This is a genomic window from Agrobacterium sp. NPDC090283 (assembly GCF_044769685.1).
GTDB lineage: Bacteria > Pseudomonadota > Alphaproteobacteria > Rhizobiales > Rhizobiaceae > Agrobacterium.
Genome location: NZ_JBIVYG010000001.1, coordinates 334985 through 389774 on the forward strand (window position 1 = coordinate 334985; position 54790 = coordinate 389774).

Consider the following 54790-nt stretch of genomic DNA (forward strand, 5'->3'; position numbering starts at 1 on the left):
CGGCATGCGCACCGCCGACATTCATGCAGACGTGTTTTTCACCCCGGAAAGATAGGAGCAGGATCGATGAATATTGGCACAGCCGCCACCGCATCCGGTGTTTCTGCGAAGATGATCAGGCATTACGAAACAATCGGCCTGATCAAATCGGCAAACCGCACGGAGTCCGGATACCGGGTCTATACGGCCAATGATCTGGAAACGCTGCGCTTCATCCGGCGCGGACGCGATCTCGGTTTCTCCATCGAAAAGATCAGGCAGCTCATGACGCTCTGGCGCGATCCGGGCGGCGCCTCCTGCGATGTCAAACGCATCGTCATGGAACATGTCGTCGATCTGGAAGCGAAGATGCATACGCTTCGCGAGATGGCCGACACGCTTCGAAATCTCGCAACCTATTGCCCTGACAATGGTGAGCCGGATTGCCCGATCATTCACGATCTGGCCCATGCCGAGGATATCGATTTTACGACCGTGGCCATCGTGCCCAAGCGCACCGGCATGCTGAAGGGCACCTCCGGTCCGGTGATGGATCTACAGCGCCCGGTGAAATAAGCGGCCGTTTTCCTTTGGGAAACGGGCGTGGATTGCAGTGCAGACGCCAATTGTGGTGAAGGAGACCAAGCCATGTGGATACAGATAATACAGCGCTTCCTTATTCTGTGCCTGATGCTGGCGATCGTGTCCGTCATCGCGTTTCTTTTGCCCTATATGGCGGGCGGCGATCCGGCCCGCACCATTCTCATGTCGCGCATGCGCGATACGGCGCTCGATCCGCATGCGGTCGAGGCGCTCAGGGTCAGCCTCGGCCTGGACCGCCCGCTCTATGTGCAATATTTCGCATGGTTGTCGGGCGCGCTGCGGGGCGATCTTGGTTTTTCCTTCACCAGCAGCCAGCCGGTCGCCGCCGAACTTTTGCGGTCGCTCTGGGTATCGGTGACACTGGCGCTGACGGCGCTGGCGGTCGCGGTGGCCGTCGCCCTGCCGCTCGGCACTCTGGCGGCGATGCGTCCGGGTGGGCGGCTCGATAATTTCGCGACGCTGATGATCCAGACCTTCGTCGCAACGCCCGAATACTGGTTTGCGCCCATGTCGGCGCTGGTCTTCGCGCTCTATCTCGGCTGGTTGCCCTCGGCCGGGTGGGATAGCTGGCGTTCGCTGGTGCTTCCTGCGCTGACCCTGACGCTGCGGCCGCTCGCCTACTTCACCCAGGTCACGCGCGCCGCCATGGCCGAGGTTCTGCGCGCGCCCTATATCACGGCGGCCCGCAGCCGTGGTCTCGGCATGCATGGCACGGTCATGCGCCACGGCATCCGCAACGGCTCGCTGCCGGTCGTCACCTTCTTCGCTTTGTGGCTTGCCGGCCTGCTGGGCGGATCGGTGGTGGTGGAAGTGATCTTCGCCATTCCCGGCATGGGCCGGCTTCTCTACGACGCCGTGGTCAATCGCGATATTCCGATGCTGCAGGGCGGTTTCATCTGCATCGTGGCGCTCTCCATCCTGATCAATACCCTGGCCGACAGCTTTTATGTCCTGATCAATCCAGCAATGCGAGGTCACCATGACCATTAGCCACTTTCCGAGCGCGCCTGCCGCCGCCATGCCGATGACCACGCCCAAGCGTCCTTCGAACCTCGCCCGGTTCACGGATTTCATCCGCCGCCGGCACTGGACCTTCTATGCGGGATCGGCGATTTTTCTCGTCATCATTCTGCTGCTGGTGATCGCGCCGTGGATTTCGCCTTACGATCCGGCAAAGCAGAGCCTGCGGCTCAGGCTGAATGCGCCGAGCGCCGCCTATTGGCTGGGGACGGACCATCTCGGGCGGGATGTCCTGAGCCGGCTGTTGATCGGCGGTCGCTTCACGGTCACCATCGCCGCCATCACCGTCATTCTGTCGGTCGTGATCGGGACCTTTATCGGCATCATCAGCGGCCGCAGCCGCGGCATCCTCGATGAAGTGCTGATGCGCATCGTGGACCTGCTCATCGCCATACCTGATGTGGTGATCGCGATTTTCCTCGTCGCCATCTTCGGCCCGGGATATGGCACGCTGATCGCCTCGCTGACCATCGTTGGCTGGACGCCTTTTGCGCGGCTGGCGCGCGGGCTGACACTTTCGATCAATTCCCGCGAATATATCCGCGCGGCAGAGGTGCTCGGTTGCACGCGGCGCTTCATTATCTTCCGGCATATCATTCCCAATACGATCTGGCCCATTGCGGCCGTGGCCTTCCTGCGTTTTGGCCACAAGCTGATCACGGTGGGCGGATTGTCGTTTCTGGGCCTCGGCGTACAGCCGCCGGCCGCCGACTGGGCGCTGATGCTAGCCGATGCGCAGGCTTACGCGGAGCGGATGCCCGTTCTCGTCATCGCACCGGGTCTGGCGATTTTCCTGGCGGCGCTCAGCGTGACGTGGATCGGCCATGGCCTGAACCTGGAAACGAAGAAAAACAACGGTCATTGACGCCTGCCAACGGGCATAGTCGATTTGATGATTGTCAAACATAGATGACGCAACAAAACCGGAAGGAGAGTAATATCGTCTGAAGCCGCATGAAGAATACGCAATGCCTCCGATTCAATAAAAATAAGGGGAACTCTTATGAATATCGAAGGACAAACGCTTGCCAATACGGCCATATCCCCTGAATGCGCACCGCTTCTGGAGATAGAGGACCTGCACGTTTCGGTGCCGGCGCAAAATGGCCGCAAGTTTGTTATTTCGGGCCTGACGCTTTCCGTCAACGCCGGGGAAGTCGTCGCTCTTGTCGGCGAATCCGGGTCGGGCAAGAGCATGACGGCGCTGTCGCTGATGCGGCTTTTTGCCGCAGGGCGCGGAAATCAATTCCGGCCGCATTTCCTTTGCCGGGCGCGACATTCTCGCTCTTTCATCTTCCGAACTAGATGCGCTGCGCGGCGCCGATATCAGCATGCTGTTCCAGCAGCCGCAGGCCATGCTCGACCCGACAAGCCGGGTGAGGACGCAGGTGGCGGAGCCGCTCTGGATTCACCGTAAAATGAGCCGGCATGCGGCGCTTAACCGGGTCGTCGGTCTCCTGTCGGACGTCGGCATTCCCGATCCGTCGGCGCGGGCGCAGTGCTTTGCGCATGAACTTTCCGGCGGCATGGCGCAACGTGTGATGATTGCGGCCGCACTGTCGGGCAATCCGCAGCTTCTGATCGCCGACGAACCGACGACGGCGCTTGATGTCACCGTGCAGGCACAGATACTCCGTCTTCTCGACGACGAACGCCGCAAGCGCCGGCTTGCCACGCTGCTCATCACCCACGATCTCTCGGTCGTCGCCGCTTTCGCGGACCGGATCGCGGTCATGTATGCCGGCCGCATCGTCGAGGAGGGGCCGACACAGGCGATCCTCAAGGCGCCGCAGCACCCCTATACCAAGGCGCTCATCAGCTGTTCGCTGTTGACCACCGACAGCGAGGGACAGTTGCTGACGATCCCCGGCTCCAGTGCGCAGGCCCATGACATGTCCTGCGGCTGCCGGTTTCATCCGCGCTGCGCGCTTGCCAATTCCGCAGGCATGGGCGGCCGCTGCATGGCCTCGGAACCGGATCTGAATGCCTTGCCCGAAGGGCGAAAGGCGCGGTGCTGGGCGGTCGGCCACGACCATGCCAACCACGATCATACCGGTCACGACCATGCCGGCCATACGGTCTGCTGAGGGAGGGCGACGATGTTATCGACAGCGACGACACAGATCCCGCCATCGGCGGAAAACAACAGGCGGCCCTTTGTGGTCGCGAAGAACCTCTGCAAATATTATCCCATATCGGGCTTCGGTCACCGTGTGGTGAAATCCGTCGACGATGTTTCCCTGACGATCGGCGAGGGGGAAGTGCTGGGTCTCGTCGGGGAATCCGGATGCGGTAAAAGCACGGTTGCCGGGCTGATCACGCGGCTGACCCACGCAACGAAAGGCGAGGTCAGCATCGGGCAGAACGATATGCTGCACATGCAGGGCGAGGCGCTCCGGCGTATGCGCCGGGTCGTGCAGCTGGTATTTCAGGACCCCTATTCCGCACTCGATCCGCGCATGCGTATCGGCCAGAGCATGGAAGCGCCGCTTGCCCAGCATGGCATCGGCACCCGCGAGGAGCGCACGGCCCGGGTTTTCCGGATGCTGGAAGAGGTCGGCCTCGACGGCTCTTTTTACGATCGGTATCCGAGCCAGTGTTCCGGCGGCCAGTTGCAGCGCGTCGTCATCGGCCGTGCGCTGCTTCTCAATCCGAGCTTCCTCGTCTGCGACGAGCCGACATCGGCGCTTGACGCCTCGATGCGCACGCAGATCCTGAACCTCTTGATGGACATGAAGCGCCGTCACGGTTTGACGGTTCTGATGATTTCCCACGATCTGCGTGTGGTGCGTTATCTCTGCGATCGCATCGCCGTGATGTATCTCGGACGCGTCGTTGAAATTGCCGACCGGGAGGAGCTTTTCCGGGCGCCGAAGCACCCCTATACCAAGGCTCTCATCGCATCGTCGATGCTGGACGAGACGGGGTTATATGCACCGGAGATGCTTCTGGACGGCGATCTGCCGAGCCCTCTCAACCCTCCTGATGGATGCAAATTCCATACCCGCTGCAAATATGCGACCGAGATATGCGGCGAGGTGGAACCCGTTCTGGAAGGCGTTTCCGGCGAGCATTTCGCGCGCTGCCACCGCTGGCGGGAATGGGGCTGACGGACAACGCAGTTACAGTTTTCTGTCGCCGTAAAAACAGATGAATTGTGTGTTTGCGGATTAATATCGGAATAATATTTCGAGTACAAAACATAAAATAGAGAATATTCGAATGGATAATCGAGAGATATCCATCGGGTATTCTTATTGTCTTTGTAGTGATTGAGTGAAATTTCGTGAAAATATACGAATTGTGAGCGTTGTCATCAAAAATAAAAGGGGAATCTTCTATGATGAAGCACGCACTTTTGGCGTCATGCGCCATTGTGGTTTCGTTTGGAACGCATGCGGCAGAGGCCGCCACGATTACCTATGACGATAATTTCGGTGTGAAGACCGGCTGGCAGATGGCCTCCGACGATGCCTATCTCGGCTCGCGTGCGGGTTGTTTTGAAAGCCTTGTGCGTGTCGGTTATGACATGAAACTGGAGCCAAGCCTCGCCGAGTCCTGGAAGCAGACTGATCCCAAGGTGTGGGAGTTCAAGCTGCGCAAGGGCGTCAAGTTCCAGAACGGCGAGCCGCTCGATGCCAAGGCCGCGGTCAATGCACTCGGCAATCTCCTGAAAGCACCCGTGCCCGCCCGTGCCTTCTCTCCGAAGCTGATTGCCGCCGTCGAAGCTGGCGGCGACGATGTCGTGAAGATCACGACGATCGAACCCTCTGTGCTGCTTCCGGCGCAGATGGCAAGCCCCGCCACTTCCATCCTTGCTCCATCCGCGTATAAGGACGGCAAGGTCGATCCGATCGGAACCTGCACCGGGCCTTTCAAGATCACCGAGGTCGACCCCAGCCAGCATATGGTTCTGACGGCCAATCACGACTATTGGGGCGGCATGCCGAAACTTTCCGGCGGCCGTGTCAATTTCGTGCCCGATGCCGACACACGCGCCACCCAGGCCCGAACCGGGGAGGCGCAGGTTTCGCGGCTCGTGCCGCCATGGACGGTCAAGACCATCGAATCCACCGATGGCGTCAAGGTTGCACCCATCCCGTCGCCGCGTATCACCGAGCTGCTGCTGAACAATTCAAAGCCGCCTTTCAACAATATCAAGGTGCGCCAGGCGATCCAGGCCGCCATCGATACGGGTGGTATCGCCGAGAGTATCTATGAAGGCGTGGTCAAGGGCGCGACCATGCCCTTTGCGGCCGGTGAACCATGGGCTGCAAAGGAAACCAAACCCGCCTATGACGTGGAAAAAGCCAAGGATCTGCTGAAAGAGGCGGGCGTTGCGCCCGGCAGCCTGAAGGTGACGTTGCTTGCCTATACGGCAAAGACCGAACTCAAGGACGTCGCAGCGATCATCCAGGCGCAGTTGCAGGAACTCGGCATCAAGGTCGATGTCCGCGTTGCCGATTACAGCGCCATCGAACCCGATATGCTGGCCGGCAATTTCGACATGGCGCTGCTGTCTCGCGGTTACGCCACCGACGTCGCTGAACCGGCCGGTTTCCTGAATGCCGACTATACCTGCGGCGGCAGCTACAACATCTCGCATTATTGCAATGCGGAGACGGACAAGCTGATCAAATCCGCCTATTCGGCTGGCGAGCCTGCCAAGCGTTATGCGATTTACGGCGAGGCGGCGAAGAAGATTTACGACGAAGCCGTTTCCGTCTTCCTCATCCACGAGACCGTGTTCGATGCCTATTCGGCCAAGCTCGAAAACTACAAGCCGCATCCGCTGAACTATTTTGTCATGACCAAGGATCTGGCGACGAAGTAAGTTGGCGTGACGGTGCTGATGGAGAGGGACCCGGCTCGCAGGAGCCGGGTCTTTTTGTGAGGGGCCCTTGAGCCTCTCCTGCGTCATTCCGGCCCTGTGCCGGAATCCAGCCAGCCCAAGTCCTTGGGCTGAAAGGAGTTTTCCCGTCTTGCAGACGCACGTCGGCTGGATTCCGGCCGGAATGACGGAGGAGGGGAACGTCATGGATACAATAAATATCGTGCCTTGATCCACCGGAAGGGGGGGGCAGACAGGTTCACAAGGCCGGTGTCACGGCATGTGGATGATTCGCTTCATTAAGCCGGGAAGAACCTCCTCCGTCATCCCAGATTGAAAGGGAGAGGGCGTTCGCCATTGGGGAGGAAAGAGGGACGGATGCCGTCCAAAACCCGTCACACAATTCAGCGTGAAGCGGGGCTGACAGGCGATCCGGCGGCCGCAGGGATGAAGCGCCGCCGGTATCGCTTCGGATCAGGCGCGTGCTTCCGGCGTATAGCCTGCAGCGGTGATGATTTCGGCAATCCGCGCCGAATCGGAGACGCCGCCAACCACAACCGTGCGGCTTGCCGGATCGGCATGCACGGCAGCGCCGGGAACGGTCTTTTCGATCGCGCCCTTGATCACGCCGGCGCAGTGACCGCAGGTCATGTCTTCAACGTGAAAGGAAATATCTGCATCGACGGGCGCCGTGGTGGTTTCGGCGTGATGCTGGTGAGCGGTGCACATAGGCGATTCTCCATGGTTTGGAATTCTAACAGGAGGAGCCTGGACTATTCCAACGTGGGAAGGTCAAGCGCTTTATTCGCTGGCGCTCAACAAGTGTGCCACGACATCAACTGCGCCAGAAGATCGGCATCAGCAGCACCAAGACTGTCAGGATTTCCAGACGTCCGAGCAGCATCAGGACCGACAGGAGATAAAGGGCGGGATCGCTGATGGTGGAGAAATTGCCGGCCGGGCCGATGATCGGGCCGATGCCGGGCCCGACATTGGCGAGCGAGGTCGCAACGGCCGAGGTGGCGGTCAGGAAATCATAACCCATCAGGCTCATGGCAAGACTGCCGGCGATCCACAGTGCGATGAAACAGCTGACGAACAGGAAGATCGTCCGGATCGTATCGGGATCGACCACCTGCTGGCCGTAACGCACCGAATAGACCGCATTCGGATAGATCAGCTTTTTCAGCCCGGCGCGCGCCACGTTGAACATGATAAGAAAACGATAGGCCTTGATCCCGCCCGCCGTCGAGCCGGAACAGCCGCCCATGAAGGTTGCGAAAAAGGCAACGACGACAACGAAAGGCCCCCAGAGCGTATAATCGTCGCTGGCAAAGCCGCCGGTCGAAAGGATCGAGGTTATATTGAAGAAGGAATGGCTGAGGGCATCATCCAGCGGCACGCCGTTCCTGAAATGATGGTAGACGCCGATCGCAATCGAGATCGCGCAGAGATAGCCGAGGAAGACGGCGATCTGCGGGTCGCGCAGCGTTTCCAGCCGGCGGCGCACGGCCAGCAGGATCATGACCGAGAAGGGCAGGCTGCCGAAGATCAGGAAGATGGTGGCGATCCACAGCAGCGCCGTATTGTTAAAATAGGCGAAAGACGCGTCATGGGTGGAAAAACCGCCGGTCGCGACCGTCGACATGGCATGGTTCAGCGCATCGAAATGCGACATGCCGGCAAAATCGTAAGCGATCGTACAGGCAAGCGTCATGATGATGTAAATGGCGACGAAAGCCCGCGTGAAGCTCGCCAGCCGCGCGAAAGGCCGGTCGTTGCCGGTATCGGAGGATTCCATGCGGAAGAAGGTCATGCCGCCGACGCGCAGCAGCGGCAGGATGAAGAGGCCGAGCGCCACGATACCGATACCGCCAAGCCAGCACAGCAGCGAGCGCCAGAGAAGGATGCCCTGCGGCGCGTTGTCGAGACCGGCAATGGCTGTCGATCCCGTCGTCGTAATCGCGGAAACGGATTCGAACAGGGCCTGGCCGAGCGTCAGGTTGAGTTCGGACAGATAAAGCGGAACAGCGCCGATGATGGAAAAGACCAGCCAGAGCAGGTTGACCAGCAGAAAGCCGAAACGTTTGTTGAAGGCCGCAATCGGCCCGCGTGTCGCCAGCGCGCAGGCAAGCGCAAAGCCTCCGCACATGAAACCCGACAGCGCAAACACCATCCAGTCGTCATTGCCGTAATAAAGATCGGTGAGCGCCGGCAGAAACATGGCCGTCGCCATGTAAAGCCCGAAGATGGATGCCACATAGATGACCGAGCGCAGAAGATTGCTGTTCAAGAAATCAAACCCATAGTTCGTGGCCGCGCTGAAATGAGTCTTTGTCTCGGACGCCGTCCTATGGCATAGCGGGTGCCATTATGAATTTCAATGGATTGACTATCGTGGACAAGCAGCTTGTGGAAGCAGCGCGGCGGGAAGTGCGGGAGATATTCCCGGAAACGCCGTTGCAGTTGAATGAACATCTCAGCCGTCGGTATGGCGCGTCGATTTGGCTGAAGCGTGAGGATCTGTCCCCGGTTCGTTCCTACAAGATTAGAGGCGCATTCAACTTCCTGCGCAAGGCGGTGGCCAAGGCCGGCAAAGGCAAGGTTTTCGTCTGCGCTTCGGCCGGCAACCATGCGCAGGGCTTTGCTTTCGCCTGCCGTCATTTCGGTGTTCACGGCGTTGTTTTCATGCCGGTGACGACGCCGCAACAGAAGATCGAAAAGACCCGCATCTTTGGCGGCGAATTCATCAGCATCCGTCTGGTGGGCGATATATTCGACCAGTGTTATGCCGCCGCGCGCCAGCATGTGCAGGATAATGACGGTTACATGGTGCCGCCCTTCGACCATGAGGATATCATCGAAGGCCAGGCGACGGTCGCCGCCGAGATCATGGATCAGCTTCCGGAAGGCACCAAGCCTGATATCGTTGTCATGCCCGTAGGCGGCGGCGGTCTTTCGGCTGGCCTGTCGGGCTTTCTGGCCGGCACGGTGAAGAAGGAAAACTTCGTGTTCTGCGAGCCGGAAGGCGCGCCAAGCCTGAAGAAGAGCCTCGAACGCGGCGAACCGGTGACGCTGAACAAGGTCGACAATTTCGTCGACGGCGCCGCTGTCGCCCGCATCGGTGATCTGAATTTCAAGGCGCTGAAGGATTTCCCGGCCGAGCAGGTCATGCTCATCCCGGAAAACGCCATCTGCGTGACCATCATCGAGATGCTGAACCTCGAAGGCGTGGTGCTGGAGCCGGCCGGCGCGCTGGCGATTGCCGCGCTGGAAAAGCTCGGCCGTGAAAGACTGGAAGGCAAGACGGTCATTGCCGTGGTTTCCGGCGGCAATTTCGATTTCGAGCGCCTTCCTGACGTGAAGGAACGCGCCATGCGTTACACGGGCGTGAAGAAATACTTCATTCTGCGCCTGCCACAGCGCCCCGGTGCGCTGCGCGATTTCCTCAATCTGCTCGGTCCGGATGACGATATCGCCCGTTTCGAATATCTGAAGAAATCGGCCCGCAATTTCGGTTCGATTTTGATCGGCATCGAAACCAGCGCCAAGGAGAATTTCGCCGGCCTGCTGGAGCGCTTCGAAGCTGCCGGTCTCGGCTATGAGGACATCACCGAAAACGACATCCTGTCGAACCTGATCATCTGATCGGAAGAGGCAGGGAAGGGCGGATGACCTCCGCCCTTCAAAACTGACACAGATTGAGGGAGTGAAAGCCATGGCATCGTTTTTTTCCAAAATCCTCTCGGCCTTCGGCTCCGGCCAGCCGTCCTCCGACGCGCCACAGAAGACGGCCCAGGCGGAGCCGCATGCGCATGGCGACTATCTGATCTATGCGACGCCGATCAAGGAAGGCGGCCAGTTCCGCCTGGCGGGCCGCATCGAAAAAAAGGCCGGCGACGAAGTGCTGGTGCATGAATTCGTGCGCGCCGACGTCTTCACCAGCATGGACGATGCGGTGGAATTCACGATCCGCAAGGCAAAGCTCATCATCGACCAGAACGGCGCGTCGCTTTTCCCAGGAAAATGATGACGTTTTCTTGCCCCGGATATTAAGATTCCGTTGTTTGCTTCGGCCTATCGTCTCTGGAGCATTTCCAGCAAAAGTGTACTCGGTTTGCGTTCGGAAATGCGCAGAACAAAGAGTTAGAGCAATTCCGGTGAACCGCGTTCACCGGAATTGCTGTAGAGGGCATGGAGTCGCGCCAATCAACCCGCGCGATATGGATCGATAGGGCATGTGCCGATGCAATGGGCAAATCTGGCCCTCTTTCTGACGGAGGCCATCGTCTATTTTTCGGTAATGACGGCATTCCTTCATTACCGGCATATTCTCGGCATCGGTGTTTTTCTCACCGCGCTGGGCGTCATGCACTTCCTGGAAACCTATCTGGCGGCCGTCTTTTACGTCGAGCTGCCTTTCGGCGTGGCGTCGCCCGGCTCCTCGATCCTTTTTGCCGGCAAGCTGATGATGATCCTCATGCTCTATATGCGGGAGGATGCGGCCGTCGTGCGACAGCCGATCTACGGCCTGTTTCTCGGCAATATAATAACCGTCATCATGGCGCAGATCATCCGTTTTCACCAAACGGTGGCGATTGTTCCCGGACAGTCGGTCAGCACTGCGTTTCTGGATGATATGGGCGTGCTGATGGTCTGGGGAACCAGCCTGCTTTATATCGACGCCATCGCCATCATCCTGTTTTACGAAAAGCTGGGGCGCTATCTGCAGCGCCATATCGTGCTGCGCTTCGCGATCTGCGGCGTCGTTATCCTGAGCTTCGATCAGGCGGGTTTTTATGGGGCGCTGCGATTATTGTTCAACGCACCCGTCGATGTCTTCTACGATGGCTGGAAGGCGAAGATGGCGGCAGTCGGCATCTATTCGCTGCTCTTTGCCACCTATCTCTGGCTGACATCGGCCAAGGGCCGCTTTCTGACACGCCGCAGCGTTGCCGATGTCTTCAACGATCTCACTTTCAGGGAACGTTACGAGGAGCTTCTGTCCCGCTCCGGACGCGATATGCTGACCGGCGTATCGGACCGCGCCCGCATGGAACTCGATGCGCCCTCGGTTGTCGTGGAATGCCTGGAGAAAAAGCGGCCGGTCAGCGTGCTGATCGTCGATATCGATCATTTCAAGACCGTCAACGACACGTTCGGGCACCTGCAGGGCGATGAGATCTTGCGGGAATTCGCCGCCGTGCTGAAGCGCGCCGTGCAGCCGCTGGGACATCTCTACCGTTTCGGCGGCGAGGAATTCGTGGCGCTCCTGCCGGCGATGACGCATGAAACGGCGCTTGCATTTTCGGCCGGTCTGCGGGCGGCGGTCCTTGCGGACCTGCAACGGCCGGACGGTTCGCCGCTCACCGTCAGCATCGGCGTCGCGACCGCTTTCGAGGATGGGCAGCTTTTCCGTGCGCTTTTATCGGAGGCCGATGCGCGGCTCTATGCGGCAAAAAATAACGGCCGGGACCAGGTCCACGGCCGTCATGGCATGTGGGTCGGCTGATACCGGCGATCCGCCGGCATCGGCCTTCATTGAGCGTGCCTCAGGCGGCCTGCGCCAGTTCTGCAACCTTGGCTTCGGCGGCTGCAACGGCCTTTTCGACGGCTTCCGGACCGAATGCCAGACCTTCGACATAGATGACTTCCACATCCGTCATGCCCATGAAGCCGAGAACGGTCTTCAGGTAGGGAACGGCGTGGTTCATCGAAACGGCCGGACCTTCGGAATAAACGCCGGCAGCGGCCAGAACGATGTAGACCTTCTTGCCGGTGGCAAGGCCGACCGGGCCGGTTTCGGTGTATTTGAAGGTCTGGCCGGCGCGGGCGACATTGTCGATCCACGACTTCAGGCCGGAATAGATGTTGAAGTTGATGAGGCCGGTGCCGATGACGACTGTGTCCGCAGCCAGAAGTTCCGTAACCAGCTTGTCGGAATAATCGGCGGCAACCGCTTCTTCGGCGGTGCGCTGGTCGGCCGGCTTGCGGATGGCGGCGGTCTTGACGGTGTCGAGATGCGGGATCGGATCAGCGGCGAGATCGCGGTGGACAAGGGTGTTGGACGCCGACTTGGCCTTCAGCTTGTTTGCAAGCTCACCGGCAAACTTGTTCGAAACCGATTCGTCGCCACGCGGGCTGGAGGTGATGAGAAGAATGTTGGACATGGTCTTTCCTTGCATATGCGATGAATTTACGGGCGCCTTGGGAGGGCGGGAGAGCGCGATGCCCTTCCTTTGCGCTTTATATGAAAAATTACTGCCATCAAGAAAACTGTGATAATGTGGAAGCAATCTATCGATGAAATGGATGGGACATGGACGCGAACCCGACGCTCGATCAATTGCAGGTGTTTTTGACGGTTGCCGAGACCGGCAGTTTTTCCGCCGCGTCACGGGCGCTCAATCGCGCGCAATCGGTGGTCAGCTACACCATCGCCAATCTCGAGGCGCAGCTTGAAGTCACGCTGTTCGAGCGCAGCGGCGTGCGCCAGCCGAAGCTGACGGATGAAGGCCGCGCCATGCTGGAGGATGCAAGGCGCATTGTCGCCGGCCTGCAGGAGATGCGTGCCCGCGCCAAGGGGCTGAAACAGGGGCTGGAGGCGGAGCTTTCGGTCGCCATCAGCACCATGGTGCCGGCGGAGGCCGTCGTGGCCGTGCTGCGGGATTTTCGCCAGCAATTCCCCACCGTCACTCTCAGCCTCAATGTCGGCGAGCTGGGCATGGTCATGGAGATGGTGCTCTCCCGCAAGGCGGGCATCGGCATTGGCGGGGCGGTATTGCGCCAGGATGATGAACTTGTCATGGAAAAGGTCGGCCATTCCTTCATGTTGCCGGTGGTTGCGGCCGATCATCCGCTGGCGCAGATCGAGCGGCCGCTGGTTCTTGCCGACGTGCGCGAGGAAATTCAGCTTGTCGTCACCGATGCGTCCGGTCTGACCAAGGGCCGCGATTTTAACGTGTTGTCTTACAAAACCTGGCGCGTCAGCGACATCGCCACGAAATACCAGCTGATCAAGGGCGGCCTCGGCTGGGGCGGTCTGCCCGCATCGATCGTGCGCAACGATCTGACTAACGGCAGCCTGAAGGCACTGGAACTCGAGGCCTATGAGCAGGGCGAATATCCGCTCTTTGCGCTGCGACGGGTTGATTCACCGGCCGGACCCGCCGGCCAATGGCTTGCCGAAGCATTTCAGCAACGCCTCTCGGCCTGTCCGAACCACAAGGATTTCAACGGGATGCTCGCGGCTAGCAAACAGAGGAACATCGCTGTCGCCGCCGAGTGACATTGGCTGGAGCCGCGACAATTGTTTTTAGGCTGAGAGGGCGCCGCGTATTTCTTCTCCCCGCCGGGGAGGGGGCGAGGGTGGAGATATTCGGCAACGTTGCCCCCTCATCCGACTCTTCGGGCCACCTTCTCCCCGGCGGGGAGAAGAAACACGCGGCGATCTCGGTCCTGTGCCGAGGCAACACCAATTGACGCAAGCGACCGGCCTGCCTATACCTGAACCACGGTCAGCAGTTCACCGAGGCATCGCCGTCCCGCAAGGGAAGCTAAACCTGCATTTTGAAAGATTGACAGCACTTATCCCGTGCCCTGTCGGAAGCCGGCGATCAGCGACACCTTTTCGGAATGGCACGTGAGGATAAGTCATGCCACGTTCGATCCTTTCCATCGATATCGCCGATCTCTCGACCTTTGCCAAATCGCTGCGCGAACAGATCGGCAGGCTGGACCGCCAGCCGAGCCATGTGGAGATGCTCAATCTTCTGAGTCGGGCTGCCGGGTTCCGCAATTTCCAGCATCTGCGCGCTTCACGCACCCCATCCGCCGAAAGCGGACCTTCCCGGCCTGAGATCCTGCCGGCCGTGAATGAGGGCAGGGTGCTGAAGACCGTCCGTGTGTTCGATGCCACCGGCCGGCTGATGCAATGGCCAGCCCGCCGCTCGCATCAGGAACTGTGCCTCTGGTATCTATGGGCGAAAATTCCCGCCGGGCGGAGCTTTTCCGAACGGGAATTCAGCAGCTTTCTGGATAACCTGCACCTGTTTGGCGATGCGGCGATGCTGAGGCGCGACATGGTCGGCCTGAGGCTCATCCGCCGCAACCGCGATGGCAGCGATTATAGGCGTGTCGAGCAGAAGCCGCCGGCGGAACTGGCGCTTCTGCTGCGAACGCTCGGCGGACGTGATTGACGGGATAGCCCTCGATATTGCCGATAGTTTCCATCAAACTCAATGTCATCCTCGGGCTTGTCCCGAGGATCTGCTGCGGATTGATTTTGTTGACGTGGTTAAATCCTTGGAACAAGTCCAAGGATGGCGGCAGAGCTTCCCCCCTGCCGCCAGCAGCCGAAAGGCCGAAGCCCTCAAAGAACGAGACGGAACTTCGCAAAACCTTCCGCGCCGTCACCGGCATCCTCGATTTTCGCGCCCTTGATATCGGCCGCGTAATGGCGCCCCTTGGGGCCGGTCTCGAAGATCGCCGTGGTATTGGCGACAGGCGCGAAGGACCAGTTGGCATCCGCCGACGGGTTGATGGTGCCCTGATCGATGATATAGCGCACGATCACGTCGCGGTTGGTGTCGGGAGCGACGAAGATCACCTTGTCGCCGGCGATATCGGGGAATTTGCCGCCACCGCTTGCCCGGTAATTATTGGTCGCCACCACGAATTTCTGCTCGGGATCGATCGGCTTGCCTTCAAATTGCAAGTTGACGATGCGGTTGCTGTCCGGATTGACGGCCTTGCCGTCCTTGTCGAATTTCGCCGGTTTGGAAATGTCGATCTGATAGGTGACACCATCGATGACATCGAAATTATAGGAGGGGAAATCCGCATTCAGCAGCGGCGCGTCCTTTGCGCCGGCCTCCACCGTGTTGAACATGCCCGCCGACATTTCCAGCCAGTTCTTCACCTGCGCGCCGTTGATCAGCACCGCCTGCACCGTGTTGGGGTAGAGGTAAAGATCGGCGACGTTCTTGATGGCGATGTCACCGGCGGGGACATCGGTATAATAATCAGCACCGCCACGACCGCCGGACTTGAAAGGCGCTGCCGCCGAAAGCACGGGCAGATCCTTGTATTGCCCTTCCTTCAGCATGTCCTTGATGTACCAGGTCTGGGCATTGGAGACGATCTGTACGGACGGATCGTCCGCTACCAGCGCGAAATAGGAATAGAGCGGAGCGGACGTCTTGCCCACCGGGCGGCGCACATAGGCAAGGGCTGCCTCGTGATCGGCCTTGGCAGCGGCGAGGACTTCCGCCTTGTCCGTGAAATCGGCGACGACCTTGCGGTTTTCGTCGCGGTGATAGATCGGCCGGGCTTCGGAGGTGAAGTCGACGATCTTCCAGCTCTTGCCATCCTTTTCGAGCAGCAGATCGATGAGGCCCATATGCGAGCCCCAGAAACCGCCCATCACCGCTGGCTTGCCCTGCAGCGTGCCCTTCACCGCATCCACGCCCTCGATACCGTCCCAGGTCTTAGGACCCGGGAAGACGAGATGCTGGTGGCCGGTGAAGATGGCGTCGATGCCTTCCACTCCCGCCAGGTAAAGCGAGGCGTTTTCCATGCGGTCCGTCTGGCCCTTGCCGTCGATGCCGGAATGGGAAAGGGCGATGACGATATCGGCGCCTTCTTCCTTCATGACAGGCACCCAGGCTTTCGCCGCCTCGACGATGTCGCGCGTCTGGGCCTTGCCCTCCAGGTTCTTGGAATCCCACATCATGATCTGCGGCGGCACGAAACCGATAATGCCGACCTTGACCGGGCTCGTCACGCCGCCGCCGTCGCGGATCTGCTTTTCCAGAATGACATAGGGCTTGAAGAACAGCTCGTCGTTTTTCGGATCGGAAGCGAGCTGACCCTTGGTGAGGTTGGCGCAGACGTAAGGGAAACCGGCACCAGCCAGCGTGTTCGACATATAGTCGAGGCCGTAATTGAATTCGTGGTTGCCGAGCGTGCCGCAATCGTAACCCAGCACGTTCATCGCATTGATGACAGGGTGCTTGTCGCCGGCCTTCATGCCGCGCTCATAGGCGATATAGTCGCCGAGCGGATTGCCCTGCAGGAAGTCGCCATTGTCCACCAGCATCGAGTTTCCGGCTTCGGCGCGGATGGTGTCGATGATCGAGGCGGTGCGCGCCAGTCCCATCGTGTCGTTCGGCTTGTCGGCGTAATAATCATAGGGAAAGACATGAACATGGATGTCGGTCGTTTCCATGATGCGCAGATGCGCCTGGTTGGCCGCCGCGCGCGCAGCAAAAGGGTGCAGCATCACCAGCGCCGAGGAGGCTGCGATGCCGCCCAGCAGCGACCTGCGGGTGATGGGGTGGAGAGCGAGAAGCGACGACATGGGAACTCCTTCGGATGAAGCTTGCTCTGTCAGGAAAAATGACAGGGTAGAAGCAATCGCAGAGGAGTCCATCACCAAAATGACAGGCCCGTGACAGATGGGCCTGTTTTCAACCGTTTGATAAATTTTTTGTCATGGGCACGCGGCGCGGGTGTCGCCGTGCCGGAGAATGCGCATCGTCTGCTCTGCGCATTCCTGTTTTCTGCACCGGCCGATCAGCGTGCCAGGGTCGGTTTTACTTCTTCGTGGAAGAAGCGGAAATAGGAGGAAAGCTGCGCCAGCGTGTTGGTGGAAAGCTTGAGCTGCAGGCCGAGGCGGTTCATGTGCTGCCACTGAACGACACCCTCGATGAAGCCCAGATCGTCGCTCTGCACCTTGACCCGGCTGCCCTTGGCGGCGGCGAAAGGCCCGTCCAGTTCGAGTGCCATTCCGGTTGCCGAAAGATCGACCACGCGTCCTCTGGTCGACTGGCTGAAATAATGCACGGTCGCAAAAATTCTGGTCTTGCTGCGGGGCGCGGTCCGGGTCGCCATGTTGAGGTTGTTTGTCATCTTGCTGCTCAAATCAATTGTTTCCGATACCCGCATCATGGCCCGGAAAGCTTGAGAGCCGTTTAGTTCTTCTCTTAAAATTGCAGGTAATTGCCGATTATGCTGTATCGATACGGCACTGGTAGCAATTGTTGCGGGCGGATCGCACATGCACATAGGCGACGTCAGCGCGCTCCAGAAGGTGCCGCGCGCGTGAAACGATCTCGCCCGTCGCCGTTACCGCGCCGGTGCCGTAGACGATGCGGTCATCCGCCCCATAACCGCGCACGATGTAGTCAGGGCTGTCCAGCATTGGCGGGACGGTCTCCGTCTGCGGATAGCGTTCACAGGCATCGGCATGCAGAAACACCGGCCCCGTTTCCGCATAGGGCTGCAGCGAAGGAAAGGGCCGGTAGGCGAGGACCAGCATCCCTTCGCCTTTTCCGATCTGGGAAAGGCAATGGCGGCAGGGCATGCCGCCCGGAGAAACGGCCTTTTCCGGTGGGTTGCCATAGGCATCGGCGGCTCCCGCCCGGAAGGCCTCGGCTTCTTTAGCCGGCATTGCAGTAAAAACGAGATCGGTCATGGTCGGGCCTCCCGGGCTGGCATCGGCGTTGCTTCTTTGCAGCTATGCTCCCGAAACGGATCACTATCCACCCGATTCTTGACAGGCGATGCAACCAGCCCATTGCGTGACTCGTTAGCTTCGGGAATCAGTGACGCTCCTCGTTACCGGAAGGTCTGATTTTATGTTCCGTCGTTTTCTGGCCGCCGTTCCGCTGGCTTTCGTTTCGTTGACGGTTCCGATTGAGGCCGAGGCACAGGTCGCCTCCGGTCTGGATGGCCTGTCCGATGAACAGCTGCAGCAGGCGGTCAATTTCGTCATCGGCAACGCGATTTTCTCGCTTTATCATGAGGGCGCGCGCATGCTGATCTCGGATTTCGGGACGGCGGAAACAGCAAGCGCGCAGGCGCCGGCCGATCAATTGGCGGGCACGCTCATCCTGCAGGCCAATGAGGAATGGCTCGACACCGCGCTCGTCAACGCCACCGACAGCTGGTATCTGGCGCGTGAGGTGGAGACTTTGCCTGAGCACGACGCGCCGGTCTTCTCCGCGCTGGTGCCCGACAGGAGCCGCGATCGCAACATGGCCTGCCTGATGGTCGGCCGCGACAAGGACGGTTATGGCGATCTGGCCGCCATGATGGGTCTCAACAATGCCGACTTCGACAAATGCGCCGCCGCCTATCCGGGCGTCGCTTCTGCCTGGGAGAAATTTCTCGCCCCCCACCGCAGCCAAACATCGTCCAGATTTTCCGTCAGCTACGTGCCGCCGCGCGATCCTGACCTTGAACCCTATGCCATCATGGTCAGGGAATCGAAGGTGCTCGATCTCATCAGCCGCAGCTTCGGCGCTTATGCCCTGAACGGCGACGTCAAGCTGACAGCCAAATCCTGTGGCCGTCCGGATGTCTATTGGTCGGCGGAAAAGCGCGAAATCACCTATTGCTACGAACTTGGCAAGTTCCAGGCGGAGCTGATTGCCGATCACCTGTTGAACACCGTCACGGAAGACAAGGGCGCCGCCGGCGGGCAAATTCCGACGGCGGTTAATCTGGAACGGGAAATCTGAGGCCGATTGCCGGACGCTGGTGATCTGCCTCCTGAATGGGGAGGAGAATGCCATGCCCAAGGTCGTCGTTCGCAATTTCGCCATTTCGCTTGACGGCTATGGCGCAGGACCGGACCAGAGCCTGCAGAACCCGCTGGGCGTGAAGGGCGAAGAGCTGCACCAATGGGCTTTCAAGACCCGCACCTTCCACCGCATGTTCGGCAAGGAAGGCGGCTCGACCGGTACGGACGAGAATTTTTCCGAAAAGAGCTTCGAAAATATAGGCGCCTGGGTTTTAGGTCGTAACATGTTCGGACCTGTGCGCGGCGCCTGGCCGGATGAAAGCTGGAAGGGCTGGTGGGGCGAGGAGCCGCCCTATCATGTCCCGGTTTTTGTCCTGACCCACCATGCACGTCCTTCCTTTGCGATGAAGGGTGGCACCGAGTTCCATTTCGTCACCGATGGCATCGAAGCGGCGCTCGACCGGGCGCTGGCGGCGGCGAATGGCAAGGATGTCCGCATTGGCGGCGGCGTTTCCACCATCCGGCAATATATGGTGGCGGGCATGATCGATGAGTTGCATCTGGCCCTTGCGCCGGTGTTTCTCGGCAAGGGGGAGCTGCTTTTCGAAGGGCTGGATTTGCCCGTGCTCGGTTATCGCTGCGCCGGAACGGTGGCGGGCGAGGGCGCTACGCATCTGATGATCGAGAAGGCTTGAGCATTACGCTGTTTTGGGGCTTCGCACCAACCGGTCAACGGTTTACGAGGCTGGCACCTGCCTCCGCCCTCATTCCTGTGCTTGTCACAGGAATCCAGTCGACGCGCGTCTGCGCGACGGGAAGAGTCTTTTCAGTCGAAGGACTTGGGTTGGCTGGATTCCTGTGACAAGCACAGGAATGAGGGGGAAGGAACGGCACACACTCCGTATCGAAGAACGGCGTGCGCCGCTCTCGAAGGCCGAAGCCTCAATTCCGCAGCGATATCTCCAGAAGCTCCGTATCGGCAAGCGGCTCTACCCAGGCCTCATAGGTGCCGACGGGTGAAAAGCCCATCATCTGGTAAAGCTGCAGCGCGCGCGGATGGTCGAGCGTATTGGTGGTCACCGTCACCCGCTGCGGATTGTCCTGCCAGGCGGCGTAAAGCGCCTGCAGCAGGAACCACTTGCCGACGCCCGCGCCAATCGCCTCTTCGAGCAGCCCGAAATAGGAAAGCTCGGTCACGTCGTCGCTCGCCTTGTTCAGCTCAAAGAAACCGGCGGGTGCACCGTTCATATAAAGAACGGTGACGCTGTTTTTCGGATCGCGCAGGATGGCGGAAAGCTCGGCATCGCTCATGCGCATGCGCTTCTGCCAGTGCCAGCGTTTCCCCACCCGCCAGTAAAGATAGCGGTAGAAATGCAGGGGAATATTGTTGACCCGCATCAGCGCCGTCTGGATGTTGACGGGGATCGGCAGGCTGACCTTTGGCGGTGCGGTCATTTCCAGCTGCGTCACATGCGCCTTCAGTGGTCCGTGCGACAGCGTGGGGATCGCATCCGCCGGACCGGTAACCACCGGCGTATCCTGCAATCCGCCCCATTCCGACCATGAGCCGTCATAAAGCGAATTATCCTGATGGCCGAGCGATTCCAGCGCCAGCGTGATGACGGCGGCGGTGACGCCCGAGCCGCAACTGGTGACGACGGGCTTCGAAAGATCGATGCCGGCATCGGTCACCATCTTGCGAATGGCGGTGAGGTCCTTGAAGTGGCCGTTTTCGGAAAAGGCCGTCGCGGGCAGGCTGCGCGCGCCGGGCATATGGCCGGAGCGCATGCCGGCACGCGGCTCGGCCTCGTCGCCGGTAAAGCGTCCGGCGCCACGGGCGTCGGCGATCTGCTTTTCGCCGCTGTCGACGATGCCGCGCATGGCGGCAAGCGACGTCACGCGCTTTTCGTTGAAGTCAGGCGTAAAGGTCGCCGGCTCGATTTCCGGTGTGCCCGTTTCGAGCGGCCGGCCTTCGCGTTTCCAGCCATCCAGGCCACCATCCAGCACATAGGCCTTGCGCACGCCCATCACTCTGAGCATCCACCACACACGCGGTGCGGAAAAGAAGCCGGGGCCGTCATAGACCACGATCGTATCGGCATCGCTGAGGCCGAGCGCGCCGGCCTGTTCCGCGAAGAATTCCGGCGAGGGCAGGGAGTGCGGCAGGCCGGTCGTATGATCGGCGATCTTGTCCTGATCGAAGAAGACAGCACCGGGAAGGTGACCGGCCGCATATTCTTCCGCGCCGTTGCGCTTGTGCGCCGGCAGATACCAGGAGGCATCAACGACACGAAACCCTGATGTGCCGAGCTGTTTTTCCACCCAGTCCGCCGAAACGACGAAACGGCTCTTATCCGTGCTCACGATGTTTCTCCCAATCTCAGGCAACAGCTTCAGGCGCGCCGAAACGAATGCGGAACCGCCTGTTCTCCTTGCCCTTCTTTTCTATCTTGGCAATGTGAATATCGCCCACTTCCTGCGTTTCGGAAACATGGGTGCCGCCGCAGGGCTGGCTGTCGATGCTGGAATTCTCGCCGATGCAGACAAGGCTGACCCGGCCAAGGCCCATTGGTGGGCGCACATTCTTGGATTTGACGATGCCCGGATTGGCGGACAGCTCCTCGTCGGTGATCCATTGCAGGAAGACCGGATGGTTGGCTTTCACCAGCTCCATCAGCTTTGCCGTCACCTCATCCTTGTCGATGGTTTCCGACATGTCGAAATCGACACGCGATTCATCCTCGCCGACGGCCGCACCCGTGATTGGCCACTGGCAGACGACGGAGAGCAGGTGGCAGGCCGTGTGCATGCGCATCAGCTTGTAGCGGCGCGGCCAGTCCACATGCAGGGTCAGCTTTTCGCCGATGTCAGGAGAAGGCTGGCCTTCGAGCGGCACATGGATGATGACGCTCTTGTCGGCACCGTTTTTGGTGACGCCAAGGTCGATGCGCGAACCATCGGCCCGCTCGAGAAAGCCGCTATCGCCCGGCTGGCCGCCGGACGTCGCATAAAAGCAGGTCTGATCGAACTCTATGCCGCCATCCTCATGCACCGCCGTGACGATTGCTTCCACAGTTGAGAGATAAAAATCGTCACGGAACAGGGCATTCACAGGCATTTCGGCATGTCCTCAAACGGTTTCGTACGGAACCGCAATCTCGCTTTTCGTCGCCAGCCACTGCGGAATCGGTAGCCCCTTGGAGCGCAGGAAATCCGGATTGAACAGCTTCGACTGATAACGATTACCGTAGTCGCACAGTATCGTCACGATTGTATGCCCCGGACCGAGCTCGCGAGCAAGGCGGATTGCGCCGGCAATATTGATACCGGAGGAGCCGCCGAGGCAAAGCCCTTCCTTTGTCACCAGATCGAACAGCACCGGCAGCGCTTCCGCATCGGAGACGCGATAGGAAAAGTCCGGCGTGAAACCTTCCAGATTGGCGGTGATGCGGCCCTGTCCGATGCCTTCCGTGATGGAAGAACCTTCGGACTTCAGGACACCGTGCTTGTAAAACTCGTAAAGGGCCGCACCTTCAGGGTCGGCAAGGCCGATCTTGATATCAGGGTTGAAATCGCGCAGGCCGTCGGCCACGCCCGCCAGCGTTCCGCCTGATCCGACCGAGCAAATGAAACCGTCGACCTTGCCGTCCGTCTGGTCCCAGATTTCCGGGGCTGTGGTTTCGATATGCGCCTGTCGGTTGGCAATGTTGTCGAACTGATTGGCCCAGATCGCGCCATTCTCATCCGTGGCGGCAAGCTGTTTTGCCAGCCGGCCGGAGACCTTCACGTAATTGTTCGGATTGGAATAGGGAGCGGCCGGAACCTCGACCAGCTTGGCGCCGAGAAGTTTTAGCGCGTCCTTCTTTTCCTGGCTCTGCGTCTCGGGAATGACGATCACGGTCTTGTAGCCGAGCGCATTGGCGACCAGCGACAGGCCGATGCCGGTATTGCCAGCCGTGCCTTCGACGATGGTGCCGCCCGGGCGCAATTGCCCGCGCCGTTCGGCATCACGAATGATGTAGAGCGCGGCGCGATCCTTGACCGACTGGCCGGGATTGAGGAATTCCGCTTTTCCGAGGATTTCGCACCCCGTCGCTTCAGAAGCGGCTTTCAGACGGATGAGCGGCGTGTTGCCGATGGCACTGAGCGCAGAGGAATGAATGGTCATGATCGAGCCTTCTTGTCTGAGCGGAAATTAGGTGCCGTTATGTCCCGTTACAACCGCTTCAAGGCAAGAAATTATCTTCCCGGCTTTGGCTTAGCCACGCAAAATTTTGCCGATACCCAATTTTATGCGGTCTTCTTCACTGCGGCATAGGCGGCAAGCGCTCTTTCCCGCGCTTTTCCATGGTCGACGATCGGCAGCGGATAGGTTTCACCAAGCGCGACGCCCGCCTTTTTCAGCACCTCTTTCGGCGCTTCGAACGGCTTGTGGATGTATTTTCGTTCGAGCTTCTCAAGCTCGGGCACGAACCGGCGCACATAATCGCCGTCGCCGTCGAATTTCTCGCCCTGCAATATCGGGTTGAAGATGCGGAAGAACGGCGAGGCATCCGCCCCTGAACCGGCCACCCATTGCCAATTGGCGGCATTGGAGGCGGGATCCGCGTCAACAAGCGTATCGCGGAACCATTTCTCGCCCTTCCGCCAGTCGATCAGCAGATGTTTGATGAGGAAGGACGCCACGATCATGCGCACCCGGTTGTGCATGGTGCCGTGTTGCCACAATTGCCGCATGCCGGCATCCACGATGGGGTATCCCGTCATGCCGCGGGTCCAGGCCTTGAAGGATTTTTCATCGTCTCTCCAGGCAAAGGCATCGAAACTGTCGTTCCAGTTCTTCTCGTCCAGTTCGGGAAAATGAAACAGCAAGTGATAGCAGAATTCCCGCCAGACGATTTCCTTGCGGAAACGGCTGATATCGTTGGCAGCGATATGACGCGAAAGCCCTTTCGTGGCGTGCCAGACGGCCGCCGGTGATATTTCGCCTGCGGCAAGATGCGGTGAAAGCAGCGAAGTCGCGGGTTTTGCCGGAAAATCGCGGCCCTCTTCATAACCTTTCAGCGCGCCATCGATGAAATCATCGAGTTTCTCCAACGCGCCGTTTTCGCCGGGAGTCCAGATGTCACTGAAATCCTTTGCCCAGTCCGGCTTGGTAGGCAGCAGCTTCCAGTCGGAAAGTTTTTCGGATTTCGGCCACACCTTCGGCGCCTTCAGGCTCTTCGGCGCATCCGCCGGTGCATGTGGCTCCTCGCCACCCTCCAGCGCCCGCCAGAAGGGCGTATAGACGCGGTAAGGCCCGCCCGATTTCGTCTGCAGCCGCGATGGCTCATGCAGCAGCTGTCCGGAAAAGCTTCGAACTGTCAGGCCATCGTCGCGCAGCTTCTGTTTGAGTGCCTTGTCGGTGGCCATGCCGGAAGGATCATAACGGCGGTTCCAGAACACGGCCTCTGCGCCGGTTTCGGATATCAAGTGCCGCAGCGTCTGCTCGGCAGCGCCGCTTAAAAGCACAAGACGGCTTCCGGCTTTTTCAAGCGCCGCCGAGAGGGCGAGAAGTGAATGGTGAAGCCACCATTCCTGCGCGCCGCCGAGCGGCCCCGAGGATTTTTCCCTGATATGGACGGGCCTGACATAGACGGGAATGACGGGCCCGCCATGCTCCACGGCGGCAAGCAAAGCAAGATTGTCCGAAAGGCGCAGGTCCTTGCGGAACCAGACGATGGCGGGGGAGGATGTTGTCGGCATGAAAGGACCCGGTTCACTTCCGCTTGAACGAGTGTTGAACCGCTTTGTTCCGCAAATCGGCTACAATGGGAAGAAGGGGCACATGGTTTTTCGAGGGTTATTTTTTCGCTCTTGAAACCGCTGATGAAGGGAACCAACTGGAGGAGCCGGCGTTTGTCGCGGGTTAATGAAGCATGGAAGTGCAATCAATGTTGCTGAATGATGTTAAGTGGGAAAAGCCCGTTACCATATCCCTTGAAAACGGTGCTCCCCGGATTTTCAACGGCGTTTACGAAGCCTTCGATTTTCTCCAGCACGAATGGCCCGAGCGCGGCGACAAGGTGCATGAGCAGGCGCTGCGCCTGTGCCGCGCCTCTTTGATGGGCGACGTGGCGGGCGAGATCGCCCGCACCGCCTTCGTCGCCGCCAGCCGGCAGGCACAATGCCTGATGGAGGACAAGGTGGGGGAGAAGAGCAAGATCGCATCCTGAACGTATTTTCAGGATTGATGCACTGGAAGGCCACCCGGCAAAACGGGTGGCCTTGTTTTTTTGGCGATCAGGAAACGGGTTGTTTCGGACGCAGGATATGGCATCGTATGCGCCCGAAAGCGGATGAATGAATGCGATGACCAACCACTACGGCTATATTGTTTTTCCCACGGCACTCGGCCATTGCGGCCTCGCATGGGCAGGGCGTGGCATCGCCCGTCTGCAATTGCCCGGCGCGGACGCAGGCGAAACCGAAAGACTTCTCCTCAGGCGTCTGCCGTCATCCACGATTGCGGTACCGGAAACACGCACGCGTGAGGTGATCGCGATGGTCACCCGGTATTTCAGCGGCGAAGCGATTGATTTTACCCCCGTAGAGCTCGATCTGGCCGGGCAGGAGCGCTTTTTCCTCGATGTCTACGCGGTTGCACGGCAGATCGGCTGGGGCCGCACGACGACCTATGGCGGTATCGTGAAAGACCTCGGCCTCGGCATGGAAAAAGCCCGCGATGTCGGTCAGGCCATGGCGAAAAATCCGGTGCCGCTCATTATTCCCTGCCACCGGGTTCTGGCCGCCGGCGGCAGGCTGGGCGGCTTCTCCGCGCCCGGCGGAACCACTACCAAATTGCGTATGCTTGATCTCGAAAATGCCGGCCGCAACCGTGCCGATGAGGCACAGGGCAGCCTGTTTTGAAGCAATGACAGATCAGGCCGCATGAATAGGCGTCTGATTTCTGCCCATTTCTCGTCAAATTGTCGCTAAATTGTCACAATACACGGGCGCCCTCTAACATAAGGGCGAGACGTTTGAGAGTATCCGCGTTAATTCTATCGGTTGCCTTGTCTTTTACAGTCGTTGCATCGGCCTCGGCCGGCATGCTGAACCAGGCAGAAAAATACACCGGGCTTCACGAGTCCAAGAACAATAAGAGCCTCAAGACTATTCTTGGTGCCAATCCCCGCAGCACCCCATGGTGTGGCCTTTTCCTGCATGCGGTCGCCAGCAAGGCGGGCCGGCAGTCTCCCAAGTCCTATGGATTTGCGAAGTCCTGGACATCCTTTGGTTATGCCGTTCCCGTCAGTCAGGCCAAGCCGGGTGATGTCGTCGTCATTCGCAACGGCCGTGGTTATCACGCCGGCATCTTGAAGAGCTTGAGCGGCAAGACCGCCCAGATCCTCGGCGGCAACCAGTCCGGTCGGGTGCAGGTATCGAACTTCAACCGCAAGGCAATCGTCTCGGTCCGCCGATAAATCTCCTGATATTTCCTGGATAAAGGCGGGCTCTGACCCGCCTTTTCCATTTTGGGCCTATGGTTGCTCCCTGGTGCCGGGTGCCGCCTCGCGCTGGTCGTCGTCCTCAAGGTCGGTGGCGACGATGAAGGCATCCTCATGCTGCCTTGCCGCTTGCCGGCGTGCGCGCAGGCTCATGCTCTCATCGGGGTAAATCTCGCCATCCCTGGCCTTTAGCTCCCTGTCCGTTTCGAAACGGGCGACATCCTCGTCGCGAATGTCCAGTGCTCCGGTTTTCGGCTTTTGCGGTGTGTTCATGAAATGGTCTCCTGCGAATGTCTGCGGGGCAAACGATCCGCGGTCGATGACGGTTCCCTTTCACGCGGAAATGCTCATTCGTCATGGGTTTACGCGGAACAAACTCTGGCTTTTTTTGTTTTTTCAGTGGCACAATCAAAATCAGTGCAACACGAAAAGGGAGGCCCGTTATGAGCCATGATCGCGAAGCCGCAATCCGTGAAAAAGCGCGCGCAATATGGGAGAGGGAAGGAAGACCCGACGGGCATCACGAAAGACACTGGATCGAGGCGGAACGGGAAGTTTCCGCAGACGCCGCAGCGGTAAAACCCAAAAGCGCCAATGGCGTGAAGAAATCCGCTGCCACGAAGGCTTCAGCAGAAAAGGTGCCCGCGAAGAAGACGCCAGCGAAAAAGGCGGCCTCAGCTAAGGCCAAGTCCCCGGCGGTGAAATCGCTTGAGAAGGAGCAGAAATCCGCCGGCAAGAACAAGGAAGACGATCTGACCGAGAGCCTGGAAGAAAGTTTCCCCGCAAGCGATCCACCGGCGCTCACCAATACAACTCGGGCAACGAAACGCGCACCGAAGAAAGCCTGAGGCCTTTCAGGCGCGGAAAGCGCGATACGTCTATCCGGCCGGGAAAAAGCCGTCTTACGCTCTTTGCGGGATGTTTTTAAGAGAAATGGCTCCCCGGGCCGGATTCGAACCGGCGACCTGTCGATTAACAGTCGAATGCTCTACCGCTGAGCTACCAGGGAACGTCCACCGCTTTGGCGCGGTGTGAGCGGGGTAATACAAATGCTTTTCCGATTTGCCAAGCGGTTTTTTCAAAAAAAACGCATTCCCCTTGTTTTATCCCTCCAGAGTCCCGATTTTCCGGGCTTATCGCCGGTGAAAAAATTATCCACAGGCCAGATGCAAAAGGGCAGGATGGAATGAAATTCGGTATCGACCACAGAACGCATCGCCTCCATGTCGGAAAATGGAGCCTTGCCATGCCGCGTTCGCGCGTCGGCAGGATTGCGACGGGCTCCGCTCTGGTGGTCGGCGGAACGCTGGGTTTCCTGCCCGTGCTTGGTTTCTGGATGATTCCGCTCGGTCTCGTCGTGCTTTCCCACGATCTGCCGGCGGTTCGTCGCCAGCGGCGACGGCTGGCGGTCTGGTGGGCATCGCGGCAGAACCGCCGCGACACCCGCAATGGCGGCCGGCAATAGGATATTATGCGCCGATGGAGCTGCTGATGCCCTGGCCGGCCCAGAACGCCGCATAAGCGAGCGCTGCGAAATAAATCGCCGTAAGACCCAGGAAAAGATAGCCGCCGAGCACGGTGACGCCGTCTCTCTGAATCATCCCGGCCGAAAAAAGCAGGATCGCGACGCCCGGAAGGGTGTTGGAGAAGGGAATGAAACCGAGCGGCATCATCAGCAATACGCCCGCCGTCATCAGCGCAAGTCCGTTTATGCGGTTGGCGATGATGCCCGTCGTCAGCGCGGGAATGCGCGGGCGGATGAAACCATCGAGCTTGGAGACGATGGCGATGCCTTTTTGAAGGGCGGGAACGAGCTTTGCCGTCTCCATCTGCCGGTCGAGGATTTTTGCCGGCAGCCATGGCAGGCGGTTGAGGGTGATTGCCAGGCTGACAAGGATGATCGCCGCGCCAAATACCGTGCTGACGCCGGGAATGGAAACCGGGATGAGAAAGGGCAGGGAGGCGATGGCGCAGATAAGCAGCAGGCCCTGTTCGCCGATTGCTTCCATCAACTCGCGCAACGTGATCGTCTGGCCCTGCAGTTTTCCTATCAGCTTCTCAAGCGTCGTGCTGAGCTTTTCAGACGTATCAGTGAATGCGAATTCGTTCGTCATGCGGCTTCCCGGAAGTTGATTTGACTTCGGGATTGATACCATTCATCCGGCCCGATGCCTATCGCTGATAGAAAGGAGCCTCTTCACATTTGGTCGTGCGGTTCCGCGTTGTTTAATGCGAAACCCAGCTGCTGTAGGCGCCTGCAAGAAGAACCACCAGCAGAATGACAAGTATGACCGGATTGATCGATGTAACGAAGTTTACATAGTCCATGATAACTTCCTCCTCATTCCTCCACCTCTTATTCTACAGCAAAAAGGCGAGTACATCTACCACAGGATGAAATTTTGCACCGCAACAACCGACCTTCGGTGAAGACTGGAAATGCTTGCCTTTATGATTTTTTGCGATGCAAAAATAAATCTTCCAACATTTGCCATTCTCTTGCGTTGTCTCTAATCCTCATTCGTGGACCGGGCTTTGCGGCCCGCCGGCTGCCGTCGGCAACCACGTGGATCACCGCCAATATGCCTTGGCTCCCGCCGCCTTGCCTTCTCTCCGCAACACTTTTCCCCGGGGACATGAAATGCTGAAAAACATCTATGCCTGGACGATGGCGCTCGCCGCGCGCAAAACCGCCGTATGGTGGCTGGCGATCGTCGCTTTTGTGGAAAGCTCCGTCTTCGTCGTGCCAGCCGATGTGCTTTTCCTGCCCATGGTGCTGGCCAGGCCGAAAAAGGCGATGTTTTATGCGCTCGTGGCAACGGTTGCCTCGGTTCTCGGCGGCATCGCTGGCTGGTTCCTCGGTCACTATGCCTTTGAGAGCCTCGCGCGGCCCATTCTCGAATTTTACGGCAAACTCGACAGTTTCGAGCACCTGAAAAACTCGGTGGACTACGAGACCATCGTTCTCCTGCTGGTGACATCGGGGCTCGCGCATCTGCCGCCGATCAAGGTCGTCACCATTCTCTCCGGTGCGGCCAATATCAGCCTTGGCCTCTTCATTCTTTCGGCGGTCGTCACGCGCGGCGCGCGCTTTTTCATCCTTGCCGGATTGCTGCAGAAATACGGTGAACCGGTCCGCCATTTCATCGAAAAACGCCTCGGCGCCATCACCGCGGCGGCGGCCGCCGCGCTTATCGCGGTCTATGCGGTCTACGTTTTCGTGCGTTGACCAAGCGCAAATTTTCTACTCTTACAATACTGTCGCATAACTTTCAGCTTACTGTCAGAATCCACCTGTATCGGTTCTCTCGTCGAATGAGGGAACCGTTTTATTATGCGAAGATTCTGGAAGTGCTCCTTTGGGGGCATGGGTATTGCTGTGCTTGCCGCAGGCGGTTATCTCTACGCCATTCAGCTCCTCGGCAATTTTCACGAGGTTGTCGCGGGGCAGCTTTATCGCTCCAACCAGCCGAGCAATGAGCAGCTTGTCCGCTATACCAAGGACCACGGTATCAGGACGGTTATCAATCTGCGTGGCGCGAACGAATCCAAGTCCTGGTATCGCGATGAAGTCGAAACCGCCCGCGAGCTTGGCTTGAAGCACATCGATTTCGGCATGTCGGCAAGCCAGGAACTCGACATGAACAGGGTCAACGAGCTGGTCGCGATCATGCGCGATGCACCGAAGCCCATTCTCATTCATTGCAAGGCCGGCGCGGACAGGACAGGTCTCGCCACCGCGCTCTATCTCAGCCGTGTGGCAAAGCTTGATGAGGAACAGGCTGAAAGCCAGCTTTCCTTCCGTTTCGGCCATATCGGCATTCCCTATCTCTCGGAAACCTACGCCATGGACCGGACCTGGGAAAACGCCGAAAAGATGCCTGTCGTCGACGATTTCTCTATCGCCTCCAACGAGTTCTGAAGTCGGCTCGGGCGCATTTCCCGCAGGGCAGCACTTCGGTGATTGGAACGGGATCTTGCGTCCTGTCTCGATGACGGAGGTTATCGGAAGGGGCGCAACCCACAGATCGCGCCTGACTGAGGGGCCGGCGGCGCAGCATCTATTGCCGTCGCCCGGTGCCATATTTCCCGGCGCGCATCTTGCCGGAAATGACAATTTTCATTTTTATATTAGCAACTTATGTGATCTTGCGATTTAAGTTGACTCATAGTGTCACCTTTTATACAGCGGCATTGTTTCAACTTCTGGATCGCATCATGACCCGAAAAACATTTATCGGCGGCCTTGCCGCATCGTTCTTATCCGTTTTCCTTATCGCACCTTCCGCCATCGCCGCAGAGAAGACCATCACCGACGTCATCGGACGCGAGGTGAAGGTTGATCTTCCTGCAAAACGCGTCGTTCTCGGTTTCTATTTCGAGGACTACATGGCGGTCGGTGGCGAAAAGGCCTATGATTCCGTCGTCGGCATTTCCCGCGAAGCGTGGGAAGGCTGGGTTCCCGCCAACTGGAAAATGCATCTCGCTCACCGCGCCTCGCTTGCAGATATTGCCGATGTCGGCGAAGTCGAAGCCCAGACCTTCTCTGTCGAAAAAGTGCTTAGCCTCAATCCCGATCTGGTGATCCTGGCGGATTGGCAATACAAGGCGCTCGGTCTCGATGCCGACCGTCTGGAAGAAGAGGGCATTCCCGTCGTTGTCGTCGACTATAACGCCCAGACGGTCGAGCGCCACGTTGCCTCCACCCGGCTTTTCGGCGAACTCACCGGCCAGCAACAGCGCGGCAAGGAAATTGCCGAATTCTACGCCGGTTCGCTGAAGGATGTCGCCGAACGGGTGGCGAAATCCGGTCAGCCGAAACCGAAGGTCTATGTCGAGTTCGGCAATAAGGGACCGGCCGAATATTCCTTCACCTATGGCAAGAACATGTGGGGCGCCATGTCCACCGCCGCCGGTGGCGACAATATCGCAGCACCTTTCGTCGAATGGTGGGGACCGATCAATCCCGAGCAGGTTCTGGCGTCGAAGCCCGACGCCATCTTCATTTCCGGCCGTGAAAACAACAAGAACCCGGCGGCGCTGCCGATGGGGCAGGCGGTGAAGGCCGCGGATGCCCGCGAAAAGCTCAAGGCCTTCGAAGCGCGTCAAGGCTGGAGTGAATTGCCGGCCATCAAAAACGGCCAGCTGTTCGGTGTTTATCAGGGCGCCTCGCGCACGCTCTCCGATTTCGCCATGGTGCAATATATCGCCAAGCAGCTTTATCCCGGGCAGTTCAAGGATGTCGATCCGATCGCCAACTATCTCGGCTATTACAGGAAGTACCTGCCGGTCACGCCTGAAGGCACCTTTGCCATCGCCGTCAAGGGTTGATGGTTCTGTTGTCGGCGGCGGAAAAGCACATTTGCTTGCCGCTGAAGGTTAAGTTCTGCGGACGCCACTCCACGGCGTCCGCTTTTCAGCGTCTTTTTCAAACAGGTTTTCCATGACAATTGCCGCCCGCAATGCCGAAGCCATCGGTGCGCACCGGCTGCGTGAACGTCGTCGCTGGCGCGTCGTCGTGGTCTTTTTCGTGCTGATGGCGGTAAGCCTCGTTCTCGATATCGCCACGGGCCCCTCGCTGCTGTCGCCCGCCGAAGTAGTGAAGTCGCTGACCGGCCTTGGCGAACGGGCGGCGATGACCGATTCCATCGTGCGCGGCCTTCGCCTGCCCATGGCGCTGATGGCGCTCGCCGTCGGAGCGGCGCTCGGCGCCGGCGGCGCGCAGATGCAGACCTTGCTCAACAATCCAATGGCAAGCCCCTATACGCTCGGCATGGCGGCTGCGGCGGGCTTTGGCGCCGCACTGGTGCTTGCGCTCGGCGGTCTCGGGCTGGATGCCATGATTGCCGTTCCGCTCGGTGCTTTCGTCTTTTCCATGCTCGCCGCGCTCTTCCTCTTCATGCTGGCCTCCATGCGGCAGATGACGACCGAAACCATCATTCTTGGCGGCATTGCACTTCTTTTCCTGTTTCAGTCGCTGCTGTCGCTCATCCAGTTCCTGTCCTCCCCGGAACTGTCGCAGCAGATTCTTTTCTGGCTGTTCGGCAGCCTGACCAAGGCGACCTGGCCGACGCTCGGCCTGACGGCCGCCGTCACCGCCTTCTGCTGCGCCCTGCTGATGACGGATTGCTGGAAACTGACGGCGCTCAGAATGGGGGAAATGCGGGCGGCCAGTCTCGGCATCAATGTGCGCCGGCTGCGCATGAAGGTTCTCATCATCGTCGCCATCATGACCGCGACGGCAACGAGTTTTGTCGGGGTCATCGGTTTCATCGGGCTGGTCGCGCCGCATATCGCCCGCATGACGGTGGGCGAGGATCAGCGCTTCTTCCTGCCCATGTCGGTACTGAGTGGAGCATTGATGCTTTCGACCGCCTCGATCCTCTCCAAATCGATCATTCCCGGCGCTCTGTTCCCGGTCGGCATCGTCACCGCCATTGTCGGGGTACCGTTTCTCCTGTGGCTGATTTTCGCTCCGAAGAGGCGCGGCCGATGATGGTTCTGGATAATATCTCCGTCGAACGCGGCGGGCAGGCTATTGTGAGAGACCTCTCGGCACGTCTGGAACCCGGGCACATCCATGCCGTCATCGGCCCGAACGGAACGGGCAAGACGACGCTTCTCAGAGCGATCTTCGGCGACCTGCCGCTCGCTGCCGGCGCGATCAGCCTCGGCGATCGTCGCCTTCAGGCCGGGGAAAGGGCAGGGCGGCATAGAAGAGACTGGCGGGATCGTTTCGCCTATATGCCGCAGGATACGGCCGCCGATATTGCGCTCAGCGTGCTGGAGGTGGTGGCGCTTGGTCGCTTTGGGCGGCTTTCGCTTCATATTGACGACGAAACGCTCGATCTGGCCATGACACGCCTGCATCAGGCCGGAATAGCCCATCTGGCGGGCAGGGAGATCGCCTCGCTCAGCGGCGGGCAACGGCAGATGGCGCTTTTTGCGCAAGTCCTGATGCGTGAGCCGCAGGCGATGCTGCTCGATGAGCCGGTCAGCGCGCTGGACCTCAAGCATCAGGTGGCGCTTCTCGATCTGGTGCGGCAGGAAACCCGCGCCAATGGCCGGGTGACGCTTGTCGTGCTGCATGATCTCAACCTCGCCTGCCAATATGCCGACAACCTGCTGGTGATTTCGGATGGCGCGCTGAGGGCGGCCGGCGCACCGGGCGATATCGTCACGCCGAAGCTCATTTCCGAGACCTATGGCGTTGCCGTGGAGGTGTTGCGTGACCGGCGCGGCAATCCCGTCATCCAGCCGGCGGGCGATCCGCCGCTCGAACATTTCAAAACCGTTGAAGGAATAATTGCATGAAACGATTTTTGATGACGCTTGCCACGGCTTTGGCCGTAACCCTGCCCGTCACGCCTTCCCTTTCCGCCGAACACAAAATCCTGATGCTCAATTACGGCAAGGATGGCGGCATGGTGTTCGAGCCTTCCTTTGTGAAGGCGGAGCCGGGCGACACCATTACCTTCGTGCCGCAAAATTCCAGCCATTATGTGCAGTCCTATGCGGTTCCGGAAGGCGTGAGCCCCTGGAAAAGCAAGCTCGATGAGGCCTTCACCGTCACCGTCGATAAGGAGGGCGTCTATCTCTATTACTGCCCGCCGCATCTGATGATGGCGATGATCGGCATCATTCAGGTGGGCAAGCCCGTCAATCTCGAAACCGTCAGACAAAAGGCCGAGAAGCTGCGGCCAAAGCTCGTCATGAAAAGCGAAAGGCTGGACGCGGCGCTGGGGCAGGTGACATCAGCGCAATAACGCCCCGCCTTTCAGGCTGCGCCAATCCGCACCGCAACCCCGCTTCCTCAACCCCGAAACCAAGGATGAAACCATGGCAAACAAAGTGATCGAAACGACGTTGAACGATCTCCTCAATGGCGAGCTGCGCGCCCACCACGCCTATCTTCAGGCGGCCGCATGGGCGGCGGAACGCAATCTCGACGGTTGCTATAAATTCCTGCTCGGCCATGCGGCGGAAGAGCTGGAGCACATGCACCGCATCTTCGGCTTCCTGAACGATCTCGGCGCACGCGTCACCTTTTCCGAACTGCCGGCGCCGCAGGTCACGGCAAACGATATCAAGGGGCTCTTCACCATCGTGACGGAGCACGAATCCCGCGTCACGGCCGCCATAAATGCAGCGGTCGATCTTGCCCGCGCGGAAAAAGACCACGCCACCACCTCATTCCTGCAATGGTTCGTGGATGAGCAGCATGAGGAAGACAGCCTTTGCCGCACCATCCTCGGCAAGATCGAGTTGATCGGCGACGGCCCCAATGCGCTTTACCTGATCGACCGCGAAATCGGTCTGCTGGCGGACAAGGGCTGATTGCTACGCCAGTTTTTCTTACGCTCCACAAGCCGCACCGAACACGGCTTGTGGAGTGGAAGCCGTCGGCTCAATCGCGTCCGATATCCGGCGTCCATCCGCGCGTATATCCCTTTCCCATAATGGCGACCGCCAGGGAAAGCTGTTCCTGCAAATGCTCGATTTCTCCGAGAAGGGCTTCGACAGCCGCCTTCGCATCGCCGTCATGACACTGGATGACATATCCCGCTATGTCGTCAGGCCGTATGGGAGTGATTTTTTCAGCGTCGGACATATTGGATGACCTCTCTTTTGTTCACTAAATGTTCTAATTTTAGCAGAGAGTCAACAAGACAATGGGCGTCGCCTTTTACAGTCCGGCAATGTGGAGTTGAACGTTAGTGGACCGACGGATCCTCGCCATCCAGAAAGCTGCGAATCCCGTCTTTCTCACACGTGGCCAGGAATTCCTCCCAGGCGTCTTTGTCGGTCGCGAAAGGTTCGTCCCAGGTGGTGACATCGTCGTGCTCGCTGATAACCTCGAGCGTCCAATCCTGCTGGGTGCCGGCGGGCCTATAAATATCAACCAGAACGGTGATGCCGTCGTCTTCAAACTCGCCCGAGAATTCCGAGTGTTCTATTTTCGGTTTTTTGGCCATCTCGGCACACCTCATTCTCAGGCTTGGATAAATGCACAGCCGAACCCGGTCGTTTAAATTCGCGCATAGCACTGGTTACAGGATAGCTAAAACAAATATAGCCAGCTCTGGGGGAACTGGCTATCTATCTGATTTTAATGGTCGGAGCGGCGGGATTCGAACCCACGACCCCTTGACCCCCAGTCAAGTGCGCTACCGGGCTGCGCTACGCTCCGAACCTGAAAGCCGTTTATATATAAGCCTGTTAGGGCGCAAGCGGAAAATGGTCTTTTCATAAAAAAAGGAGCAAAGGGTGTGGATGGCGGGGAAGGGCGCGGAGCGGGAGAAGTTCCCCGGGCATGAGCGACCGTCAAATGCATGACACATCCTCTTTCCATCATGGGCGGAACAAGCCGCCCGCTTCGGCGTTCAATCGCAGCGGAATTGAAACTCAGGGAGACGAACTATGTCCGAACTCGTCGTTGTTGGTTTTGACGGAACGGAAGCGGCCGACAGGGTGCTTCTGAAGCTTGCAGGCCTGAAAAAGGAATATCTGGTCGATCTGGAAGATGCCGTGGTCGTCGTGCGCGATGAAGATGGCAAGGTGCATCTGAAACAGAGCGTCAATCTGACGGCGATCGGCGCAAGCTCCGGTTTCCTGTCCGGCGGTCTCTGGGGCGGCCTTGTCGGCCTGCTGTTCCTCAATCCGCTGGCGGGATTTGCCATCGGTGGCGCGATCGGTGCCGGCACGGGCGCTCTTGCGGGTTCGCTGACGGATTTCGGTATCGATGATGATTTCATCAAATCGCTCGGCGAGACCATTCCCAACGGTTCTTCGGCGCTGTTCGTGCTGATCCGCAAGGTGCAGCCGGAAAAGGTGCTGGCGGAACTGGAAGGCCTGCGCGGGCGGGTCATCAAGACGTCGCTGTCGCCGGCGCAGGAAGCGCAGCTGCAAAAGGCGCTTTCCGGCGGATCCGAACCGGCTGCTGCGCCTGCCATCTGATCAGACAATGAAAACGAGGCTGCGGCATGTTCCACGTCGCAGCCATCCGCTAAGGCATCGGGGAATTCGGCTTATACGGTCAAAGTGCCGTTTTTCGCCTGTGGCCAGGTGAGATAATAATAGCGGCTGCCGACGCTGCCGAAAAACGCGTTGTCGCCGGAAACACTATCGACATAGGCGCCTGTCTCGCTTCTCGCATAGGCCGAGCCGTCGCGCTTGAGATGGTCTTTCAGAAAGTCGCTCCATCCCGTCATGGCGATATCCGTGGCCGGTCTGGAGGTGGTTTCTGTATCGGAAGCCACATCCCAGGCCTTGATTTGCGCACCCTCGGCGGGATCGGAGACGGTGAGCGTGCCGGCCGCCAAAGCCTCCAGCATGGCCTTGGCCTGCGACGCCTTGTCCGGATCCTTGGTCAGTTCTTCCAGCGTCTCCTTCAGTTCCTTCATGAAATCGGCCTTGGTAATATCGCCGGAAGAAAGCTGGGTATCCGTATCGTCGGTCTGCGTATCCTCGCTCTCGGTCTGGGCATATTGCGCCAGAAGCTGCGTGAGCCGCGTATTGGTGGAAGACGAGGAGGAGGAAGTGTCGAGCCCGTAGGAATCGAGGAGAGACGTCCGCGTCGAGGAGGAGGACGTGGCGGCGGAATTGTCTTCCTGCTCCTTGATGGCCTTGAGGGCCAGTCTTGTGGCGGTGAGGCGTGTGGACAGGTCGATGGAGGAGACCATTGCGTTCGCTGTTTCCTTGATCGGGCGATACGCATCATTCGTACCGAACCGGCTCGGCGGGCATCGATCCCGCCTGTCGTCTCCTCTCATAAGAAGACCGGGTGAATCCCGGCCATGTTCGGCTTGGGATGCACCCGGTCTTAATGGCCGGACTTTGCGCGACGCTTGCGGCTCAATTCTCCTGAACGGAGACGCCGTTGGGGCCGATATTCATCTCGATCCCCTTCGGCTTGCTTTCCTCGTGCCAGACATAGATGCCAAGGCCCGCGATGACTACCACGAGCGCGCCGATGATGAGATAGAGATTATTGGTCTGCGTCATAAGATGTCTCCCCGTTTGACAATCAGAATCCGGGGCTAAACGCATGAAATGGCGTAAGGTTCCGTAAGGGCAAGTGTTTTAGGCGGCACGCGCGCGGCGGCGCAGGCTTTCGCGTTTTTCAAGCGCCATGCATCCCCACAATATGCCGAGCAGCAGGAAGAAGTGTCGCCAGTGGTCGGTATCGATGACGGCACCGATCATCACATGCCCGACGAAAGTCACCCAGGAAATAATGAGAAACGACTGCCACGGCCGTGGGCGCAGCAGATGCCTGAAACCGGCGGCGATGGTCCAGCAGATCAACACGAGATAGATCACGAAACCGAACCAGCCATGCGTCGTCAGGCTCTTCAGCCAGATATTATGTTCGGCGGCGGGAAAAATATTGTCGAAGACCATGGGGCCGATGCCGAGCGGGTGTTCCATGGCGAGCAGGAAGCCAAGATAGTGGCGGGCAAAACGCCCGAGATGGCCGCCATCATAAGATTGCACCGCCGAAGCGCGGCTGGAGAACAGATCCGCCACCTGCTTGAACTGCAGCGCGATGATGACCGCCGCGACCATCAGCCCGGCGGCGACGAGAAACAGCACGAGGATTTTAAGACGAAACGCGGCCGTGCGTTCCTTCAGCAGCATCACGAAGACGAGGAGAATGGTGGCGAACAGAAACAGGCCCCAGGCCGCGCGCGAGAACGACAGGAACACGGCAAGCGACAGGATGAGCAGCCCGGCGATCCGCCATGGCGCATGCATCGCCTTGCCGGTAAGAAGGCCGTAAATGAGGTAAAGCGAAGGTGTCACCAGAAAGGGACCGAAAACATTCGGGTCCTGAAAAGCGCCCTTGGCGCGGTCGTAAAGGGTGAAGACCTCGAAACCCGGAATGGCGTGAAAATATCCGATGATGCCGAGCAGGGCGGTGATCAGCGCCGCCGCGAGCCAGGCGCGGAAAATCAAAAGCAGCCGCTGGTATTTGTCCTCGATGATCGCCGCATAAAAAACCGAGGTCAGCGCCAGAAAGGTCGAGACGGCGAGATAAAGCGGTCCCTCATCCAGATCGGCCATGGTGGTGAGCGAAAGATAACCGCCGACATTGAACGCAAGCAGCAGGCACAGAAGCAGGATGACGGTGCGCGACAGGCGAAGGCCGAGCAGGAACCACAGGGCCACCTGTCCCACCATCATCAGCTCATAGGGCGCCGGCTCGGAGATGACGAAACCGGACAGGAACACGCCGAAAGCGATGAAGAACGAACCGACGAGCCGCATGGCGGCCAGCGGCGCGTCGAAATCCGGTGCGTGCTGATAACCGGTGTGGGTCAATAGGCGTTTTCCGATTTCAGCAGCCGTATCGGCGTGAGGAGCAGGATTTTCAGATCGAGAAACAGCGACCAGTTCTCGATGTAATAGAGATCGTATTCGGTGCGGAACTTGATCTTGTCGCCATGGTCGATCTCGCCGCGCCAGCCGTTGATCTGCGCCCAGCCGGTAACACCGGGCTTGACCTTGTGGCGCGCGAAATAATGCTCCACCACCTCGGTATATTTCAGGTCGCCCGTCTGGGCATGAACGGCGTGCGGGCGCGGCCCGACGAGCGAAAGATCGCCATAGAGAACGTTGAAGAGCTGCGGCAACTCGTCCATCGAGGATTTACGCAGGAAGCGGCCGACGGGCGTGACGCGCGGGTCGTTCTTCGTCACGGCCTTTTTCGCGGTCGGATCGCTGAGTTCCGTATACATGGAACGGAACTTCCAGACGTTGATCGTCTCATTGTTGAAGCCGTGGCGCTTCTGCTTGAAAAGGACCGGGCCTTTCGAGGTCGTTTTCACGGCAATGCCCGCACCCACCATCACCGGCCACAAAAGGGCGATGCCGATGAGGCTGAAGGTGATGTCGAACACCCGTTTCGCCACCGAATCCCAGTCGCGGATAGGCTTGTCGAACACATCGAGCATCGGCACCTTGCCCACATGGGAATAGGCGCGGGGGCGGAAACGCAATTTATTGGCATGCGCCGCGATGCGGATATCGACCGGCAGCACCCACAGCTTGCGCAGAAGCTGGAGAATGCGCGCCTCGGCGCTGAGCGGCAGGGCGATGATCAGCATGTCCAGCTTGGTCAGGCGGGCAAATTCCACCAGTTCCGCAAAGGTGCCGAGCTTGGGATAACCGGCGACAACCTCGGGAGAACGGGCGCTTTTCCGGTCGTCGAAGATACCGCAGATGCGGATATCGTTATCGGACTGCTGCTCCAGCGAGCGGATAAGGTCCTTGGCGGTATCGCCGCCGCCGACGATGACGGCACGGCGCTCCATGACGCCGTTGCGGCCCCAGTGGCGAATGGCAAAGCCGAGGATCAGTCGCCCGGCGAAGATCGCGACCGCACTCGTTGCATACCAGATGCCGAAGGCCTGCCAGGAATGCAGCGCATCGGGAAAGAAGAGGAGAAGGAAACAGGCAATACCGACGAAGGAGAGGCACACTGCGCCCTGAATGCGGGCGAACATCTTCAGCGGCGTGCGCAGCGTCGGGAGCTGATAGCAATCGCCCGCCTGCAGAAGAAAGACGCAGAGCGCCGCCCCCAGCACGCCGCCGCCGAAAACCGTCAGAAAGGTTTCGAGACCGCGATCGGCTGCGATGCCGTTGACGATGGCGGCGATGACGACGAGCATCGTGAATTCGAGAAGCCGCAATTGCCCGATTACCATGTTGGGCGAGTGGTTGCCGGCGCGCAGCTGGTTGGCGATCTGCCGTGCAAGCGGATTGAGAACGACGGTTTCGGAAGCCGAAGTCCCCCCGGCTTCGTAGTCGGAGAGTTTCTTGCGCAATGACGCCAGATCGAATTGCAGCCTGTCCTTGTCAGTCTTGGTCATTGCTTTGGTCCGCACCATCAAGCGCATCGGCCTGAAAATCGCATTCGATTTTCGACCGGAACGATGCGCAACCTCAAAGTGGTAGAGCGCCCTTTGTACATCCGGATGGATGCGCGGCGCTCTACGAGCAGAAAACTAGCCGAAACATGCTAAGAAACGTTTATGATGAGTTTCTACAGGACGGCCGGAATATACAATTAAAAATCGTGTTTTTGAAATGACTATTAGGTCAATAGCAGGTCGCGATAGAGTTTCATCATCTCATCCGCCATGACCGGGGTTGAAAATTTCGCCTTGAAGCTGTCGGGGCAAGGCATGATCCGCTGCGCCCAGTCGGCATCCTCGGCATCCTTGACCATGATCCGTGCCAGCGCATCGGCATCGCCGGCCGGTACGAGCGCCTCGCTGTCTTCGCCGAGCACCTCGGGAATGCCGCCGACATGCGAGGCAATGACCGTTTTTCCCGCCGCAAGCGCTTCGAGCACGATATAGGGCATGGCTTCGGCGCGCGAAGGCACCACTACAGTCGTTGCCAGTTCGAAGGCCTGCCTGGCGGGCATTGCCGCATGCATCGAAATCCGCCGAGAAAGCCCGGCCTTGTCGATCATCGCCGCATATTTGTCCCTGTCCGGCCCGTCGCCGACGATCACGCCGGTCATCGGCTGGCCGATGCTGCGCTCCATTTTTGCAAATGCCCTGATGAAGACATCCGGTCCCTTGAGGTCGCGCAACATGCCGATATAGAGAAAACGGGCGGCATCTTCGCGGGCGGGTACGGTTTCGAACTCGCTTTCCTGCACGCCATTATAGATCATCGCGGTGCGGGTGCGCGGCCTGCCGACCTTGGCCTCATACGTCGACTGCTCGAAATTGCAGACGAAACAGAGCGCATCGGTGAAATGCTCCTGAAACCGCTCCAGCCGCAGGAAGAGCTGCCCCTTCAGGCTGTTTCGGGCATAGTGCAAGCTGCCGCCATGCGGTGAATAGAGGCGGGCTACGCGATACCTGTTCGCCCGCAGGAGTGAGCCGATCAGCCGGGCAAGAGCGCCACCCTTGGCGCTGTGTCCATGCAGAATGTCCGGCCGCAAACTTTTGATGTGCTTGTAGGATTTCCACAGCGCCAGAAGATCGCCGGGGCTGATCGACCGCCGGATGGGCAGGCGTGTGAGGCCCAGCTCCAGCATCGGGGTGATCTGCGCGAAAAGCCGTTCCTCATGCGCGCCGCCGGTGGAACTGTCGCAGACGATGCCGACCTTGTGGCCCTGTTTCACATGTTCTTCGATGAGGTCGCGCACATGGCGGAAAACGCCGCCCACCGGGGAGCGGAAGCAGTGAATGATGCGCAGGGGAGGGCCGTCATCCGACACGTGTGCCTCTCCGTCTGTCAGAAGAAGCGTTCGCGTACATAGACGGTGTCACCCGCCAGAATGGGCGCAGTGATCACGATCCGGCCGGTCATCACCTCGGCATTGATCTTGCGGGTGATGTCGACATCGGCCTGATTGGCGCGCGGGGTGAAGCCGCCGGCAATGGCGATGGCGTTTTGCACGGTCATGCCAGGCACGTAGGAATATTGGCCGGGACGACCGACCTCGCCCATGATGAAGACCGGGCGGTAACGGTCGATCTCGATTGTCACGTCAGGATCGCGCAGATAACCCTGGCGCAGCTTGGCGGCGATGGCGGCTTCGAGTTGCGGCAGGGTCTTGCCGCGTGCCGGAACCTGGCCGACGAGCGGGAAGGCGACATAACCGGCCTGATCGACCGTATAGGTATTGGTCAGCCCGGCCTGTTCGAACACGTTGATACGCAGCCTGTCGCCGCTATCGACATGATAGGGCTGCAGGGCAGCTTCATTGAACGACCTCGGCGCGGGTTGATATGCCGCGCAGCCGGAAAGGGCCGTCAAAACGGCGAGCGTCAGTGCGGTGACATGTCGTGATCCGGCGAGCGGCATCTCATCTGGCTCCGAGTCGAACTTTGATCATTCTTATCGTTCTGTTAGGGTTAATGGCCGGTAAACAGTCAGCGCGAGCGATGGTAATATCGGCTTTATTTCGTCGGATTCGCCGGGATTAACTGTTGTGTTACCGGCAAGACTTAAACTTCGCTAAAATTGACCATCTATATTTGAGCGCCCGAGGTTTGTCTCGGTTACGGAGCCCGCATGAACGGCGATCGCATTGACGACAGGGATGTGGATATCGACCTTGCGCAGCTTGTCGCGGCCATATGGCAGCGCAAGGGCCGGATCGCCGCGATCACGCTTCTGGCCGGGGGCGCCGCTTTCGTGATCTCCAGCATGATGTCGCCTGCCTACAAGGGCGAGGCGCGTGTGCTCATCGAATCCCGCTCGGCCTCCTTCGGTGCCTCGCAGCAGTCCAATGCGCCGGCCGAACCCGTGCTCGATGAATTGACCGTCTCCAGCCAGGTGCAGATCCTGCAATCGGTCGACCTCATCAAGCAGGTCGCGAAAGACATGAAGCTCTATGAGCTGGATGAATTCGATCCGGAGGCCCATCCGTCGCTCGTCTCGCAGCTGCTGGTCGCCGTCGGCGTCAAGAAGGACCCGCTTCAGGTGCTGCCCGAAGAACGGGTGCTGAAGGCCTTCCGGGAAAGGCTGCAGGTCTATCAGGTCGAAAGTTCGCGCGTCATCACTGTCGAGTTTTCCTCGCAGGATCCAAAACTCGCCGCCGCCATCCCCAATGAGATGATGAAGGCCTATATTGCGCTGCAAAGCGGCGCGAAGCTCGATACAAGCACGGAAGCGGCGCGCTGGCTGGAGCCGGAAATCGCCAATCTGCGGGAAAAGGTGCGCGAGGCGGATAGGAAGGTTGCGGATTACCGCGCCTCCTCCGATCTTCTCTCGGCGGGGCAGGGCGAAACGCTCGCCACCCGCCAGCTCAGCGATATCTCGACCGAACTTGGCCGTATCCGCGGTGAGCGCGCCAATGCGGAGGCGAGGGCGGAAGGTGTGCGCAGCGCGCTTGCAAGCGGCCGCCCGCTCGATACTTTCCCTGATGTTGTCGGTTCCCCGACGATCCAGAGGCTGAAGGAAAACGAAACGACGATCCGCAGCCAAATTTCCGATCTCTCGTCCTCGCTGCTGGAAGGCCATCCGCGCCTTCGCGCGCTGCGCAACCAGCTTGACGGCATACAGCGGCAGATTCAGGAAGAGACCCGCAAGGTGCTGGCAAGTCTCGAAAACGAAGCGAATGTTTCGCGTCTGCGGGAACGGCAACTGGTCCAGCAACTGAACATGCTGAAATCGGAAAGCGTGCGCGCGGGCGAGCAGCAGGTCGGCCTCAACGATCTGGAACGGGAAGCTTCGGCGCAAAGGCAGCTTCTGGAAACCTATCTTGCCCGTTACCGCGAGGCGACGTCGCGCGCCGGCTCGGTGGATTCCACGCCGGCCGATGCGCGTGTCATCTCGACGGCGGTGGAGCCGCGCGAACCCTATTTTCCGAAGACCGGCGCCATCACCATTGTCGTGACGCTGGCGGCCTTTCTGCTTTCCTGCATCGTCGTGATGCTGGTGGAGCTTTTCACCGGCCGGGCTCTGAAGCCGATGGGCAGGAATCAGGTTCCGCCGCTCTCCGATCCGCCGTCTCCTTCGCGTGCTTCAGCCGATCCGGACAAGACCACGGATGCGCTGGAACAGCCCGTCGCCGCGCGCCATGAGACTATGGAGCCTGCTGTGCGGGCCATTCCGGTCGCGGCATATCAGTCTGTTGCCGAAGAGGCGCAACCGCACATGCCGGCCGTCGCTGCTGCTGCCATACCGGCCTTGCCGGTGGAAGATGTCGCGGCTGCGAAAGAAGAGGCGGTGGAAGAGGAAATCGACACCGATGACGATTTCTCCATCGACGCCGTTGCAGGTTTCCTGGCTACTCGTGTTGCCAAACCGGTCGCCGCGATCGTGTCGCCGGCCGGTGATAGCGGATCGACCGCCACCGTCATGCTGGCGCGCGCTTTGTCTGAAATGGGCCGTTCGGTCGTTCTCGTAGACATGACGGCATCTGCCTGTCCGACGCGGCTGATGGCGCCGGAAGCCGGGCTTCCCGGTGTCATGGACCTTCTCGCGGGCGCGGCCGCCTTCGGTGAAACCATTCACGGCGACCGCCTGTCCGACGCCCATATCGTGCCGCGCGGCAATGCGCAGCCGCGCGAGGCGATGCGCGCCATAGATCGCCTGACGATGATCCTCGGGGCGCTTTCAGATGCCTATGATACGGTTCTCGTCGAATGCGGCGCGGTGCAGATTTCAAGTCTTGAGAAAATGCTGCGCAACCTGCCGGCGGAAATCATTGTTTCGGTTCCCGGCAAGGATAGCGAACTCTTGGAAAAGACGCTCGGTGAACTGGTTGCCCAGGGCTACGAACAGGCATTGCCGATGACCGGCATGCGCAAGCCGGACCATCTGAGCGCGGCCTGATCCGCTCAATCGGCTGCTGCTGCTGCTGTGTCCGTCTTCGGCCGTCCAGCACGAAAACGCTGAATCAGCGCATAGAACGCCGGATTGGATTTGATCAGGCTCTTCGTCCGGGCGATGGCGACATAGGCCGAGGCCGCCGCGCGGCCCTTCAGCGTTACCGGCAGGAATATATCGTGCTGTACGGTGAAAAGCGGGCACCAGCTGCGCTTGTACAGCTGGTCGCCGACGCCGAAATCGAAGATCGCCGCCTTTTCGCGACATGCCCTTTCGATCATCAGCCAGAACAGCAATTCGCCCGGGCTGAGTTCCGAAACGGATTCATCGATCGAACCGAACTGGCAGATGATGTGATCCTGCTTGCGCGAAAGGCCGGCTATTGCGGCGACGACGCCTTCGTTTGCACCGTGCAGGCGAATGGCATGCAGTTCCAGCAGACTGTCCGTGCCCGTCTCGGGATAATTGGCGAGATCGTAGAAGAAATCCTTCACCGATTGATCGCGAAAGACATCCGGAATGCCCTGCGAGGCGAAACGGGCGGCCTTCTGGCGGAAAAACGCCTGCAATAATTCGCATTTTTCCTGGGGGGATCGGGCGATCACATGGCTGTAGCCACCCATTTCCTCGGCCCTTCGGCTCTGGATGCGGAATTTCTTCCGCCGCCTCTTGGCGTTGACCTGCCGGAGCGTGGCCTCGAAACTTTCGAACAGGGGAAGCTGGAAGGCCGGATTCTGGTTTTCGACGGAAGCAAGATGCGAGAGGGGACTGGTCCTGCCGCGCCACGTCAGCGGTACGTTCTGCAACGCCAGAATATCGGCCCGGCCATGCAGCAGCTTCCGCGCCTCGCGGGCAATCGCCGCCGCGATTTCCTGCCCTGCCTGTTCGGCAAAGGAGGGGTCGAAAAGCCCCGTATTGATATTGTTGAAACGGCCGCCGGGAAAACGCGCCTTGCGGATGCCGCCTTCCAGCACGATTTCGAGCGGCAGCAGAAAGATCGTCTTGCCGCTTTGCCGGCCGCGAAGCGTCAGGAGCGCGCTGTTCTGCGTTTGCGCCCAGATGGAGCACCAGCCGAAGCCTTGATGCAGTGAATTGAGCGGGTCGTTTTCCAGCCGCTCCCAGTCGGCACGGATGGTGGAGGTGTCATCGACGAGATCGATCAACAGGCGATCGGCACCCCGCCGCTCGTTTTGCACGGCGGTCGGCGCTTGCTCATCACTGATAAAGACCGGCCCCTCAGCCGCCATCCACTCTCTCCGGTTGTTTCGGTCGGACTATATCGTTGAGCGGCAAACAATCGGTTTATAAAATTGCGACCTCAGGATGTCATGCAATGGTCGGCGCTTAACCCTGTTTTTTGGGCCCGGCCATCCATTTGATGATCAGCATCGCCGGCAGAACCCACAAAATTCCGGTCAACACGAAATAAGCGAGATGCACCCACCAGGGCGATTGCGCCAGTGCCGCCGATGCAATGGCCGTCGCCACCACGGCGTAAACGACGACGAGGCATATGATGACGATGGTGCCGATAAGCGATCTGAGGCGAGGGTGCATGAGGTCTTTCCATCATTGAATATCTGCGAGGGACTATACTGCCGCGACCGCATGCCGCAAACCCTGAGGCCTTGTTTTGTGGTGCCGGTTGGGGCTAATCAACATGACTGTATGAGGGAGACCTGAAAGATGCGTTCGAGCGGCATGACGATGGCAAATGGTTCTGCGGAAATGGTGGTGGAGGCTGCCCTGCAGAAACAGGAGAAGGACCGCCGCCTGCTGCGCATCTGGCTGCGCGTGGTGCTCTTCACGCTCTTCTGTCTGGTGCTCGTTGGCGGCGCCACGAGACTTACCGAATCCGGCCTGTCGATTACCGAATGGAAACCGATCCACGGCGCGATACCACCGCTCTCCGTCGCCGAATGGGAAGAGGAGTTCCAGCTCTACAAGCGCATTCCCCAATATCAGGAAATCAACAAGGGCATGTCGCTCGATGAGTTCAAGACGATTTTCTGGTGGGAATGGGCGCATCGCCTGCTTGCCCGCACCATCGGCCTCATCTTCGCTTTGCCGCTCGCCTTCTTCTGGCTCACCGGCCGCGTCGAAAAGCGCCTGCGCCTGCCCTTGGTCGGCCTTCTGGCGCTTGGCGGCTTTCAGGGCTTCATCGGCTGGTGGATGGTCTCTTCCGGCCTCGTCAACCGCACCGATGTCTCGCAATATCGCCTTGCCACGCATCTGACCATCGCCTGCCTTATCTTTGCGGGCTGCATGTGGATATTGCGCGGCCTGTCGCATCATTCCCCCGAGGCCGCCGACGAGAAGACGGGCAGGGGTTTTGCCGCGCTTCTGACGGTGCTCTGTCTCTTCCAGATCTATCTCGGCGCATTGGTGGCGGGGCTGAATGCCGGCCTCTCCTATAATACCTGGCCGCTGATGGATGGCTCACTGGTGCCGGGCGATCTCTTCCTGCAACAGCCCTGGTGGATCAACCTCTTCGAGAACCCCAAGACGGTGCAGTTTGTCCACCGCCTCGGCGCCTATACACTGTTCGCCGCCATCTTGTGGCATATGGTGTCGATGGCGCGCGCGCTGCCGAATACGCCACACGCCCGCCGTGCGGTGCTGTTCTTCGTACTGGTTTCCATTCAGGCGGCGCTCGGCATCACCACGCTGCTCATGCATGTGGATATTCATGTGGCACTTGCCCATCAGGGCATGGCGTTGATCGTGCTTGGTTTCGCCGTCGCTCACTGGCGCGGTTTCATTGGCGAATATCCGGCACCCGTTGCGGTCGAAGTCAGGGACTGAGGCGGCTTAAAACTGCGCGAGCACCGCTTTGATGGTGGCCGCGACGACGAGTTCGTTGTCGCGCTCTTCCGCATTGCCATCCTCTTCGTGCCACGCGGCAGAAAGACAGCCATAGGCAAAGGCATATTGCAGCAATAGCCGTTCGTCCCGTTGCAGGGCCTTCGCAAAAATCGCCGCCATGGAGGCGATGCGCGCCTCGCTGCGCGTCAGGTCGAAACGGTCGAGCGGATTGGAGAACATGTTGGCGACATCGAGCGCCGCATCGCCGATCAGGCCGGCGGGATCGATGATGATCCAGCCGCGTTCACCGCGCATGATGTTCTCGTGATGCAGATCGCCGTGCAGCGGCTTCACATCCCGCTGCTGGCCGATCAGTTCCTGCGCCAGCGTGGCCGCCTCGATATAGGGGCTCTCCACGCCGTCGATGCGATCCTGATCGGCCTTGCGGAACAGGCTCTCGAAATAGAGCGGCAGCGTCAGCAGGCTTGAAGGCGGCTGCTGCTGCGATGGCTGATGATATCTGAGCAGGACATCGGCGGCGATTTCCGTGGCGGCATCGTCGTTGCCGTCGCGAAACAGCACGTCGCGCAGGGTTTCCGTGCCGGCATGTTCCATCAGCAAAATATCGTCGGAGCGGTCGAGCAGCTCCACGCAGCCGATACCGGCGCGCCATTCGATGAAATCCGCGCCGCGAAGGCTGTCCTTCAGTACTTTCTTTTTCAGAACCTTGGCGACGGCAAGGGAGCCGTCGCCGCGCGTAAGCTCGTAGACCACCCCGGCCGGCGTGTCGGCAATCCGTTTCGCGGCCTCGATATTCCACGAGGCCGGAAAAGATGGGGCGGGCGTGTTCATAAGGAACGCCTCATGCGGAGAGCATCAGTTCCATGTTCTGCACGGCAGCACCGGATGCACCCTTGCCGAGATTGTCGAGCAGTGCCACGAGGTTGATATGCTCGCCGCCCGGCGTACCGAAGACGAAGAGCTTCATCGTGTCCTTGCCTGCCAGTTCCTCGGCATCGATGCGCGCGAGGCCCTTGCTTTCGGCAAGCGGCACCACGCTGACGATATCCTGCCCCGCATAATGGGCGGTCAGCGCCGCATGGATCGTTTCGATGGTCGTGCCTTCCTTCAGGTCGGCGGCAAACAGCGGCACCTGCACGATCATGCCCTGCGGGAAACGCCCGACGGAGGGCGAAAACAGCGGCGCGCGGTCGAGCTGGCCGTGAATGGTCATCTCAGGAACGTGCTTGTGCTTGAGCGTCAGGCCATAAAGGAAATTATTGGCGCTGATGGCGTCATCGCGGCTCTGGTCTTCCATCTGGGCGATCATCTGCTTGCCGCCGCCGGTATAACCGGAAACCGCATTGACGCTGACCGGATAACCGTCGGGCAGGAGGCCGCTAGCGCGCAGCGGGCGCAGAAGGGCGATCGCGCCGGTCGGGTAGCAGCCCGGATTGGCGACGAGGCGCGCGGAACGAACCTTCTCGCCCTGTTCCTTGTCCATTTCGGCAAAGCCGTAGGCCCAGTCCTGATGGACGCGATAGGCGGTCGAGGTGTCGATGATGCGGACATTGTTATTGCCGGCCACCATCGAGACGGCTTCCCGGGAAGCATCATCAGGCAGGCAGAGGATCGAAATGTCGGCATTGTTGAGCATATCCTCGCGCATCGCCGCATTGCGGCGCTCAGCCTCGGGTATGGACAGCAGCTCGATATCGCGGCGACCGGCAAGGCGCGTGCGGATCTGCAGACCCGTGGTGCCGTGTTCGCCATCGATGAAGATCTTCGCTGTCATGTCCTTGTCCTGACTTTTCAAAGGGTTGCGAGGGTAATCGGAATCAGTTTTCTAAGTTCTGGCCGCCTTGTCAGCCGGCCTTCGCCAGCCGTTCGGCGCGCAGGCCAAGCATATACATTGCAACGGTGGCTCCGGCAATGGCGGTAATATCGGCATGGTCGTATGCCGGCGCCACCTCCACGACGTCCGAACCGCGAATATCGAGCTGGCCAAGCCCGCGCAGAACGGAGAGGATTTTAGCGCTGGTCGGCCCGCCGGCCACCGGCGTGCCGGTTCCCGGCGCAAAGGCGGGATCGAGGCAATCGATATCGAAGGTCAGATAGACGGGCATGCCGGCCGTGTGCTTGACGATCAGCGAGGCGATATCGCCCGCCCGCATCTCCTCCACCTCGTATCCGTGGAGAATGCGGATGCCGAAATCGTCAGGCGCATGGGTGCGGATGCCGATCTGGATCGAGCGGTCCGGGTCGATCAGACCGTCACGCACGGCGCGGGCCACGAAGGAGCCGTGATCGATACGCTTGCCATCGTCGAACCAAGTGTCCTGATGCGCATCGAACTGCACCAGAGCCAGCGGCCCGTGTTTGGCCACATGCGCTTTCAGCAAAGGCCAGGTGATGAAATGATCACCGCCCAGCGTCAGCAGGTAATCCGTCTTGGAAATGATCCGCCGCGCTTCCTTTTCGATCGTGTCAGGCGTTTTCCAGTGGTTGCCGTAGTCGAGCAGGCAGTCACCATAGTCGATGGTCGGCATATGGGCGAAAAGGTCGCGCGCGAAGGGATATTGCGGGTCGTTGTCGAAGATCGCCGAGGCGCGGCGGATCGCCTGCGGCCCGAAGCGCGCACCCGGCCGATTGGAGGTGGCCGCATCGAAGGGAATGCCCCAGATGGCGGTCGATACGCCCTTGAGGTTCTTGGTGTATTTACGCCGCATGAAGGAGAGGACGCCCGCATGGGTCGGGTCGGTGGCGGCCGATGTCAGGGTCGTTGCGGTAAAGGCATGGTCGATGGTTTTGGACGGCATTGATCACCCCATTGCGATTTGCGCCGAGGTTGCTGTCTTCCTGCTGAAAAAACAAGGGAGGTGACCATGAAAAAAGGCGGAGCCGAAGCCCCGCCTTTCGAAGTTCTGAACGAACCGTTCGTGGAAGCGATTAGCGCTTCGAGAACTGGAACGAACGGCGGGCCTTGGCCTTACCGTACTTCTTACGCTCGACAACGCGGCTGTCGCGGGTCAGGAAGCCGCCCTTCTTCAGAACGGAGCGCAGGCCCGGTTCGAAGTAGGTGAGGGCCTTGGACAGGCCGTGACGAACGGCGCCGGCCTGACCGGACAGACCACCACCGGCAACGGTGGCGATGATGTCGAACTGACCCGTGCGGGCAGCGGCGACGATCGGCTGCTGGAGGATCATCTGCAGAACCGGACGTGCGAAATACGTGGTGAAATCGCGGCCGTTGATGATGATCTTGCCAGAACCGGCCTTGACCCATACGCGGGCTACGGCGTTCTTGCGCTTGCCGGTCGCGTAGGAGCGGCCGAGGGTGTCAACCTTGCGGACATGCACGGGAGCCGAAGCTTCCGAAGCCGGGGCGAGGTCTTTCAGAGAGGAAAGATCGGCCATTATCAGGCGCTCCTTACGTTCTTCTTGTTAAGCGCGGCCACGTCGAGAACGGTGGGCTGCTGTGCTTCGTGCGGGTGGTTGGAACCGGCGTAAACGCGCAGGTTCTTCATCTGGCGACGGCCGAGCGGGCCGCGCGGGATCATGCGCTCGATAGCCTTTTCAACGACGCGCTCCGGGAAGCGGCCTTCGATGATCTGGCGAGCGGTGCGCTCCTTGATGCCACCCGGGTGACCGGTGTGCCAGTAGTACTTCTTGTCGGAATACTTCTTGCCGGTGAAGGCGACCTTTTCCGCGTTGATGACGATGACGTTGTCGCCATCATCGACGTGGGGGGTGTAGGTAGCCTTGTGCTTGCCGCGCAGGCGGGTTGCAACGATGGTGGCGAGGCGACCAACAACGAGGCCTTCGGCGTCGATGATGACCCACTTCTTCTCCACCTCAGCGGGCTTCTGAACGAAAGTAGACATGGATTTCACTTTCTAACGTGGACCCGTCATCCTCTTTATGAAAGAGCATACGGGCGTTTCTTGTTGCTTGGTTTGGTTGCCATCAGGGGCAACCGCAAATGACCCTATTCCGGCTGGAATCCGATCTGGCGCGCTTATACGGTGCACGAGCGAAAGCGTCAATATGACTGTTTTTGTGGATCGTAAAAATAGACAAGCAAAAACAATGGGTTATTGATGTGGTATTATTTTACCCCATTCGGGAGGCATGTTTTCACCCGAGCCGCATCACCAGAACGCCCGCTGCAATGATGCCTCCGGCGAGATAACGCCAGATGCTCGCCCGTTCTTTCAGGATCACCACGGAGATTACCAGCGCGAAGAGGATGGAGGTTTCCCGAAGCGCCGCGACGACGGCCACAGGCGCCTTCGTCATGGCATAGAGCGCCAGCCCGTAAGAAAGGATGGAGCCGCCGCCGCCGATCAGGCCGCGCCACCAGTTGCGCCGGACATGCTGCGCGACAGGGGCGACGCCGCGCTGAAAAAAGGCAAAACCGAAAAGCAGCACGGGCGGCAGAAGCGACATCCACAGGGTATAGGAGATGGCGTTGCCGGAAAGCCTTGCGCCGACACCGTCGACGAAGGTGTAGGACGCGATCACGAAGGCGTTGAGCAGGGCGACCATGATCGCCTTTCCGCCACCGCGCCGCGCCTCGAAAGCAAGCGTCAGGATGCCGCCCGAGATGACAGCGATCCCGGCAAGGGCGAGCGGGCTCAAAACCTCGCTCAGGAACAGGCTGCTCGTCGCCGCGACGATCAAGGGGGCCACGCCGCGCATGACGGGATAGACAAGGCCGATGTCGCCGATCGTATAGGCGGCGGCGACAAGACGGAAATAGGCAAATTGCAGAACGGCCGAAGCGATCAGAAAGGGAACGGCGACCGGCGCGGGAAATGGCAGAAAAGGCAGAAATGGCAGCGAGCAGGCCGCGGCTCCCGCCGCGATCAGCGAGGCGTCCAGCGATTTGTCGGATCCGGATTTGACCAGCGCATTCCATCCGGCGTGCAGCATTGCGCCCAGGAGCACCAGAAGAAGAATGTCAAATGTCACAATAGAGACTCGCTCGCAGGCTACTTTGGGCAGCCTACAGCATCGGCTTAAAAACCGGAATCGATTTTCGGTGAGGACGGCAAGCCTTTCCCGCTTGTTCTGGCCAGCGTTTTGCGCCCGTGGAGCCACCCGCCAACGCAATGTGGCCAATGCGGATATTGCGACGCGCGTAAAATTTGTGCTTTGTGTATGTCATGGAGCCGTGGAATGATTTTGCGTCGGTGCGATATGGCGTTCTGCTCATGATTTCATCCGTCAGATCGGGGCATGGGCGCTGGACGCACAGCTTGTGGTTTCGCTTCTGGGCGGATTTTCGCTAAAAATACTACCTATTTTGTCCGATATTGCCGTTGAATGCCTCTGAATGCTCCGCGGCGCTTTGGGCGTAAGGTGTATCAATTGGGTAAAGGCGCGCATGAAAAGAAATTTCATGACTTTCATGAATGGTCGACTGTAACGTTGTAGATTTGTTTGTAGATTGATTTACAGAATAACTTTCTGAAAATTAGATATTTCTAATTCATCTGCGAACGGAATGAAAACAAACAGGAGACGAACGGCGCATTGGTTGCACGCTAATGTTGTTTGAGCAACCATTTGCGCCGAATTGCGCCATTGGGAAAACTGGATAAAAATAGTCAATACACCCGGCATTTCACCGTTTTGGTGAAATCATTTTGCGTGAAGAAAAACGTGACACCGCCTGGCGGGCGTCTGTCGTCGTGGCGATTTTCAGTCGGGCAGGGGTTCAAGACAGCGAAGAACCTTCCTAGATGGGAAGGGTGGACGCAGCCGGCAGCGGCAGGAATGCGCCGGTGGAATTATGCAGGCGATGCTATGCTCGTGGAGTTTTCAGATGGCACACTTGCATTGGTATCCTTCACACCATGTGACGTTCCAAAAGGGATAAGTTGACATGCAGCATGATAGTTACGAGCCCGACTACCTCAGAAGAATTCTGACGGAGGTTAAAACCATTGCCCTGCTCGGTGCTTCGCCCAGCCCGGACAGGCCGAGCCACGGCGTGATGCGTTTCCTGCTGTCAAAGGGTTACCGCGTGTTCCCGGTCAATCCCGGCCACGCAGGCAAGGAGATATTGGGACAGAAGGTCTATGCCAGGCTCGCCGATATTCCCGAGCCAGTCGACATGATCGACGTTTTCCGCGCGCCGGAATATTTGTCGGCGATCGTGGAAGAAGCGATATTGCTGCCGGAGCGGCCGTCGGTGATCTGGGGCCAGCTTTCCGTCCGCGACGACAATGCCGCCGCCAAGGCGGAAGCCTACGGCATGGAAGTTGTGATGGACCGTTGCCCGGCAATTGAGTATCCGCGTCTCAATATTGTGCGATAGTTGGTACGGATCGGACTTACCATTTGGCGGCAAGGCATTATGATCCCTCCGAAATTCCAATTGGAGGAAACATCATGCCGAGCAGCAATCCCGGGTTTTCGACGCTGGCCGTTCATGCGGGCGCGCAACCTGATCCGACCACCGGCGCGCGTGCCACGCCCATTTATCAGACCACGGCCTATGCTTTCCGCGATGCCGATCACGCCGCCGCCCTGTTTGGATTGAAAGAGTTCGGCAATATCTACACCCGCATCATGAACCCTACCCAGGCGGTTCTGGAAGAGCGCGTCGCAGCACTTGAGGGCGGCACGGCCGCGCTTGCCGTCGCGTCCGGCCATGCCGCGCAATTGCTGGTCTTCCATACGCTGCTGCAGTCCGGTGACAATTTCGTTGCGGCCCGCCAGCTCTATGGCGGCTCGATCAACCAGTTCGGCCACGCTTTCAAGGGCTTCGACTGGCAGGTCCGCTGGGCCGATGCCACCGATCCGACGAGCTTCGAAGCGCAGATCGATGATCGCACGCGTGCCGTCTTCATCGAAAGCCTCGCCAATCCCGGCGGCACCTTCGTGGATATCGCCGCAATCGCCGAGGTTGCCCACCGGCATGGCCTGCCGCTCATCGTCGACAACACCATGGCAAGCCCCTATCTGCTGCGACCGCTGGAACACGGCGCGGATATCATATTGCATTCGCTGACGAAATTCCTCGGCGGCCATGGCAACTCCATGGGCGGCATCATCGTCGACGGTGGAACCTTCGACTGGTCGGCGACGGACAGATATCCGGCGCTGTCGCAGCCGCGGCCGGAATATTCCGGTGTCGTGCTGCACCAGACCTTCGGCAATTTCGCCTTCGCCATCGCCTGCCGCGTGCTTGGATTGCGCGATCTCGGTCCGGCGATCTCGCCC

At 59.3% G+C, this 54790-nt stretch carries 58 protein-coding genes, 2 tRNA genes and 1 pseudogene (2 of these 61 cut by a window edge); 31 read left to right on the forward strand and 30 right to left on the reverse strand.

The window, feature by feature from the left end:
* From ACIQUH_RS01670 to ACIQUH_RS01700, 7 genes and pseudogenes are all read left to right on the forward strand, one after another.
* Positions 1-55: the end of a 2Fe-2S iron-sulfur cluster-binding protein gene (locus tag ACIQUH_RS01670; RefSeq protein WP_400812491.1), read on the forward strand. The gene continues 956 nt to the left of window position 1, outside the view; the window shows 55 of its 1011 coding nt (coding positions 957-1011); the start codon falls outside the window, past its left edge; it ends in the stop codon at positions 53-55.
* Positions 56-66: 11 nt separating this feature from the next.
* Positions 67-555, forward strand: coding sequence for a Cu(I)-responsive transcriptional regulator (gene cueR, locus ACIQUH_RS01675; protein WP_003520818.1), 489 nt, complete (start codon positions 67-69; stop codon positions 553-555).
* A 72-nt stretch (positions 556-627) separates the two neighbouring features.
* Positions 628-1572: an ABC transporter permease gene (locus ACIQUH_RS01680; protein ID WP_269314591.1), complete on the forward strand. Its 945-nt coding sequence runs from the start codon at positions 628-630 to the stop codon at positions 1570-1572.
* Complete coding sequence (locus ACIQUH_RS01685) at positions 1562-2467, forward strand: ABC transporter permease (protein WP_400812102.1); 906 nt, start codon at positions 1562-1564, stop codon at positions 2465-2467. The genes ACIQUH_RS01680 and ACIQUH_RS01685 overlap by 11 nt, the downstream gene beginning before the upstream one ends.
* Positions 2468-2605: 138 nt before the next feature.
* Positions 2606-3689, forward strand: a pseudogene (locus tag ACIQUH_RS01690) (ABC transporter ATP-binding protein).
* Between the two features lie 12 nt (positions 3690-3701).
* Entirely contained in the window at positions 3702-4712 is a 1011-nt protein-coding gene (locus ACIQUH_RS01695; protein WP_400812104.1) for an ABC transporter ATP-binding protein, read from the forward strand.
* A 230-nt stretch (positions 4713-4942) separates the two neighbouring features.
* Positions 4943-6436, forward strand: a complete 1494-nt coding sequence (locus ACIQUH_RS01700) for an ABC transporter substrate-binding protein (protein WP_400812106.1) — start codon at positions 4943-4945, stop codon at positions 6434-6436.
* 471 nt (positions 6437-6907) lie between these two features.
* Here ACIQUH_RS01700 and ACIQUH_RS01705 read toward each other — a convergent pair whose 3' ends face one another.
* The gene (locus ACIQUH_RS01705; RefSeq protein ID WP_400812108.1) at positions 6908-7162 is read right to left on the reverse strand and encodes a heavy-metal-associated domain-containing protein; all 255 of its coding nucleotides are present in this window, start codon (positions 7160-7162) and stop codon (positions 6908-6910) included.
* Positions 7163-7268: 106 nt separating this feature from the next.
* Complete coding sequence (locus tag ACIQUH_RS01710; protein ID WP_400812110.1) at positions 7269-8726, reverse strand: TrkH family potassium uptake protein; 1458 nt, start codon at positions 8724-8726, stop codon at positions 7269-7271.
* A gap of 80 nt (positions 8727-8806) precedes the next feature.
* Between ACIQUH_RS01710 and ilvA the strand changes: the two genes are divergently transcribed.
* The 3 genes from ilvA (at position 8807) to ACIQUH_RS01725 (ending at position 11945) form a co-directional block, all read left to right on the forward strand.
* Entirely contained in the window at positions 8807-10081 is a 1275-nt protein-coding gene (gene ilvA, locus ACIQUH_RS01715) for a threonine ammonia-lyase (protein WP_400812112.1), read from the forward strand.
* Positions 10082-10151: 70 nt separating this feature from the next.
* Complete coding sequence (locus tag ACIQUH_RS01720) at positions 10152-10463, forward strand: HlyU family transcriptional regulator (protein WP_020811123.1); 312 nt, start codon at positions 10152-10154, stop codon at positions 10461-10463.
* 216 nt (positions 10464-10679) lie between these two features.
* Positions 10680-11945, forward strand: coding sequence for a diguanylate cyclase (locus ACIQUH_RS01725; protein WP_400812115.1), 1266 nt, complete (start codon positions 10680-10682; stop codon positions 11943-11945).
* Between the two features lie 40 nt (positions 11946-11985).
* On the opposite strand, the gene ACIQUH_RS01730 is transcribed toward ACIQUH_RS01725, so the two are convergent.
* The gene (locus tag ACIQUH_RS01730; RefSeq protein ID WP_400812117.1) at positions 11986-12603 is read right to left on the reverse strand and encodes an FMN-dependent NADH-azoreductase; all 618 of its coding nucleotides are present in this window, start codon (positions 12601-12603) and stop codon (positions 11986-11988) included.
* A 149-nt stretch (positions 12604-12752) separates the two neighbouring features.
* Here ACIQUH_RS01730 and ACIQUH_RS01735 point away from each other — a divergent pair, with 149 nt between their 5' ends.
* Together ACIQUH_RS01735 and ACIQUH_RS01740 are read left to right on the forward strand one after the other, a co-directional pair.
* On the forward strand, positions 12753-13721 hold the full coding sequence (locus tag ACIQUH_RS01735; protein ID WP_400812119.1) for a LysR family transcriptional regulator: 969 nt from the start codon (positions 12753-12755) through the stop codon (positions 13719-13721).
* Between the two features lie 367 nt (positions 13722-14088).
* Positions 14089-14631: a DUF2087 domain-containing protein gene (locus ACIQUH_RS01740; RefSeq protein ID WP_400812121.1), complete on the forward strand. Its 543-nt coding sequence runs from the start codon at positions 14089-14091 to the stop codon at positions 14629-14631.
* A 173-nt stretch (positions 14632-14804) separates the two neighbouring features.
* Here ACIQUH_RS01740 and ACIQUH_RS01745 read toward each other — a convergent pair whose 3' ends face one another.
* The 3 genes from ACIQUH_RS01745 to ACIQUH_RS01755 all read right to left on the reverse strand — a co-directional run bounded on the left by ACIQUH_RS01745 (position 14805) and on the right by ACIQUH_RS01755 (position 17909).
* Positions 14805-16793 (reverse strand): bifunctional 2',3'-cyclic-nucleotide 2'-phosphodiesterase/3'-nucleotidase, encoded by a 1989-nt coding sequence (locus ACIQUH_RS01745; RefSeq protein ID WP_400812123.1) that lies wholly within the window; start codon positions 16791-16793, stop codon positions 14805-14807.
* 215 nt (positions 16794-17008) lie between these two features.
* Positions 17009-17344: a PilZ domain-containing protein gene (locus ACIQUH_RS01750; protein WP_400812125.1), complete on the reverse strand. Its 336-nt coding sequence runs from the start codon at positions 17342-17344 to the stop codon at positions 17009-17011.
* A gap of 97 nt (positions 17345-17441) precedes the next feature.
* Positions 17442-17909, reverse strand: coding sequence for a DUF1203 domain-containing protein (locus tag ACIQUH_RS01755; protein ID WP_400812127.1), 468 nt, complete (start codon positions 17907-17909; stop codon positions 17442-17444).
* Positions 17910-18072: 163 nt separating this feature from the next.
* On the opposite strand from ACIQUH_RS01755, the gene ACIQUH_RS01760 reads away from it, so the two are divergent.
* Complete coding sequence (locus ACIQUH_RS01760; protein WP_400812128.1) at positions 18073-18957, forward strand: DUF4344 domain-containing metallopeptidase; 885 nt, start codon at positions 18073-18075, stop codon at positions 18955-18957.
* A 52-nt stretch (positions 18958-19009) separates the two neighbouring features.
* Positions 19010-19654, forward strand: a complete 645-nt coding sequence (locus ACIQUH_RS01765) for a dihydrofolate reductase family protein (RefSeq protein ID WP_400812130.1) — start codon at positions 19010-19012, stop codon at positions 19652-19654.
* Positions 19655-19901: 247 nt separating this feature from the next.
* Here ACIQUH_RS01765 and sseA read toward each other — a convergent pair whose 3' ends face one another.
* The 4 genes from sseA to ACIQUH_RS01785 form a co-directional block, all read right to left on the reverse strand.
* On the reverse strand, positions 19902-21323 hold the full coding sequence (sseA, locus tag ACIQUH_RS01770) for a 3-mercaptopyruvate sulfurtransferase (RefSeq protein WP_400812132.1): 1422 nt from the start codon (positions 21321-21323) through the stop codon (positions 19902-19904).
* Between the two features lie 16 nt (positions 21324-21339).
* Positions 21340-22077, reverse strand: coding sequence for an alanyl-tRNA editing protein (locus tag ACIQUH_RS01775; protein ID WP_400812134.1), 738 nt, complete (start codon positions 22075-22077; stop codon positions 21340-21342).
* Between the two features lie 12 nt (positions 22078-22089).
* Positions 22090-23127: a cysteine synthase A gene (locus ACIQUH_RS01780; protein WP_020810800.1), complete on the reverse strand. Its 1038-nt coding sequence runs from the start codon at positions 23125-23127 to the stop codon at positions 22090-22092.
* Positions 23128-23249: 122 nt separating this feature from the next.
* Complete coding sequence (locus tag ACIQUH_RS01785; protein WP_400812137.1) at positions 23250-24704, reverse strand: cryptochrome/photolyase family protein; 1455 nt, start codon at positions 24702-24704, stop codon at positions 23250-23252.
* A 188-nt stretch (positions 24705-24892) separates the two neighbouring features.
* On the opposite strand from ACIQUH_RS01785, the gene ACIQUH_RS01790 reads away from it, so the two are divergent.
* The 3 genes from ACIQUH_RS01790 to ACIQUH_RS01800 all read left to right on the forward strand — a co-directional run bounded on the left by ACIQUH_RS01790 (position 24893) and on the right by ACIQUH_RS01800 (position 26425).
* Entirely contained in the window at positions 24893-25174 is a 282-nt protein-coding gene (locus tag ACIQUH_RS01790) for a DUF982 domain-containing protein (RefSeq protein ID WP_400812138.1), read from the forward strand.
* 136 nt (positions 25175-25310) lie between these two features.
* Positions 25311-25868: a methylated-DNA--[protein]-cysteine S-methyltransferase gene (locus tag ACIQUH_RS01795; protein WP_400812492.1), complete on the forward strand. Its 558-nt coding sequence runs from the start codon at positions 25311-25313 to the stop codon at positions 25866-25868.
* 113 nt (positions 25869-25981) lie between these two features.
* A complete protein-coding gene (locus ACIQUH_RS01800) occupies positions 25982-26425 on the forward strand; it encodes a TIGR02594 family protein (RefSeq protein ID WP_400812140.1) in 444 nt (147 codons plus the stop codon).
* A 57-nt stretch (positions 26426-26482) separates the two neighbouring features.
* On the opposite strand, the gene ACIQUH_RS01805 is transcribed toward ACIQUH_RS01800, so the two are convergent.
* A complete protein-coding gene (locus ACIQUH_RS01805; RefSeq protein WP_400812142.1) occupies positions 26483-26722 on the reverse strand; it encodes a hypothetical protein in 240 nt (79 codons plus the stop codon).
* A gap of 170 nt (positions 26723-26892) precedes the next feature.
* Between ACIQUH_RS01805 and ACIQUH_RS01810 the strand changes: the two genes are divergently transcribed.
* The gene (locus ACIQUH_RS01810; RefSeq protein WP_400812493.1) at positions 26893-27297 is read left to right on the forward strand and encodes a DUF2934 domain-containing protein; all 405 of its coding nucleotides are present in this window, start codon (positions 26893-26895) and stop codon (positions 27295-27297) included.
* Positions 27298-27383: 86 nt separating this feature from the next.
* Here the strand turns inward: ACIQUH_RS01810 and ACIQUH_RS01815 are convergent.
* A tRNA-Asn gene (locus ACIQUH_RS01815) sits at positions 27384-27458 on the reverse strand.
* Between the two features lie 177 nt (positions 27459-27635).
* Between ACIQUH_RS01815 and ACIQUH_RS01820 the strand changes: the two genes are divergently transcribed.
* Positions 27636-27914, forward strand: coding sequence for a hypothetical protein (locus ACIQUH_RS01820; RefSeq protein WP_400812143.1), 279 nt, complete (start codon positions 27636-27638; stop codon positions 27912-27914).
* 4 nt (positions 27915-27918) lie between these two features.
* Here ACIQUH_RS01820 and ACIQUH_RS01825 read toward each other — a convergent pair whose 3' ends face one another.
* Positions 27919-28563: an exopolysaccharide biosynthesis protein gene (locus ACIQUH_RS01825; RefSeq protein WP_400812144.1), complete on the reverse strand. Its 645-nt coding sequence runs from the start codon at positions 28561-28563 to the stop codon at positions 27919-27921.
* Between the two features lie 527 nt (positions 28564-29090).
* On the opposite strand from ACIQUH_RS01825, the gene ACIQUH_RS01830 reads away from it, so the two are divergent.
* The 7 genes from ACIQUH_RS01830 to ACIQUH_RS01860 all read left to right on the forward strand — a co-directional run bounded on the left by ACIQUH_RS01830 (position 29091) and on the right by ACIQUH_RS01860 (position 34786).
* On the forward strand, positions 29091-29678 hold the full coding sequence (locus tag ACIQUH_RS01830; RefSeq protein WP_400812146.1) for a YqaA family protein: 588 nt from the start codon (positions 29091-29093) through the stop codon (positions 29676-29678).
* Between the two features lie 138 nt (positions 29679-29816).
* Positions 29817-30371, forward strand: coding sequence for a dual specificity protein phosphatase family protein (locus ACIQUH_RS01835; protein ID WP_400812147.1), 555 nt, complete (start codon positions 29817-29819; stop codon positions 30369-30371).
* Between the two features lie 296 nt (positions 30372-30667).
* Positions 30668-31780: an ABC transporter substrate-binding protein gene (locus tag ACIQUH_RS01840; protein WP_400812149.1), complete on the forward strand. Its 1113-nt coding sequence runs from the start codon at positions 30668-30670 to the stop codon at positions 31778-31780.
* Between the two features lie 112 nt (positions 31781-31892).
* The gene (locus ACIQUH_RS01845) at positions 31893-32945 is read left to right on the forward strand and encodes a FecCD family ABC transporter permease (RefSeq protein ID WP_400812150.1); all 1053 of its coding nucleotides are present in this window, start codon (positions 31893-31895) and stop codon (positions 32943-32945) included.
* Positions 32942-33763: an ABC transporter ATP-binding protein gene (locus ACIQUH_RS01850; protein ID WP_400812151.1), complete on the forward strand. Its 822-nt coding sequence runs from the start codon at positions 32942-32944 to the stop codon at positions 33761-33763. The genes ACIQUH_RS01845 and ACIQUH_RS01850 overlap by 4 nt, the downstream gene beginning before the upstream one ends.
* Positions 33760-34215: a pseudoazurin gene (locus ACIQUH_RS01855; protein WP_400812153.1), complete on the forward strand. Its 456-nt coding sequence runs from the start codon at positions 33760-33762 to the stop codon at positions 34213-34215. Before ACIQUH_RS01850 ends, ACIQUH_RS01855 begins: the two co-directional genes overlap by 4 nt.
* A gap of 73 nt (positions 34216-34288) precedes the next feature.
* Positions 34289-34786 carry a ferritin gene (locus ACIQUH_RS01860; RefSeq protein ID WP_400812155.1) on the forward strand — a complete coding sequence of 166 codons (498 nt, stop codon included), beginning with the start codon at positions 34289-34291 and terminating at the stop codon, positions 34784-34786.
* 70 nt (positions 34787-34856) lie between these two features.
* Here the strand turns inward: ACIQUH_RS01860 and ACIQUH_RS01865 are convergent, their stop codons facing one another.
* The 3 genes from ACIQUH_RS01865 to ACIQUH_RS01875 all read right to left on the reverse strand — a co-directional run bounded on the left by ACIQUH_RS01865 (position 34857) and on the right by ACIQUH_RS01875 (position 35639).
* Positions 34857-35060, reverse strand: a complete 204-nt coding sequence (locus ACIQUH_RS01865) for a hypothetical protein (protein WP_020811145.1) — start codon at positions 35058-35060, stop codon at positions 34857-34859.
* A gap of 103 nt (positions 35061-35163) precedes the next feature.
* Positions 35164-35424, reverse strand: coding sequence for a hypothetical protein (locus ACIQUH_RS01870; RefSeq protein ID WP_400812156.1), 261 nt, complete (start codon positions 35422-35424; stop codon positions 35164-35166).
* Positions 35425-35562: 138 nt separating this feature from the next.
* Positions 35563-35639, reverse strand: a tRNA-Pro gene (locus ACIQUH_RS01875).
* A 230-nt stretch (positions 35640-35869) separates the two neighbouring features.
* Here ACIQUH_RS01875 and ACIQUH_RS01880 point away from each other — a divergent pair.
* Positions 35870-36406 carry a DUF1269 domain-containing protein gene (locus tag ACIQUH_RS01880; protein WP_400812158.1) on the forward strand — a complete coding sequence of 179 codons (537 nt, stop codon included), beginning with the start codon at positions 35870-35872 and terminating at the stop codon, positions 36404-36406.
* A 71-nt stretch (positions 36407-36477) separates the two neighbouring features.
* On the opposite strand, the gene ACIQUH_RS01885 is transcribed toward ACIQUH_RS01880, so the two are convergent.
* The 6 genes from ACIQUH_RS01885 to uppC all read right to left on the reverse strand — a co-directional run bounded on the left by ACIQUH_RS01885 (position 36478) and on the right by uppC (position 42280).
* Entirely contained in the window at positions 36478-37131 is a 654-nt protein-coding gene (locus tag ACIQUH_RS01885) for a hypothetical protein (RefSeq protein ID WP_400812159.1), read from the reverse strand.
* 172 nt (positions 37132-37303) lie between these two features.
* Positions 37304-37453 carry a hypothetical protein gene (locus ACIQUH_RS01890; protein WP_400812161.1) on the reverse strand — a complete coding sequence of 50 codons (150 nt, stop codon included), beginning with the start codon at positions 37451-37453 and terminating at the stop codon, positions 37304-37306.
* Between the two features lie 78 nt (positions 37454-37531).
* A complete protein-coding gene (gene uppF / locus ACIQUH_RS01895) occupies positions 37532-38773 on the reverse strand; it encodes a polysaccharide biosynthesis O-antigen ligase family protein UppF (RefSeq protein ID WP_400812163.1) in 1242 nt (413 codons plus the stop codon).
* Positions 38770-40323 (reverse strand): polysaccharide biosynthesis glycosyltransferase UppE, encoded by a 1554-nt coding sequence (gene uppE, locus ACIQUH_RS01900; RefSeq protein ID WP_400812165.1) that lies wholly within the window; start codon positions 40321-40323, stop codon positions 38770-38772. The genes uppF and uppE overlap by 4 nt, the downstream gene beginning before the upstream one ends.
* Positions 40324-40547: 224 nt before the next feature.
* A complete protein-coding gene (gene uppD, locus ACIQUH_RS01905) occupies positions 40548-41690 on the reverse strand; it encodes a polysaccharide biosynthesis type 4 glycosyltransferase UppD (RefSeq protein ID WP_400812166.1) in 1143 nt (380 codons plus the stop codon).
* Positions 41691-41707: 17 nt separating this feature from the next.
* Complete coding sequence (gene uppC, locus ACIQUH_RS01910; RefSeq protein ID WP_400812168.1) at positions 41708-42280, reverse strand: polysaccharide export protein UppC; 573 nt, start codon at positions 42278-42280, stop codon at positions 41708-41710.
* Positions 42281-42490: 210 nt separating this feature from the next.
* Here uppC and uppB point away from each other — a divergent pair, with 210 nt between their 5' ends.
* The gene (gene uppB / locus ACIQUH_RS01915; protein WP_400812170.1) at positions 42491-44758 is read left to right on the forward strand and encodes a polysaccharide biosynthesis protein UppB; all 2268 of its coding nucleotides are present in this window, start codon (positions 42491-42493) and stop codon (positions 44756-44758) included.
* A 5-nt stretch (positions 44759-44763) separates the two neighbouring features.
* Here the strand turns inward: uppB and uppA are convergent, their stop codons facing one another.
* Together uppA and ACIQUH_RS01925 are read right to left on the reverse strand one after the other, a co-directional pair.
* On the reverse strand, positions 44764-45999 hold the full coding sequence (uppA, locus tag ACIQUH_RS01920; protein ID WP_400812172.1) for a polysaccharide biosynthesis GNAT family N-acetyltransferase UppA: 1236 nt from the start codon (positions 45997-45999) through the stop codon (positions 44764-44766).
* A gap of 97 nt (positions 46000-46096) precedes the next feature.
* A complete protein-coding gene (locus ACIQUH_RS01925; RefSeq protein WP_020811154.1) occupies positions 46097-46309 on the reverse strand; it encodes a DUF2842 domain-containing protein in 213 nt (70 codons plus the stop codon).
* Between the two features lie 144 nt (positions 46310-46453).
* On the opposite strand from ACIQUH_RS01925, the gene ACIQUH_RS01930 reads away from it, so the two are divergent.
* On the forward strand, positions 46454-47557 hold the full coding sequence (locus ACIQUH_RS01930) for a COX15/CtaA family protein (protein WP_400812495.1): 1104 nt from the start codon (positions 46454-46456) through the stop codon (positions 47555-47557).
* 6 nt (positions 47558-47563) lie between these two features.
* Here the strand turns inward: ACIQUH_RS01930 and ACIQUH_RS01935 are convergent, their stop codons facing one another.
* The 6 genes from ACIQUH_RS01935 to ACIQUH_RS01960 form a co-directional block, all read right to left on the reverse strand.
* Complete coding sequence (locus ACIQUH_RS01935) at positions 47564-48409, reverse strand: aminoglycoside phosphotransferase family protein (RefSeq protein ID WP_400812175.1); 846 nt, start codon at positions 48407-48409, stop codon at positions 47564-47566.
* 10 nt (positions 48410-48419) lie between these two features.
* Positions 48420-49352 carry an N-acetyl-gamma-glutamyl-phosphate reductase gene (gene argC, locus ACIQUH_RS01940; RefSeq protein ID WP_400812177.1) on the reverse strand — a complete coding sequence of 311 codons (933 nt, stop codon included), beginning with the start codon at positions 49350-49352 and terminating at the stop codon, positions 48420-48422.
* Between the two features lie 70 nt (positions 49353-49422).
* Complete coding sequence (speB, locus tag ACIQUH_RS01945; protein WP_400812179.1) at positions 49423-50376, reverse strand: agmatinase; 954 nt, start codon at positions 50374-50376, stop codon at positions 49423-49425.
* Positions 50377-50506: 130 nt separating this feature from the next.
* Complete coding sequence (gene rpsI, locus ACIQUH_RS01950; protein WP_003521540.1) at positions 50507-50974, reverse strand: 30S ribosomal protein S9; 468 nt, start codon at positions 50972-50974, stop codon at positions 50507-50509.
* 2 nt (positions 50975-50976) lie between these two features.
* Positions 50977-51441: a 50S ribosomal protein L13 gene (gene rplM, locus ACIQUH_RS01955; RefSeq protein WP_279655362.1), complete on the reverse strand. Its 465-nt coding sequence runs from the start codon at positions 51439-51441 to the stop codon at positions 50977-50979.
* A gap of 253 nt (positions 51442-51694) precedes the next feature.
* Complete coding sequence (locus ACIQUH_RS01960) at positions 51695-52531, reverse strand: EamA family transporter (RefSeq protein WP_400812182.1); 837 nt, start codon at positions 52529-52531, stop codon at positions 51695-51697.
* 916 nt (positions 52532-53447) lie between these two features.
* Here ACIQUH_RS01960 and ACIQUH_RS01965 point away from each other — a divergent pair.
* Complete coding sequence (locus tag ACIQUH_RS01965; protein ID WP_400812184.1) at positions 53448-53882, forward strand: CoA-binding protein; 435 nt, start codon at positions 53448-53450, stop codon at positions 53880-53882.
* 74 nt (positions 53883-53956) lie between these two features.
* A protein-coding gene (locus ACIQUH_RS01970) for an O-acetylhomoserine aminocarboxypropyltransferase (protein WP_400812185.1) crosses the window boundary here: on the forward strand, positions 53957-54790 show its 5' portion. 450 nt of this gene lie beyond the right edge of the window; 834 of the gene's 1284 nt are visible here — the first part of the coding sequence; it begins with the start codon at positions 53957-53959; its stop codon lies off the right edge, out of view.

What these genes read in the sequence shown, in the direction of transcription:
- cueR (WP_003520818.1), top strand. Translation starts at nt 67, where the DNA reads ATGAATATTGGCACAGCCGCCACCGCATCCGGTGTTTCTGCGAAGATG.
- ACIQUH_RS01680 (WP_269314591.1), top strand. Translation starts at nt 628, where the DNA reads ATGTGGATACAGATAATACAGCGCTTCCTTATTCTGTGCCTGATGCTG.
- ACIQUH_RS01685 (WP_400812102.1), top strand. Translation starts at nt 1,562, where the DNA reads ATGACCATTAGCCACTTTCCGAGCGCGCCTGCCGCCGCCATGCCGATG.
- ACIQUH_RS01695 (WP_400812104.1), top strand. Translation starts at nt 3,702, where the DNA reads ATGTTATCGACAGCGACGACACAGATCCCGCCATCGGCGGAAAACAAC.
- ACIQUH_RS01700 (WP_400812106.1), top strand. Translation starts at nt 4,943, where the DNA reads ATGATGAAGCACGCACTTTTGGCGTCATGCGCCATTGTGGTTTCGTTT.
- ACIQUH_RS01705 (WP_400812108.1), bottom strand. Translation starts at nt 7,162, where the DNA reads ATGTGCACCGCTCACCAGCATCACGCCGAAACCACCACGGCGCCCGTC.
- ilvA (WP_400812112.1), top strand. Translation starts at nt 8,807, where the DNA reads ATGAATTTCAATGGATTGACTATCGTGGACAAGCAGCTTGTGGAAGCA.
- ACIQUH_RS01720 (WP_020811123.1), top strand. Translation starts at nt 10,152, where the DNA reads ATGGCATCGTTTTTTTCCAAAATCCTCTCGGCCTTCGGCTCCGGCCAG.
- ACIQUH_RS01725 (WP_400812115.1), top strand. Translation starts at nt 10,680, where the DNA reads ATGCAATGGGCAAATCTGGCCCTCTTTCTGACGGAGGCCATCGTCTAT.
- ACIQUH_RS01730 (WP_400812117.1), bottom strand. Translation starts at nt 12,603, where the DNA reads ATGTCCAACATTCTTCTCATCACCTCCAGCCCGCGTGGCGACGAATCG.
- ACIQUH_RS01735 (WP_400812119.1), top strand. Translation starts at nt 12,753, where the DNA reads ATGGACGCGAACCCGACGCTCGATCAATTGCAGGTGTTTTTGACGGTT.
- ACIQUH_RS01740 (WP_400812121.1), top strand. Translation starts at nt 14,089, where the DNA reads ATGCCACGTTCGATCCTTTCCATCGATATCGCCGATCTCTCGACCTTT.
- ACIQUH_RS01745 (WP_400812123.1), bottom strand. Translation starts at nt 16,793, where the DNA reads ATGTCGTCGCTTCTCGCTCTCCACCCCATCACCCGCAGGTCGCTGCTG.
- ACIQUH_RS01750 (WP_400812125.1), bottom strand. Translation starts at nt 17,344, where the DNA reads ATGACAAACAACCTCAACATGGCGACCCGGACCGCGCCCCGCAGCAAG.
- ACIQUH_RS01755 (WP_400812127.1), bottom strand. Translation starts at nt 17,909, where the DNA reads ATGACCGATCTCGTTTTTACTGCAATGCCGGCTAAAGAAGCCGAGGCC.
- ACIQUH_RS01760 (WP_400812128.1), top strand. Translation starts at nt 18,073, where the DNA reads ATGTTCCGTCGTTTTCTGGCCGCCGTTCCGCTGGCTTTCGTTTCGTTG.
- ACIQUH_RS01765 (WP_400812130.1), top strand. Translation starts at nt 19,010, where the DNA reads ATGCCCAAGGTCGTCGTTCGCAATTTCGCCATTTCGCTTGACGGCTAT.
- ACIQUH_RS01775 (WP_400812134.1), bottom strand. Translation starts at nt 22,077, where the DNA reads ATGCCTGTGAATGCCCTGTTCCGTGACGATTTTTATCTCTCAACTGTG.
- ACIQUH_RS01780 (WP_020810800.1), bottom strand. Translation starts at nt 23,127, where the DNA reads ATGACCATTCATTCCTCTGCGCTCAGTGCCATCGGCAACACGCCGCTC.
- ACIQUH_RS01785 (WP_400812137.1), bottom strand. Translation starts at nt 24,704, where the DNA reads ATGCCGACAACATCCTCCCCCGCCATCGTCTGGTTCCGCAAGGACCTG.
- ACIQUH_RS01790 (WP_400812138.1), top strand. Translation starts at nt 24,893, where the DNA reads ATGTTGCTGAATGATGTTAAGTGGGAAAAGCCCGTTACCATATCCCTT.
- ACIQUH_RS01795 (WP_400812492.1), top strand. Translation starts at nt 25,311, where the DNA reads ATGACCAACCACTACGGCTATATTGTTTTTCCCACGGCACTCGGCCAT.
- ACIQUH_RS01805 (WP_400812142.1), bottom strand. Translation starts at nt 26,722, where the DNA reads ATGAACACACCGCAAAAGCCGAAAACCGGAGCACTGGACATTCGCGAC.
- ACIQUH_RS01810 (WP_400812493.1), top strand. Translation starts at nt 26,893, where the DNA reads ATGAGCCATGATCGCGAAGCCGCAATCCGTGAAAAAGCGCGCGCAATA.
- ACIQUH_RS01820 (WP_400812143.1), top strand. Translation starts at nt 27,636, where the DNA reads ATGAAATTCGGTATCGACCACAGAACGCATCGCCTCCATGTCGGAAAA.
- ACIQUH_RS01825 (WP_400812144.1), bottom strand. Translation starts at nt 28,563, where the DNA reads ATGACGAACGAATTCGCATTCACTGATACGTCTGAAAAGCTCAGCACG.
- ACIQUH_RS01830 (WP_400812146.1), top strand. Translation starts at nt 29,091, where the DNA reads ATGCTGAAAAACATCTATGCCTGGACGATGGCGCTCGCCGCGCGCAAA.
- ACIQUH_RS01835 (WP_400812147.1), top strand. Translation starts at nt 29,817, where the DNA reads ATGGGTATTGCTGTGCTTGCCGCAGGCGGTTATCTCTACGCCATTCAG.
- ACIQUH_RS01840 (WP_400812149.1), top strand. Translation starts at nt 30,668, where the DNA reads ATGACCCGAAAAACATTTATCGGCGGCCTTGCCGCATCGTTCTTATCC.
- ACIQUH_RS01845 (WP_400812150.1), top strand. Translation starts at nt 31,893, where the DNA reads ATGACAATTGCCGCCCGCAATGCCGAAGCCATCGGTGCGCACCGGCTG.
- ACIQUH_RS01850 (WP_400812151.1), top strand. Translation starts at nt 32,942, where the DNA reads ATGATGGTTCTGGATAATATCTCCGTCGAACGCGGCGGGCAGGCTATT.
- ACIQUH_RS01855 (WP_400812153.1), top strand. Translation starts at nt 33,760, where the DNA reads ATGAAACGATTTTTGATGACGCTTGCCACGGCTTTGGCCGTAACCCTG.
- ACIQUH_RS01860 (WP_400812155.1), top strand. Translation starts at nt 34,289, where the DNA reads ATGGCAAACAAAGTGATCGAAACGACGTTGAACGATCTCCTCAATGGC.
- ACIQUH_RS01865 (WP_020811145.1), bottom strand. Translation starts at nt 35,060, where the DNA reads ATGTCCGACGCTGAAAAAATCACTCCCATACGGCCTGACGACATAGCG.
- ACIQUH_RS01870 (WP_400812156.1), bottom strand. Translation starts at nt 35,424, where the DNA reads ATGGCCAAAAAACCGAAAATAGAACACTCGGAATTCTCGGGCGAGTTT.
- ACIQUH_RS01880 (WP_400812158.1), top strand. Translation starts at nt 35,870, where the DNA reads ATGTCCGAACTCGTCGTTGTTGGTTTTGACGGAACGGAAGCGGCCGAC.
- ACIQUH_RS01885 (WP_400812159.1), bottom strand. Translation starts at nt 37,131, where the DNA reads ATGGTCTCCTCCATCGACCTGTCCACACGCCTCACCGCCACAAGACTG.
- ACIQUH_RS01890 (WP_400812161.1), bottom strand. Translation starts at nt 37,453, where the DNA reads ATGACGCAGACCAATAATCTCTATCTCATCATCGGCGCGCTCGTGGTA.
- uppE (WP_400812165.1), bottom strand. Translation starts at nt 40,323, where the DNA reads ATGACCAAGACTGACAAGGACAGGCTGCAATTCGATCTGGCGTCATTG.
- uppC (WP_400812168.1), bottom strand. Translation starts at nt 42,280, where the DNA reads ATGCCGCTCGCCGGATCACGACATGTCACCGCACTGACGCTCGCCGTT.
- uppB (WP_400812170.1), top strand. Translation starts at nt 42,491, where the DNA reads ATGAACGGCGATCGCATTGACGACAGGGATGTGGATATCGACCTTGCG.
- uppA (WP_400812172.1), bottom strand. Translation starts at nt 45,999, where the DNA reads ATGGCGGCTGAGGGGCCGGTCTTTATCAGTGATGAGCAAGCGCCGACC.
- ACIQUH_RS01925 (WP_020811154.1), bottom strand. Translation starts at nt 46,309, where the DNA reads ATGCACCCTCGCCTCAGATCGCTTATCGGCACCATCGTCATCATATGC.
- ACIQUH_RS01930 (WP_400812495.1), top strand. Translation starts at nt 46,454, where the DNA reads ATGACGATGGCAAATGGTTCTGCGGAAATGGTGGTGGAGGCTGCCCTG.
- ACIQUH_RS01935 (WP_400812175.1), bottom strand. Translation starts at nt 48,409, where the DNA reads ATGAACACGCCCGCCCCATCTTTTCCGGCCTCGTGGAATATCGAGGCC.
- argC (WP_400812177.1), bottom strand. Translation starts at nt 49,352, where the DNA reads ATGACAGCGAAGATCTTCATCGATGGCGAACACGGCACCACGGGTCTG.
- speB (WP_400812179.1), bottom strand. Translation starts at nt 50,376, where the DNA reads ATGCCGTCCAAAACCATCGACCATGCCTTTACCGCAACGACCCTGACA.
- rpsI (WP_003521540.1), bottom strand. Translation starts at nt 50,974, where the DNA reads ATGGCCGATCTTTCCTCTCTGAAAGACCTCGCCCCGGCTTCGGAAGCT.
- rplM (WP_279655362.1), bottom strand. Translation starts at nt 51,441, where the DNA reads ATGTCTACTTTCGTTCAGAAGCCCGCTGAGGTGGAGAAGAAGTGGGTC.
- ACIQUH_RS01965 (WP_400812184.1), top strand. Translation starts at nt 53,448, where the DNA reads ATGCAGCATGATAGTTACGAGCCCGACTACCTCAGAAGAATTCTGACG.